Origin of the sequence: Streptomyces sp. F001 (genome assembly GCF_004187715.1) — a bacterium.
GTDB classification, from domain to species: domain Bacteria; phylum Actinomycetota; class Actinomycetes; order Streptomycetales; family Streptomycetaceae; genus Streptomyces; species Streptomyces flavusporus.
Genome location: NZ_QZWF01000015.1, coordinates 1 through 55928, shown reverse-complemented (window position 1 = coordinate 55928; position 55928 = coordinate 1). Strand labels below are relative to the sequence as shown.

At 70.3% G+C, this 55928-nt stretch carries 54 protein-coding genes and 1 pseudogene (1 of these 55 running past the window's edge); 20 read left to right on the top strand and 35 right to left on the bottom strand.

Translation table 11 applies throughout. The features are described from left to right. The 4 genes from StrepF001_RS33860 to StrepF001_RS33845 form a co-directional block, all read left to right on the top strand. On the top strand, positions 1–436 hold the final stretch of the coding sequence (locus StrepF001_RS33860) for a HAMP domain-containing sensor histidine kinase (RefSeq protein WP_129802005.1). Its footprint begins 1130 nt before the window's first position; 436 of the gene's 1566 nt are visible here — the last part of the coding sequence; its start codon lies off the left edge, out of view; its stop codon occupies positions 434–436. After that, the gene (locus tag StrepF001_RS33855) at positions 436–1041 is read left to right on the top strand and encodes a hypothetical protein (protein WP_129802004.1); all 606 of its coding nucleotides are present in this window, start codon (positions 436–438) and stop codon (positions 1039–1041) included. Before StrepF001_RS33860 ends, StrepF001_RS33855 begins: the two co-directional genes overlap by 1 nt. An 81-nt stretch (positions 1042–1122) precedes the next feature. After that, a complete protein-coding gene (locus tag StrepF001_RS33850; RefSeq protein ID WP_129802003.1) occupies positions 1123–1746 on the top strand; it encodes a VanZ family protein in 624 nt (207 codons plus the stop codon). A gap of 174 nt (positions 1747–1920) precedes the next feature. Continuing rightward, entirely contained in the window at positions 1921–2121 is a 201-nt protein-coding gene (locus StrepF001_RS33845) for a PspC domain-containing protein (protein WP_129802002.1), read from the top strand. A 79-nt stretch (positions 2122–2200) separates the two neighbouring features. Here the strand turns inward: StrepF001_RS33845 and StrepF001_RS33840 are convergent, their stop codons facing one another. Both StrepF001_RS33840 and StrepF001_RS33835 read right to left on the bottom strand, forming a co-directional pair. Next, positions 2201–2557 carry an ATP-binding protein gene (locus StrepF001_RS33840; protein WP_129802001.1) on the bottom strand — a complete coding sequence of 119 codons (357 nt, stop codon included), beginning with the start codon at positions 2555–2557 and terminating at the stop codon, positions 2201–2203. Between the two features lie 142 nt (positions 2558–2699). Then, the gene (locus StrepF001_RS33835) at positions 2700–3863 is read right to left on the bottom strand and encodes an adenosine deaminase (protein ID WP_129802000.1); all 1164 of its coding nucleotides are present in this window, start codon (positions 3861–3863) and stop codon (positions 2700–2702) included. A 113-nt stretch (positions 3864–3976) separates the two neighbouring features. Here StrepF001_RS33835 and StrepF001_RS33830 point away from each other — a divergent pair, with 113 nt between their 5' ends. Further along, positions 3977–4738: an alpha/beta hydrolase gene (locus tag StrepF001_RS33830; protein WP_129801999.1), complete on the top strand. Its 762-nt coding sequence runs from the start codon at positions 3977–3979 to the stop codon at positions 4736–4738. 75 nt (positions 4739–4813) lie between these two features. Here the strand turns inward: StrepF001_RS33830 and StrepF001_RS33825 are convergent, their stop codons facing one another. Further along, a complete protein-coding gene (locus tag StrepF001_RS33825) occupies positions 4814–5767 on the bottom strand; it encodes a LysR family transcriptional regulator (RefSeq protein ID WP_129801998.1) in 954 nt (317 codons plus the stop codon). Positions 5768–5830: 63 nt separating this feature from the next. On the opposite strand from StrepF001_RS33825, the gene StrepF001_RS33820 reads away from it, so the two are divergent. Both StrepF001_RS33820 and StrepF001_RS33815 read left to right on the top strand, forming a co-directional pair. Continuing rightward, entirely contained in the window at positions 5831–7102 is a 1272-nt protein-coding gene (locus StrepF001_RS33820; protein WP_129801997.1) for an MFS transporter, read from the top strand. 494 nt (positions 7103–7596) lie between these two features. Next, entirely contained in the window at positions 7597–8613 is a 1017-nt protein-coding gene (locus tag StrepF001_RS33815) for a sigma-70 family RNA polymerase sigma factor (protein WP_129801996.1), read from the top strand. On the opposite strand, the gene StrepF001_RS33810 is transcribed toward StrepF001_RS33815, so the two are convergent. Next, positions 8497–8883 (bottom strand): STAS domain-containing protein, encoded by a 387-nt coding sequence (locus StrepF001_RS33810; protein WP_129801995.1) that lies wholly within the window; start codon positions 8881–8883, stop codon positions 8497–8499. The genes StrepF001_RS33815 and StrepF001_RS33810 overlap by 117 nt on opposite strands. Positions 8884–9039: 156 nt before the next feature. Between StrepF001_RS33810 and StrepF001_RS33805 the strand changes: the two genes are divergently transcribed. Beyond that, on the top strand, positions 9040–9960 hold the full coding sequence (locus tag StrepF001_RS33805) for an AEC family transporter (protein WP_129801994.1): 921 nt from the start codon (positions 9040–9042) through the stop codon (positions 9958–9960). 13 nt (positions 9961–9973) lie between these two features. Here the strand turns inward: StrepF001_RS33805 and StrepF001_RS33800 are convergent, their stop codons facing one another. The 9 genes from StrepF001_RS33800 to StrepF001_RS33760 form a co-directional block, all read right to left on the bottom strand. Continuing rightward, on the bottom strand, positions 9974–10564 hold the full coding sequence (locus StrepF001_RS33800) for a Uma2 family endonuclease (protein ID WP_129801993.1): 591 nt from the start codon (positions 10562–10564) through the stop codon (positions 9974–9976). A gap of 94 nt (positions 10565–10658) precedes the next feature. After that, a complete protein-coding gene (locus StrepF001_RS33795; RefSeq protein ID WP_129801992.1) occupies positions 10659–11942 on the bottom strand; it encodes a thymidine phosphorylase in 1284 nt (427 codons plus the stop codon). Between the two features lie 71 nt (positions 11943–12013). Then, complete coding sequence (locus tag StrepF001_RS33790; RefSeq protein ID WP_129801991.1) at positions 12014–12409, bottom strand: cytidine deaminase; 396 nt, start codon at positions 12407–12409, stop codon at positions 12014–12016. Continuing rightward, complete coding sequence (locus StrepF001_RS33785) at positions 12406–13671, bottom strand: ABC transporter permease (RefSeq protein WP_129801990.1); 1266 nt, start codon at positions 13669–13671, stop codon at positions 12406–12408. The genes StrepF001_RS33790 and StrepF001_RS33785 overlap by 4 nt, the downstream gene beginning before the upstream one ends. Beyond that, positions 13668–14789 carry an ABC transporter permease gene (locus tag StrepF001_RS33780; RefSeq protein ID WP_129801989.1) on the bottom strand — a complete coding sequence of 374 codons (1122 nt, stop codon included), beginning with the start codon at positions 14787–14789 and terminating at the stop codon, positions 13668–13670. The genes StrepF001_RS33785 and StrepF001_RS33780 overlap by 4 nt, the downstream gene beginning before the upstream one ends. Further along, positions 14789–16384, bottom strand: a complete 1596-nt coding sequence (locus StrepF001_RS33775) for an ABC transporter ATP-binding protein (protein ID WP_129801988.1) — start codon at positions 16382–16384, stop codon at positions 14789–14791. The genes StrepF001_RS33780 and StrepF001_RS33775 overlap by 1 nt, the downstream gene beginning before the upstream one ends. A gap of 161 nt (positions 16385–16545) precedes the next feature. Continuing rightward, a complete protein-coding gene (locus StrepF001_RS33770) occupies positions 16546–17598 on the bottom strand; it encodes a BMP family ABC transporter substrate-binding protein (protein WP_129801987.1) in 1053 nt (350 codons plus the stop codon). A 444-nt stretch (positions 17599–18042) separates the two neighbouring features. Beyond that, positions 18043–19089, bottom strand: coding sequence for a BMP family ABC transporter substrate-binding protein (locus StrepF001_RS33765; protein WP_129801986.1), 1047 nt, complete (start codon positions 19087–19089; stop codon positions 18043–18045). A 266-nt stretch (positions 19090–19355) separates the two neighbouring features. Beyond that, positions 19356–20585: a M20 family metallopeptidase gene (locus StrepF001_RS33760; RefSeq protein ID WP_129802081.1), complete on the bottom strand. Its 1230-nt coding sequence runs from the start codon at positions 20583–20585 to the stop codon at positions 19356–19358. A gap of 263 nt (positions 20586–20848) precedes the next feature. Here StrepF001_RS33760 and StrepF001_RS33755 point away from each other — a divergent pair, with 263 nt between their 5' ends. Beyond that, on the top strand, positions 20849–21511 hold the full coding sequence (locus StrepF001_RS33755; protein ID WP_129801985.1) for a class I SAM-dependent methyltransferase: 663 nt from the start codon (positions 20849–20851) through the stop codon (positions 21509–21511). Here the strand turns inward: StrepF001_RS33755 and StrepF001_RS33750 are convergent. The 5 genes from StrepF001_RS33750 to StrepF001_RS33730 are packed head-to-tail and all read right to left on the bottom strand — an operon-like array spanning position 21500 to position 26483. Beyond that, positions 21500–21679, bottom strand: a complete 180-nt coding sequence (locus tag StrepF001_RS33750; protein ID WP_129801984.1) for a hypothetical protein — start codon at positions 21677–21679, stop codon at positions 21500–21502. The two genes, StrepF001_RS33755 and StrepF001_RS33750, sit on opposite strands and share 12 nt — an antisense overlap. A 56-nt stretch (positions 21680–21735) precedes the next feature. Further along, the gene (locus StrepF001_RS33745; protein ID WP_129801983.1) at positions 21736–22800 is read right to left on the bottom strand and encodes a hypothetical protein; all 1065 of its coding nucleotides are present in this window, start codon (positions 22798–22800) and stop codon (positions 21736–21738) included. A 58-nt stretch (positions 22801–22858) separates the two neighbouring features. Then, positions 22859–23797, bottom strand: a complete 939-nt coding sequence (locus StrepF001_RS33740; RefSeq protein ID WP_129801982.1) for an N-acetylneuraminate synthase family protein — start codon at positions 23795–23797, stop codon at positions 22859–22861. Between the two features lie 14 nt (positions 23798–23811). After that, a complete protein-coding gene (locus tag StrepF001_RS33735) occupies positions 23812–25092 on the bottom strand; it encodes an N-acylneuraminate cytidylyltransferase (RefSeq protein WP_129801981.1) in 1281 nt (426 codons plus the stop codon). A 41-nt stretch (positions 25093–25133) separates the two neighbouring features. Beyond that, positions 25134–26483 carry a DUF6716 putative glycosyltransferase gene (locus StrepF001_RS33730; protein ID WP_129801980.1) on the bottom strand — a complete coding sequence of 450 codons (1350 nt, stop codon included), beginning with the start codon at positions 26481–26483 and terminating at the stop codon, positions 25134–25136. Between the two features lie 198 nt (positions 26484–26681). Between StrepF001_RS33730 and StrepF001_RS33725 the strand changes: the two genes are divergently transcribed. The 3 genes from StrepF001_RS33725 to StrepF001_RS33715 all read left to right on the top strand — a co-directional run bounded on the left by StrepF001_RS33725 (position 26682) and on the right by StrepF001_RS33715 (position 30185). Beyond that, positions 26682–27668, top strand: a complete 987-nt coding sequence (locus StrepF001_RS33725; RefSeq protein WP_129801979.1) for a glycosyltransferase family 2 protein — start codon at positions 26682–26684, stop codon at positions 27666–27668. Continuing rightward, complete coding sequence (locus StrepF001_RS33720; protein WP_129801978.1) at positions 27668–28999, top strand: alpha-2,8-polysialyltransferase family protein; 1332 nt, start codon at positions 27668–27670, stop codon at positions 28997–28999. The genes StrepF001_RS33725 and StrepF001_RS33720 overlap by 1 nt, the downstream gene beginning before the upstream one ends. Positions 29000–29189: 190 nt before the next feature. After that, positions 29190–30185 carry a hypothetical protein gene (locus StrepF001_RS33715; RefSeq protein ID WP_129801977.1) on the top strand — a complete coding sequence of 332 codons (996 nt, stop codon included), beginning with the start codon at positions 29190–29192 and terminating at the stop codon, positions 30183–30185. A gap of 75 nt (positions 30186–30260) precedes the next feature. On the opposite strand, the gene StrepF001_RS33710 is transcribed toward StrepF001_RS33715, so the two are convergent. Together StrepF001_RS33710 and StrepF001_RS33705 are read right to left on the bottom strand one after the other, a co-directional pair. Next, the gene (locus tag StrepF001_RS33710) at positions 30261–32597 is read right to left on the bottom strand and encodes a glycosyltransferase (RefSeq protein WP_129801976.1); all 2337 of its coding nucleotides are present in this window, start codon (positions 32595–32597) and stop codon (positions 30261–30263) included. Continuing rightward, entirely contained in the window at positions 32594–34102 is a 1509-nt protein-coding gene (locus StrepF001_RS33705; protein ID WP_129801975.1) for a tetratricopeptide repeat protein, read from the bottom strand. Before StrepF001_RS33705 ends, StrepF001_RS33710 begins: the two co-directional genes overlap by 4 nt. A gap of 287 nt (positions 34103–34389) precedes the next feature. On the opposite strand from StrepF001_RS33705, the gene StrepF001_RS33700 reads away from it, so the two are divergent. The 3 genes from StrepF001_RS33700 to StrepF001_RS33695 all read left to right on the top strand — a co-directional run bounded on the left by StrepF001_RS33700 (position 34390) and on the right by StrepF001_RS33695 (position 36843). Beyond that, complete coding sequence (locus StrepF001_RS33700) at positions 34390–35556, top strand: acyltransferase (RefSeq protein ID WP_129801974.1); 1167 nt, start codon at positions 34390–34392, stop codon at positions 35554–35556. Positions 35557–35611: 55 nt separating this feature from the next. After that, positions 35612–35755: a hypothetical protein gene (locus tag StrepF001_RS45865; RefSeq protein WP_165396437.1), complete on the top strand. Its 144-nt coding sequence runs from the start codon at positions 35612–35614 to the stop codon at positions 35753–35755. A 140-nt stretch (positions 35756–35895) separates the two neighbouring features. After that, on the top strand, positions 35896–36843 hold the full coding sequence (locus StrepF001_RS33695) for a class I SAM-dependent methyltransferase (RefSeq protein WP_129801973.1): 948 nt from the start codon (positions 35896–35898) through the stop codon (positions 36841–36843). A gap of 168 nt (positions 36844–37011) precedes the next feature. Here the strand turns inward: StrepF001_RS33695 and leuE are convergent, their stop codons facing one another. Both leuE and StrepF001_RS33685 read right to left on the bottom strand, forming a co-directional pair. Further along, positions 37012–37659: a leucine efflux protein LeuE gene (leuE, locus tag StrepF001_RS33690; protein ID WP_129801972.1), complete on the bottom strand. Its 648-nt coding sequence runs from the start codon at positions 37657–37659 to the stop codon at positions 37012–37014. A gap of 93 nt (positions 37660–37752) precedes the next feature. Then, positions 37753–39333: a methylmalonyl-CoA mutase family protein gene (locus StrepF001_RS33685; RefSeq protein WP_165396440.1), complete on the bottom strand. Its 1581-nt coding sequence runs from the start codon at positions 39331–39333 to the stop codon at positions 37753–37755. Positions 39334–39472: 139 nt separating this feature from the next. On the opposite strand from StrepF001_RS33685, the gene StrepF001_RS33680 reads away from it, so the two are divergent. After that, complete coding sequence (locus StrepF001_RS33680; RefSeq protein WP_129801970.1) at positions 39473–40333, top strand: L,D-transpeptidase family protein; 861 nt, start codon at positions 39473–39475, stop codon at positions 40331–40333. A 201-nt stretch (positions 40334–40534) separates the two neighbouring features. Here StrepF001_RS33680 and StrepF001_RS33675 read toward each other — a convergent pair whose 3' ends face one another. From StrepF001_RS33675 to StrepF001_RS33640, 8 genes are all read right to left on the bottom strand, one after another. Then, complete coding sequence (locus StrepF001_RS33675; RefSeq protein ID WP_129801969.1) at positions 40535–41599, bottom strand: hypothetical protein; 1065 nt, start codon at positions 41597–41599, stop codon at positions 40535–40537. After that, positions 41599–42270 carry an RNA polymerase sigma factor gene (locus tag StrepF001_RS33670; RefSeq protein WP_129801968.1) on the bottom strand — a complete coding sequence of 224 codons (672 nt, stop codon included), beginning with the start codon at positions 42268–42270 and terminating at the stop codon, positions 41599–41601. The genes StrepF001_RS33675 and StrepF001_RS33670 overlap by 1 nt, the downstream gene beginning before the upstream one ends. Positions 42271–42668: 398 nt before the next feature. After that, positions 42669–43490, bottom strand: coding sequence for a hypothetical protein (locus tag StrepF001_RS33665; protein WP_129801967.1), 822 nt, complete (start codon positions 43488–43490; stop codon positions 42669–42671). Positions 43491–43819: 329 nt separating this feature from the next. Further along, on the bottom strand, positions 43820–44437 hold the full coding sequence (locus tag StrepF001_RS33660) for an RNA polymerase sigma factor (protein WP_129801966.1): 618 nt from the start codon (positions 44435–44437) through the stop codon (positions 43820–43822). 120 nt (positions 44438–44557) lie between these two features. Beyond that, the gene (locus tag StrepF001_RS33655) at positions 44558–45412 is read right to left on the bottom strand and encodes a hypothetical protein (RefSeq protein ID WP_165396439.1); all 855 of its coding nucleotides are present in this window, start codon (positions 45410–45412) and stop codon (positions 44558–44560) included. After that, positions 45409–45840, bottom strand: coding sequence for a hypothetical protein (locus StrepF001_RS33650; RefSeq protein ID WP_129801964.1), 432 nt, complete (start codon positions 45838–45840; stop codon positions 45409–45411). The genes StrepF001_RS33655 and StrepF001_RS33650 overlap by 4 nt, the downstream gene beginning before the upstream one ends. A gap of 170 nt (positions 45841–46010) precedes the next feature. Continuing rightward, positions 46011–46202 carry a hypothetical protein gene (locus tag StrepF001_RS33645; RefSeq protein ID WP_240797796.1) on the bottom strand — a complete coding sequence of 64 codons (192 nt, stop codon included), beginning with the start codon at positions 46200–46202 and terminating at the stop codon, positions 46011–46013. A 76-nt stretch (positions 46203–46278) separates the two neighbouring features. After that, on the bottom strand, positions 46279–46518 hold the full coding sequence (locus StrepF001_RS33640; protein WP_129801963.1) for a hypothetical protein: 240 nt from the start codon (positions 46516–46518) through the stop codon (positions 46279–46281). A 27-nt stretch (positions 46519–46545) separates the two neighbouring features. Between StrepF001_RS33640 and StrepF001_RS33635 the strand changes: the two are divergent. The 3 genes and pseudogenes from StrepF001_RS33635 (at position 46546) to StrepF001_RS33625 (ending at position 48732) form a co-directional block, all read left to right on the top strand. After that, positions 46546–47321: pseudogene (locus tag StrepF001_RS33635) on the top strand (helix-turn-helix transcriptional regulator). Then, positions 47303–47440: a DUF397 domain-containing protein gene (locus StrepF001_RS33630; protein WP_129801962.1), complete on the top strand. Its 138-nt coding sequence runs from the start codon at positions 47303–47305 to the stop codon at positions 47438–47440. Before StrepF001_RS33635 ends, StrepF001_RS33630 begins: the two are co-directional and overlap by 19 nt. A gap of 413 nt (positions 47441–47853) precedes the next feature. After that, positions 47854–48732: a septum formation family protein gene (locus StrepF001_RS33625; RefSeq protein ID WP_129801961.1), complete on the top strand. Its 879-nt coding sequence runs from the start codon at positions 47854–47856 to the stop codon at positions 48730–48732. Here StrepF001_RS33625 and StrepF001_RS33620 read toward each other — a convergent pair. After that, complete coding sequence (locus tag StrepF001_RS33620) at positions 48647–49108, bottom strand: S26 family signal peptidase (RefSeq protein WP_129801960.1); 462 nt, start codon at positions 49106–49108, stop codon at positions 48647–48649. The two genes, StrepF001_RS33625 and StrepF001_RS33620, sit on opposite strands and share 86 nt — an antisense overlap. 1224 nt (positions 49109–50332) lie before the next feature. Between StrepF001_RS33620 and StrepF001_RS33615 the strand changes: the two genes are divergently transcribed. Beyond that, complete coding sequence (locus StrepF001_RS33615) at positions 50333–52144, top strand: FG-GAP-like repeat-containing protein (protein ID WP_276322861.1); 1812 nt, start codon at positions 50333–50335, stop codon at positions 52142–52144. Positions 52145–52191: 47 nt separating this feature from the next. On the opposite strand, the gene StrepF001_RS33610 is transcribed toward StrepF001_RS33615, so the two are convergent. The 4 genes from StrepF001_RS33610 to StrepF001_RS33595 form a co-directional block, all read right to left on the bottom strand. Continuing rightward, positions 52192–52587 carry a hypothetical protein gene (locus StrepF001_RS33610; protein ID WP_165396438.1) on the bottom strand — a complete coding sequence of 132 codons (396 nt, stop codon included), beginning with the start codon at positions 52585–52587 and terminating at the stop codon, positions 52192–52194. A gap of 130 nt (positions 52588–52717) precedes the next feature. Then, entirely contained in the window at positions 52718–53287 is a 570-nt protein-coding gene (locus tag StrepF001_RS33605; RefSeq protein WP_129801958.1) for a hypothetical protein, read from the bottom strand. Positions 53288–53363: 76 nt separating this feature from the next. Further along, positions 53364–53888, bottom strand: coding sequence for a hypothetical protein (locus tag StrepF001_RS33600; protein WP_129801957.1), 525 nt, complete (start codon positions 53886–53888; stop codon positions 53364–53366). 81 nt (positions 53889–53969) lie between these two features. Continuing rightward, complete coding sequence (locus StrepF001_RS33595; RefSeq protein WP_240797795.1) at positions 53970–55631, bottom strand: glycoside hydrolase family 20 protein; 1662 nt, start codon at positions 55629–55631, stop codon at positions 53970–53972. Positions 55632–55928 lie beyond the last annotated feature (297 nt).

Genomic DNA, 55928 nt, shown 5'->3' with positions numbered 1-55928 from the left:
GGCCTGGCTCGACGCGGTGGAGCTGGACGCCGAACGCGGCATCCACGCCCGGCTCGACCCGCGCCGACTGGACGTGATCATGGCCAACCTGATCGGCAACGCGCTCAAGCACGGCGGTTCGCCGGTGCGGGTGTCCGTGCGGGAGGCGGACGAGGAGGTCGTGATCCAGGTGCGGGACCACGGGCCCGGCATCCCCGAGGACGTCCTGCCGCACGTCTTCGACCGGTTCTACAAGGCGAGCGCCTCCCGGCCGCGTTCCGAGGGCAGCGGGCTCGGCCTGTCCATCGCCCTGGAGAACGCGCACATCCACGGCGGCGAGATCACCGCCGCCAACTCCCCCGAGGGCGGCGCGGTGTTCACGCTGCGGCTGCCGCGGGACGCCTCGGCGCTCGCGCAGGCGGCCGAGGAGGAGCGCTCGGAGAAGGGGGACGCCTGATGAAGTCAGCTGGACGTCTGCTGGCGCTTCCCCTGCTCGCGGGGCTGCTCGCCGGGTGCGGGATCCGGGCCACGGAGGTGCCGACGGACTTCGGGCCCGCGCCGTCGCGCGCGCACTGCTCCCTCACCGGGGCGGACATCACCACCCAGTCCTCGCGCGGGATGCCGGTGCAGGTGTTCCTGCTGTGCGGCTCGTCGCTGGTGCCCGTCGACCGGGCCGTGCGTGTCCCCGAGGGCGCGGCGGACTCCAAGCGGCGGGTGCTCGTGGCGCAGGGGCTGCTTGACGAGCTCGCCAAGGCGCCGTCGGCCCGGGAGAAGGAGGCCGGGTACTCCACGGACGTACGCGGCGGTATCACCGTGAGCGGTCCGGGCCCCAGGGACCCCGAGGACACGCTGCGCCTCACCACCGCCCCCGAGGCGCTCACCTCGTACGCCCTCGCCCAGATCGTCTGTACGTTCTCCGACTCGGCGGCGGCCGAGGGCGACGGTTCGGTGATCCTCGGCGGCCCGAGCACCGAGGAGCCCCGCCGCTACGAGTGCACGGACGAGGTGCGCTCCCGGCCGGGCTCGGTGGAGCCGCCGTCGACGGAGGTCACGGGCGACTGAACCCGGGTGTGGCGCAGGCCTCATCCGGGTAGGGGGTGACAACCCGGAACCGATGGTGCCGAAGGCCGCGTCTTGGGGGGCGTGCAGCGTCAAGGCTCCGTGGGCGGCAACGCCGCGATCCGCATGCGTGTGACAGGGGGTGTCCTCCTGGTCGCGCATCTCGCGTTCGTCGCCTGGTTCACGCTGCGTCCGCTGGATGTGCCCTGGGTGATGCCCGCCAATCTGCGTCCGCTCGCCGGTATCCGGGCCGATCTGGCGCTCGGCTGGCCCGAGGCGGCGCGGAGCATCGGTGCGGGGCTCGCCCTGCTGGCACCGCTGGGCGTCCTGCTTCCGCTGGCCGGCGGACGGCTGGCCGTGTCGCCGCTGGGCTCGCTGGTCCGTACGGTGGCCGCCGGGGCGCTGATCTCGCTGGGCATCGAACTGCTGCAGACCGGGGTGCCGGGGCAGGACGTGGACGTCGACTCGATACTGCTGAACACCGTGGGCGTGGCCCTCGCCCACATCCTCGTCGTACCGGCCGGTCGCCACTGGCTGCGCCGCAGGCCGGAATCCCCACGCGGGGCCTCCCGCAGGGGCCGGCCGGCGGACCCGGCCGGAGTCGCGGGGGCCGGCGCCCCCGCCCCCAGCGGCGCTGTCGTCGGTCGCCGACTGGCGTCGCCGTCCTCCTCCGGCTTACGGCTGGATACTCCCCGGCGCTCCAACTAGCCGGGGGCGGCCTCTCCCTGAGAAGGAGCCGGCTCAGGGTTCGGACCCCGACGATTCCCAGGGTCGGCATCGCCCCGTAGAGCGACGCTTTGCCCGGTTCGTCTGCGTAGCGTTGCAGGCAGATGAGGCAGCCACGAGGGGAAGCCTCACACCGACGCTCACCAAGGAGCCGCCATGTCCCGCCTTGCCCGCCCCACCAGCGGCCGGATGATCGGCGGAGTGTGCGCAGCGCTGGCACGGCGCTTCGGCACCTCCGCGACCACGATGCGCGTGATCTTCCTGCTGTCCTGCCTGCTGCCCGGCCCGCAGTTCCTGCTCTACATCGCGCTGTGGATCCTGCTGCCGTCGGAGAGCAAGACGCAGACGGCCTGGTGAAAGCCCCTCCCTCAGGGGAAAAGTCGATGGGGCGCACCCCTGCCAGGGTGCGCCCCATCGGCACGTACGGGGACGGCGCTCAGCCCAGCGGGAGGCCGTTCAGCGGCGTGGCGGACTGCACGGGCAAACTCTTCGTCGGCAGTCCGCCGAGCAGCCCGCCGACCGGCGCGGTCGCGCCCTCGGAGAGCCCCTTCGTGGGGTCCGGCTTGGCGGAGTTCAGGCCCTTGCCGAGAGCGGGCTGCCCCTTCGTCAGCGTCTTGCCGGCACCAGGCAGCGACTGAGAGACGTTCTCCGCCGGCAGCGTCCGGGTGACGGTGTTCAGGGCCTGGGTCGCATCGGGGGCGGCCGGAGCGGCGTCGGCGGCACCCGCACCGGCCGCGGCGAAGGCGGCACCGAGGGCGGCGACACCGAGGGACTTGGCAGCAGACTGCTTCATGGTGAATTGCGTCCTTGACTGACTTGAAATGGGATGACGGTGTTTGGGAAGCGGTCCATGAACGTAAACACGCGACGGCAGGCGCCGCAAACATCGAAATGCGGACGGCTTGTGAATGCCCGCCCACATCTACCGCCCCCGGTCAGCCCTTCCGGGGTGCAGAACCGCTGGTGGAGGCGGTCTGCTGGAACAGCCATTCGGACTTCAGTTCTGCATATCCGGGCTTGATCACGTCATTGATCATTGCCAGTCGTTCATCGAAAGGAATGAATGCTGACTTCATAGCATTGACCGAGAACCACTGCAGATCGTCGAGCGTGTAACCGAATGCATCGACAAGGTGCTCGAATTCCCGGCTCATGCTGGTGTGGGACATCAACCGGTTGTCGGTGTTCACGGTCGCGCGGAAGTGCAGACGGCGCAGCAGGCCGATGGGGTGCTCGGCGTAGGAATTGGCCGCGCCGGTCTGGAGGTTGGAGCTGGGGCACAGCTCCAGCGGGATGCGCTTGTCGCGGACGTACGAGGCGAGCCGGCCGAGCTTGACGGAGCCGTCCTCGGCGACCTCGATGTCGTCGATGATCCGCACCCCGTGCCCGAGCCGGTCGGCACCGCACCACTGGAGGGCCTGCCAGATGGACGGCAGGCCGAAGGCCTCGCCGGCGTGAATGGTGAAGTGGTTGTTCTCGCGCTTGAGGTACTCGAAGGCGTCGAGGTGCCGGGTGGGCGGGTAGCCGGCCTCGGCGCCCGCGATGTCGAAGCCGACAACCCCCGAGTCCCGGTAGCGGTTGGCGAGTTCGGCGATCTCCAGGGCGCGGGCGGCATGCCGCATGGCGGTGAGCAGGGCGCCGACGCGGATGCGGTGGCCGCCTGCGCGGGCGATCCGTTCGCCCTCCCGGAAGCCCTCGTTGACGGCCTCGACGACCTCCTCGAGGGTGAGCCCGCCCTCCAGGTGCTGCTCGGGGGCGTACCGCACCTCGGCATAGACGACGCCGTCCTCGGCGAGGTCCTCGGCGCACTCGGCGGCGACCCGGACGAGGGCCTCGCGGGTCTGCATGACGCCGACGGTGTGGGAGAAGGTCTCCAGGTACCGCTCCAGGGATCCGGAGTCGGCGGCCTCGCGGAACCAGAGGCCGAGCTTGTCGGGGTCGGACTCGGGGAGTTCCTGATAGCCCGACTTCTGGGCGAGTTCGACGACGGTGCCGGGGCGCAGCCCGCCGTCGAGGTGGTCGTGCAGGAGAACCTTGGGCGCCCGGCGGATCTGGTCCGGGCTCGGGGTGTGCCTCATCCGGTCAGTCTGGCTCGTCATTTCCGCACTCTAACTCCTACGCGCGTAGATCGCCGGTTGTGCGAAACCGTCGATACGTAACGGTGACCGTGCGGACGGGTGGTGTACACCGGCGCTTCTGACACTGTTCTGTCATGGCACAGGAAGTGACGCCGGTCCGCGCGCCCCGGCTGGGGCGGGCGCTCGGTCCGGAACCGACGGCGGTGAACGGAGTGGTGCTGCTGCTCCCGGGCGGCGACGAGGTCTCCGCCCGCCGGCCGTCCCCCCTGCTCGCGGCCGCGTCCGTACGGGGGCTGGGGCGCCGCCTGGTGCGCGCCGGCCACGACGAGGGTCTGGTCGCGCACGTCGTGCACTACCGCTACCGCGGCTGGAACGGCAACGAGGCCCATCTCGCCCGCGACGCCTCCTGGGCGGCCGACGAAGCGGTACGGCGCTACGGAGACGTCCCGGTCTGCCTGGCCGGCATCGACATGGGCGGGCGGGCCGCGCTGCACGCGGGTGGCCACGAGGCCGTCAGCTCCGTGCTGGCGCTCGCCCCTTGGCTGCCGGAGGACGATGTCGCGGCGCCACCCGAACCGGTGAAACAGCTCGTCGGCCGGCAGGTGCTGATCGTGCACGGCACCAACGACGAGCGCACCGACCCCGAACTGTCCTTCCGGTACGCGGCCCGCGCGAAGAAGGTGAACCGGGACGTCTGCCGCTTCGAAGTCCACTCCGACCGGCACGGGTTGCACCAGCACCGCGACGAAGTACTGGCCCTTGCCGAGGACTTCACCATGGGAGCGCTGTTCGGGCACCCCCTCTCCCGTCCGGTCCAGGACGCGCTCGCCGCACCGCCGCCGCTGGGGCTGCGGATGCCGCTGGCCGCGGGGTTCGGCCGGTCGCTGCGGCGGTAGGGCCTGTCCGCCTGCTTCGCCTGCTTCGCCTGCTTCGCCTGCTTCGCCTGCTTCGCCTGAGGGTGACAGGACGGCTCAGTCGGGCAGCAGATGCCCGCGTCGTGACAGCAGGAACTTCTTGAACGCCGCCACCGGGGGTGTGTCCGGGCGGCCGTCCAGCCAGGCGACGCCGATCTCGCGCGCCGCGCGCGGGGCGGTGACCGTCAGCTCGACGACACCTGGACGCGGCACCGCCGGCGGCGGCAGCAGCGCGACCCCGAGACCTGCGGCGACGAGCCCTCTCAGCGTCTCCGCCTCCTCGCCCTCGAAGGCGATCCGCGGCTTGAAACCGGCCTCCTGGCACAGGTCGTCGGTGATCCGGCGCATGCCGTAGCCGGGTTCCAGAGTCACGAACATCTCCTCGGCGGCCTCGGCCAGCCGGATCCGCCGACGGCCGGCCAGACGGTGGTCGGCCGGGACGACGAGGCGCAGTTTCTGTTCGTCGAGGCGGCGGGCGACCAGGCCGGGGGCGTCCGGGACGGGCGAGGTCAGACACAGGTCCAGCTCCCCCGCGCGCAGCCGCTCCAGCATCGCCTCGCCGTAGTTCTGGACGAGGCTGAACCGGACCCCCGGGTGGTCGGCCCGGAAGGCGTGCAGCAGGCCGGGCACGGTCTCGGCGCCCATGGTGTGCAGAAAACCGAACGCAACCTTCCCGGTGGCCGGGTCGGCGTCGGCGCGCACCTCCTCGGCCGCCCGCTCGATCTCGGCGAGGGCGCGTTCGACGGACGCGAGGAAGGTCCGGCCGGCGGTCGTCAGCGACACGGTCCGGCCGCGCCGGGCGAACAGGTCGACGCCCAGGTCCTGTTCGAGGCGCACCATGGCGCGCGAGAGGGTCGACTGAGGGACGTTCATCTCCTGCGCGGCGCGGGTGACGTGCTCGGTGCGGGCGACTCCCGCGAAGTGAGCCAGGCGCGGCGCGAGCAGCGCGACGATGTCTTCTGTGTCACTGCTTGGTGACAGTCGAGCCTGTGACCTCTGCTGATGCTTCATGGGAACGATTATGGCAATTCCATGCATTGGACGGATGAATGGTGGGGTCCTTAGGTTCGAGGTATGAACCCCGCCGATACCGGGGCGTCCACGATCGTGGGCGCCGCTGCCTCTGTTCCTGCCGTTTCTGCCGCCGATTCCCGTATGGCCCCCGGCGGGCCCGGCTACCGGCGGATGAGCCTCGCTCTCTTCCTCGCGGGTGTCGCGACCTTCGCGCTTCTCTACTCCACGCAGGCTCTGCTCCCCCTGATGTCGGGGGACTTCGGTGTGACGGCGAGCGAGGCCAGCTGGACGGTGGCAGCCTCGACCGGCGCTCTGGCGCTGTTCGTCCTCCCGATGAGCGCCCTGTCGGAGCGCTTCGGGCGGCGTACGGTCATGACCGCGTCGCTGGCGGTCGCGGTGACGGTCGCCCTGCTGGTCCCCTTCGCTCCCTCGATGGGCGCGCTGGTGGCACTGCGGGCGGTGCAGGGCGCGGCGCTGGCCGGGCTGCCGGCGTCGGCGACCGCGTATCTCGCGGAGGAGGTCCGGCCCAGGGCGCTGGTCACCGCGATCGGCCTGTTCGTCGCGGGCAACAGCGTCGGCGGGATGAGCGGCCGGGTCATCACCGGCTGGGTGGCGCAGGAGTGGGGCTGGCGGGTCGCGCTCGGCGCCCTCGGAGTGGTGGCCGTGGCCTGCGCGATCGCCTTCCGCCTCCTGCTCCCGGCGCCGAAGCACTTCACGCCGGGCTCGCTGCGCCCGCGTGTCCTGGCCGGCACGGTCCGCGCCCACCTCGCCGACCCGCTGCTGCGCCGTCTGTACGCGATCGGTGCCCTGTTCATGACGGTGTTCGGCGGCGTCTACACGGTGATCGGCTACCGCCTGACCGAGGACCCGTTCTCGCTCCCCCAGGGCATCGTCGGCTCGATCTTCCTGGTCTACCTGGTCGGTACGGTGTCGGCGTCGGCCGCGGGCCGGCTGGTCGGCCGGCTCGGCCGCCGGGGTGCGCTCTACCTGGCGGGCGGCACCACGGCGACGGGTCTGCTGCTGTCCCTGGCGGGGTCGCTGCCGCTGGTCCTGCTGGGTCTGGTCCTGATCACCGGCGGCTTCTTCGCGGGGCACGCGGTCGCGTCGTCCGCGGTCAGCAAGACGGCCACGCAGGGGCGCGCCCAGGCGGCGGCGCTGTACCAGTCGGCGTACTACGTGGGGTCCAGCGCGGGCAGCACGGTGGGGGCGATCGCCTTCCACGCGGGCGGCTGGGCCGGGACGGTCGGAGTCGGGCTGCTGGCGGTGCTGGGGGTTGTGGGGATCACCGTGCTGGGCTCGCGGGCGGCTCGGGTGGCTGCGCGGGTGGCGTAGGCGGGGGTGCCTGCGGCGGCCTGCTCAGGTGGCGTAGGCGGGGGTGCCTGCAGCGGCCTGCTCAGGTGGGTGCTTGGTTGCTGTCGCGCCTTCCGGCTGTGGGTAGGTCGGGGCCGCGCCGGGGGTGTCCGTCCTCGGTCTGCCGGGCTGGTTCCTGGCGGGGTGCCGGGCGTTTGCGGCAGCCGCTGCGGGCGGACACCCCCCGACACGTCCCCTTCCCGCCGTGCGCGACTGCGGGACCGGTCGATCTGCCGCGGGCAGTGCATTAAGGGCCTGAGGGCCCCAGGGCGGCACGGGTGGGCGCGGCGGCACCCTTCCAGCGCCGGGCTGCGCGACCCACCCCCTGGCCCGGCGCAACGCCGCACATCTCCCCACTCACCCCATCTGACCTGCCCCTTTTCCCACTCCGGGGGCCATTGTCAGTGGGCTGCGGTAGCTTCCGAAGTGCTGGGCGCAAAGGCGCACCGCAGGACGGCCACAGGGGTGGGTGGACGATGAGCAACGGCACGGCGACGACAACGGACCTCGACGCCACACTGGAAAAGCACCGAGTCGAGCTGACCGGCTACTGCTACCGCATGCTCGGCTCCTCCTTCGAGGCCGAGGACGCGGTGCAGGACACCCTGGTCCGTGCCTGGCGCAGCTTCGACAAGTTCGAGGGGCGCTCCAGCATCCGCTCCTGGCTCTACCGGATCGCGACGAACGTCTGCCTGGACATGCTGAACGCGGGCAACAAGCGGGCCAGGCCGATGGATCTCTCCGAGTCGACGCCGCTTGCCCAGGCGGCCCTGTCCCCCCGCCCGGACAACACCTGGCTGGAGCCGGTGCCGGACAGCCGCGTGCTGCCCACGACCGACGACCCGGCCGAGGCGGCGGTCGCCAAGGAGTCGGTGCGCCTTGCCTTCATGGCGGCCCTGCAGCAGCTGCCGCCCAAGCAGCGGGCGGTGCTGATCCTGCGCGAGGTGCTGGCCTGGAAGGCGAGCGAGGTCGCCGAGCTCCTCGGCACGTCGGTCGCGTCGGTCAACAGCGCCCTGCAGCGGGCCCGCGCGACCCTCGCGGAGCGGGAGGACAAGGGCGCCGAGGCGGCGCTCTCCGATCCCTTGGACGAGGAGCAGCAGAAGCTTCTGGAGCGGTATGTCGCGGCCTTCGAGGGCTACGACATGACGGCGCTCACGGCCCTGCTGCACGAGGACGCCGTCATGACGATGCCGCCCTTCGACCTGTGGCTGACCGGTGTCAAGGACATCACGGGCTTCATGACGACGCTCGGCGCCCCCTGCGCGGGCTCGCGTCTGGTGCCGGTCCAGGTCAACGGGTTGCCAGGCTTCGCCCAGTACAAGCCGGACCCCGAGGCGGGCGGCTTCACTCCCTGGGCCGTGCAGGTACTGGAGATCTCAGACGGCCGGATCACCGGGTTCCACTGTTTCCTCGACACCAAGCGCTGGTTCCCGCTGTTCGGGCTGCCCCTCCATCTCGAAGCGGAGGCCGACCAGGTCGAGGAGGGCGTGTAGGGCAGGATCGGGATCCCGCAGCCGGATCCTCCCCCCGGCCCGCTTGGCCGCCAACTCCAGCCGCGCCAGCAGATCCACGGCGGCCAGCCCCGGCGGCCCGAGCCCTCCGACGTCACACACCACGACCGCCGCCCCAGTGGCCTGCAACAACGCCCGCACGTCATCGCAGAGCCCGGTCACCTCATCCCGGGTGACAGGGCCGGCGAGCACGATTTCGGCGGGTGGCATGGCATTCACATGCGGTAGACCGGGCGGGCAGGTGGAATTCATCGGGGCCGAGGTCGTGGGCTGCCGCAGACCGCCGGGTGTCCGCAGTTCAGGATCACATTGACCCGCCGCCCTCCTGCCCCGGAGGGTTGGCTGTATGCCCCATGGATCGCCACCGCGCATGCTGCCCGACGCTTTCCGGCCCGCCACGGAGGCGCGATGCAGGGGGTGTTGAGCGGGTTCGCGGTCATCGCCGTCGTCATCGGTGTGGGCTACGCGATCGGCCGTGGCGGCCACCTCGGTGATCAGGGCCGCGAGGTGCTCACCAAGCTCGCCTTCCACGTGGCGTCACCGGCCCTGCTCTTCACCACGCTCGCGCGGACCGATCTGTCGGTGATCTTCTCCAGCCGCCTACTGATCACGGCGTTGAGCACGGCAGCGGTGGCGGCGGTCTTCGTGGCGGTGGGGGTCGTACGCCGCTGGGGTGTGGGGCGTACGACGATCGGCGCGCTGTGCTCGAGCTACGTCAACTCCGGCAATCTGGGCATCCCTATCGCCGTGTACGTGCTGGGCGATGCGTCGCTGGTGGCGCCGGTACTGCTGTTCCAGCTCGTCGGGGTCACACCCGTCGCGTTGACGATCCTGGATCTGACCGGCGGAGGTGGGCAGGGGCCGCTGTGGAAACGCCTGCTGACTCCGCTGCGCAATCCGATTGCGGTGGGTTCGCTGGCCGGGGTGGCGGTGTCGGCGGCGGGCGTGGAGCTTCCGGGCCCGATCATGGATCCGCTGACTTTGATCGGGAACATGTCGGTCCCCGCCGTACTCCTCGCCTTCGGCATCTCCCTGCGCGGCAGCACGCTTCCGCTGCGCGGCGCGGAACGGGGCGCGGTGCTTCTCGCCGTGGGCCTCAAGTCGGTCGTCCAGCCGCTCGCCGCCTGGGCATTGGCGGCGGGCGTCTTCGGCCTGCGCGGTGCGGCCCTGCTCGACGTGGTGGTGACGTCGGCACTGCCGGCCGCCCAGAACCTCTTCACGTACGCGAGCCGCTACCGGGTGGGCGAGACGCTGGCGCGGGAGGCGATCCTGTTGTCGACGCTGCTGGCCGTGCCGGTGCTCGTGGTGGTCGCGACGTTGCTGGGCTGAGCAAGCAGAGTGCTCAGCCCAGAGGGAAGACGCTCGTATCAATGTCCAGCTCGAAGGGCGTGGGCAACGTCAGCTTCTCGCCGTACTCCACCGAGGCGAGGACGCGGTACGTTCCGTCCTGAGGCACCCCGTAAAGCGTCGCTGTGGGACGGTCGCTGTGCCAGGGGTCCAGCAGGAGGTAGAGCGGCACCCCGGCTCGGGCGTAGCCATGCACCTTCTTGATGCGGTCGTGGTTGGCATTTCTCTTCGATGTGATCTCCACGACCAGCTCGGCCTCATCCGCAGGAACCCGGTTCCCCTTGCCCAACACCGACGACACAGGCAGCACCGCGAGATCGGGGACGAACAGGTCCGAGATGCCCGGCACTTCCAGTCCCAGCGTCTGATAGATCTCCCAGGACTCAGGGATCTTCGTGTACAAGCGCCGCTGCAACAGGGCTGCCGTGGTGTTGTGGTCCTTGGACGGCGGAGGCGGCACGGTGACGACCCCTTCAATGATCTCCACCTTGCTGCCCTCGGGAGCGTCCGTCTCCTCCCAGACACGGACGATCTCGTCCCAGCCCGTGTCCCCAGGGGCACCGGACTCGGCGGCGAGTGCGCTCATGGCGGTCTCCAATCGGTCATCACCGGTCCCAGCATGCCGAACGGGACCGGCGCAGGTCCACCGATCCCGTTCACCCGAAAGGGAAACCACCTGGTCAGGCAATACGTTCCAGCACAACGGGCGAAGCCGTGAAGTCCGTGCCCGGCGCCCCGATGTCGTACGAACCTTCCACCGCCTCCAGCGCATACGCGAACCGCTCCGGCGTGTCCGTGTGGAGCGTCAGCAGCGGCTGGCCCTCCCTCACCTTGTCGCCCGGCTTGGCGTGCAGCTCGACGCCCGCGGCGGCCTGCACCGGGTCCTCCTTGCGGGCGCGGCCGGCGCCCAGGCGCCACGCGGCGATGCCGATGTCGTAGGCGTCGAGGCGGGTCAGGACACCCGACGTCGCCGCCTTCACCACGTGCTGTTCCTTCGACGTGGGCAGCGGGGCGTCCGGGTCGCCGCCCTGGGCCGCGATCATGCGGCGCCAGACGTCCATCGCGGAGCCGTCGGCCAGTGCCTTCGCCGGGTCGGCATCGCGGACGCCCGCCGCGTCGAGCATCTCGCGGGCCAGGGCCAGCGTCAGCTCCACCACGTCGGAAGGCCCGCCGCCCGCCAGGACCTCGACCGACTCGCGGACCTCCAGCGCGTTGCCCGCCGTCAGGCCGAGCGGCGTCGACATGTCCGTCAGGAGCGCGACCGTCCTGACCCCATGGTCCGTGCCCAGGCCCACCATCGTGGACGCCAGCTCGCGCGCGTCCTCGATCGTCTTCATGAAGGCGCCCGTGCCGACCTTCACGTCCAGGACCAGCGAGCCCGTGCCCTCAGCGATCTTCTTGGACATGATCGACGAGGCGATCAGCGGGATCGCCTCCACCGTGCCGGTCACGTCGCGCAGTGCGTACAGCTTCTTGTCCGCCGGGGCCAGGCCGTCGCCCGCCGCGCAGATCACGGCGCCGACGCCGTCCAGGACCGACAGCATCTCCTCGTTGGAGAGCAGGGCCCGCCAGCCGGGGATCGACTCCAGCTTGTCCAGTGTGCCGCCCGTGTGGCCGAGGCCCCGGCCCGACAGCTGCGGGACGGCCGCACCGCAGGCCGCCACCAGCGGGGCCAGCGGGAGGGTGATCTTGTCGCCCACCCCGCCCGTCGAGTGCTTGTCCGCCGTCGGACGGGACAGCGACGAGAAGTCCATGCGCTCGCCGGAAGCGATCATCGCGGCGGTCCAGCGGGCGATCTCACGGCGGTTCATGCCGTTGAGCAGGATGGCCATCGCGAGGGCCGACATCTGCTCGTCGGCGACCTCGCCGCGCGTGTACGCGTCGATGACCCAGTCGATCTGCTCGTCGCTGAGCTCACCGCGGTCCCGCTTGGTGCGGATGACGGAGATGGCGTCCATGGCCATGGCTGGCTTTCCTTCCGGGGATTGCGAAGAGTACGGCCCCTGCGAGTCGAGTCCCAGGGGCCGTACGGGAGTTACGAGCGGAGGTGCCCCGGCCCGAAGGCCTGCGGCAGCATCTCCGACAGCGGCAGGATGCCCGCCGGTGTCTCCAGCAGCAGGTCGGGGCCGCCGAACTCGTACAACAGCTGTCGGCAGCGGCCGCACGGGACGAGGATCTCGCCCCTGCCGTCCACGCAGGTGAAGTGCGTGAGGCGGCCGCCTCCGGTGCGCTGCAGTTCCGAGACCAGCCCGCACTCGGCACACAGGCCGAGGCCGTACGAGGCGTTCTCGACGTTGCAGCCGGTGACCGTGCGGCCGTCGTCGACGAGGGCCGCGACGCCGACCGGGTACCCCGAGTAGGGGGCGTAGGCGTGGCTCATGGCCTCGCGCGCCATCTCCCGCAGGGCGTCCCAGTCGACCGCGGGCGTCACTTGCCTTGTCCCTTCCGGTACGGCAGACCGTCCGCCTTCGGCATCCGCAGCCGCTGCGCCGACAGGGCGAGGACGACCAGCGTGATGACGTACGGCGTGGCGGAGACGACCTGGTTGGGGACCTCGTTGGTGCCGGCGTACCAGGCGAACACCAGAGCGCCGACGACCAGCGTGATCACGGCCTGGACGTACTTCTTCCGGACCGCCAGCCAGATCGCGCCGATGATCAGCAGCAGCGCGCCGAGCAGCAGCAGTGCGTGGACGTTCTCGGAGCCGCCACGCAGGTTGAGGCTGTCGGTGTAGCCGAACAGGCCCGCGCCGATGGCGAGTCCGCCCGGCATCCAGTTGCCGAAGATCATCGCGGCGAGACCGATGTAACCACGGCCGCTGACCTGGCCCTCCAGGTAGAAGGGGTTGGCCACGATGGAGAGGAACACGCCACCCAGGCCGGCCAGGCCGCCGGAGATGATCACGGCCAGGTACTTGTACTTGTAGACATTCACGCCGAGGGACTCGGCCGCGACCGGGTTCTCACCGCAGGAGCGCAGCCGCAGGCCGAAGGCCGTACGCCACAGGATCCACCAGGTCGCCGGGACGAGCGCGACGGCGATCAGGGTCAGCCAGGAGACGTTGGTGACCAGGCCGCCGAGCAGGCCCGCGATGTCGGAGATCAGGAACCAGCCCTGGTTGTTCAGATCCCGCAGGCCGTCGGAGAGTCCCGGCACGGTGAAGTGGCCGAGGGATTCCACCGCCGGGGACTGCTTGGCGGAGCCGCCCGCGTGGCCCTCGAAGGCGAGGGGCGCGAGGTAGCGGGTGGCGCCGAGGGCGAGGATGTTGATCGCCACACCGGAGACGATGTGGTTGACGTTGAAGGTGATGGTCACGAAGGCGTGCAGCAGGCCGCCGATCGCGCCGCCGAGAATGCCGACCAGGACACCGGTCCACGGGCCCCACTGGAATCCGGCCCAGGCACCGAACCAGGTGCCGAGGATCATCATGCCCTCGAGGCCGATGTTGACGACGCCCGCGCGCTCGGCCCAGAGGCCGCCGAGACCGGCGAGGCCGATCGGCACGGCGAGCTGGAGCGCGGTGGACATCTGGCTGACGTTGGTGATGCCGTCGGCGCCGGTGATGATGCGGACGATCGAGATCAGCGCCAGGGCTCCGGCGATGACCAGGAGCAGCACCGGCCAGGACATCCGGCGGCCGGTCGGCGCCGCGGGCTGCAGCGTGGGCTGGTTGACGTCGGTCGCGGTGGTCATCGGCCAGCCACCTCCTTCGTGGTGTTGTGGGCGCCGAGGACGTGACCGGCGGCCAGTTCGGCGCCGACCCGGCGCTGCTGGCGGCGCAGACCCCATTCGCGGACGGCCTCGTAGGAGACGACGACCGACAGCACGATCAGGCCCTGCATGATGACCGCGATCTCCTTGTCGTAGCCGTGGAAGTCCAGCTCGGGCGAGGCCTTGTCGAGCCACGCCCACAGCAGGGCGGCGAAGGCGATACCGACGGGGCTGTTACGGCCGAGCAGGGCGATGCCGATGCCGAGGAAGCCGATGCCGGTGGGGAAGTTGAGGCTGTAGGTGTGGGTGTCGCCGAGCAGGATCGGCAGGCCCGCGAGTCCGGCGATGGCGCCGGAGATCAGCATCGCGGTGAGGACCATGCGCTTGGGGTCCACGCCGGAGGCCGCGGCGGCCGTCTCGGAGGCGCCGGAGGCGCGCAGGTCGAAGCCGAAGCGGGTGCGGTTGAGGACGACCCAGTAGCCGATGCCGAGGAGTACGGCGAGGACGACCAGACCGTAGATCTCGCCGGCGGCACCCATGTCGATGCCGGGCACCCAGCCCGACTCGTGCATCTCGCCGGTGGTGTTGTTGTTGCCGACCTTGACGCCGAAGACGGTCGGCAGCCACAGGTAGCCGATGACGGAGGTCGCGATCGCGTTGAGCATGATGGTCGCGACGACCTCGCTGACGCCCCGGGTGACCTTGAGGACACCGGCGATGCCGGCCCAGAAGGCACCGGTGCAGATGGCGGTCAGGAGCAGCAGCGGGATCTGGATCGCGGCCGGCAGGTTCATGTGGGCGCCGACGATCGCGGCCAGCATGGCGCCGAGCTGGTACTGGCCGTCGACGCCGATGTTGAACAGGTTCATCCGGAAGCCGATGGCGACCGCGAGCGCCGCGATGTAGTACATCGAGGCCTGGTTGAGGATCAGGACCTGGATGTCGGAGAAACCGGCCTGCTCGAACATCAAGGCGAACGGCTCGACCGGGTTCTTGCCCGAGGCGATCAGCACGATCGCGATCAGCACGAAGGCCACGGCGAGCGCGATGACCGGTCCGGCCACGGCGAGGAGCACACGCTCCTTGTCGAACTTCTTCATCAGCGGGCCTCGTCTTTGCCGGACTCGGGGGTCTCTTCGTGTTCGAGGTGTCCGGTCGCGGCACCGGTCATGGCCGAACCGAGCTCCTCGGGAGTGATCGTGGCCGGGTCGGCGTCGGCGACCAGCTTGCCGTTGTAGATCACCCGGAGTGTGTCGGACAGGCCGATCAGCTCGTCCAGGTCGGCGGAGATCAACAGCACGGCCAGGCCCTCGTGGCGGGCCTCACGGATGTGGTCCCAGATCGCGGCCTGCGCGCCGACGTCCACACCGCGGGTGGGGTGCGCGGCGATCAGGAAGCGCGGCTTGTGGCTCATCTCGCGGCCGACGATCAGCTTCTGCTGGTTGCCGCCGGACAGGGAGGCGGCGGTGACGTCGATGCCGGGGGTGCGGACGTCGTACGCCTCGACGATGCGGCGCGTGTCCGCCTGCGCGGCCTTCGGGTCGAGCCAGACGCCCTTGGCGTTGGGCTTCTCGGTGACGTGGCCGAGTATGCGGTTCTCCCAGAGGGGGGCTTCCAGGAGCAGGCCGTGGCGGTGGCGGTCCTCGGGGATGTAGCCGACGCCCTGCTCGCGGCGCTTGCGGGTGGCCCAGCCGGTGATCTCCTCGTCGCCGAGCCGGATGGTGCCGGAGTCGGCGTGCTTGAGACCGATCAGCGCGTCGACCAGCTCGGTCTGGCCGTTGCCCTCGACACCGGCGATGCCCAGGACCTCGCCGGCGTGGATGGTGAAGGTGATGTCGTCCAGGAGGGCCTTGCCGCCGGCCGCCTCCAGGCGCAGCTTCTCGACCGTGATGACGGGACGGTCGGTGACCGTCGACTCCGCGGTCTCCGGCGTGGGCAGTTCACTGCCCACCATCATCTCGGCGAGCTGGCGCGGGGTGGTCTCGGCGGGGACGGCCGTACCTACGGTCGTACCGCGCCGGATGACGGTGATCTCGTCCGCGACGGACAGCACCTCGCCCAGCTTGTGGGAGATGAAGATGACCGACAGGCCCTCCGCCTTGAGCTCGCGCAGGTTGTCGAAGAGCGCGTCCACCTCCTGCGGCACCAGGACGGCCGTCGGCTCGTCCAGGATCAGCGTGGTGGCACCCCGATACAGAACCTTGAGGATCTCCACCCGCTGACGGGCGGCGACGCCGAGCTCCTCGACCAGAACATCGGGGCGCACCCCGAGGCCGTACCGCTCGGAGATCTCCTTGATCTTGCGACGGGCCTTGGCGCCGATGCCGTACAGCTTCTCGCTGCCCAGCACCACGTTCTCGAGCACGGTGAGGTTGTCGGCCAGCATGAAGTGCTGGTGCACCATGCCGATGCCGCGGGCGATGGCGTCGGCGGGGCTGTGCAGGCTGACCTGCTCGCCGTCGATCGTGATCGTGCCCTCGTCCGGCTTCTGCATGCCGTAGAGGATCTTCATCAGCGTCGACTTGCCGGCGCCGTTCTCGCCGACGAGGGCGTGGACGGTGCCCTTGCGGACGCTGAGGTGGATGTCGTGGTTGGCCACGACGCCCGGGAAACGCTTGGTGATCCCGGCGAGTTCGACGGCGGTCGCCTGACCGTTGACCGCCGCTCCGGCCGGAGGGCTGCTGGACGCGTTGATGGCGCACTCTCCTGGGGACGGGGGTCGTCTACGCGCGTAGCGCCCCTACGGCATACAAAGGGGTGACGCGCCGAGACAACGGGGTACAGGGAGACAGCCTCCCCGTACCCCGTTGAGCGCACATAACCCCGCGGTTACTGACTGCTCGAAGTCGTACCCTGTCAGCTGCTCTTGACCTTGATCTCGCCGCTGACGATCTTCTCCTTGGCCGTCTCGATGGCTTCCTGGAGCTCGGCGTCGTCGGCGAACTTCGGGTTGGAGTCCGCGAGTCCGACCTCGCCGGTCTTCAGATCGCCCCTGACGATACCGGTCTCGGGCTTGCCCTCCTCGACCGACTGCGCCAGGTTGAACACCGCCTTGGCGACGTCCTTCGTCGCCGAGGTGAGGATGGAGTCCTTGTACTTGGCGAGGGCTTCCTGCTTGTACTGGTCGGAGTCGACACCGATCGCCCACACCTTGTTGGCGGCGGCGGCCTCGATCACACCCTGCCCGGACAGACCGGCCGCCGCGTACACGACGTCGGCCTTCTTCTCGATCTGCCCCTCGGCGGCGGTCTTGCCCTTGTCGGGGCTGGAGAAGCCACCCTCCTCCGCGGTCTGCGTCAGATACTGCGAGACGACCTTGACCTTGCCACCACTCGCGTCCTCGACGCCCTGCTTGTAGCCGGCCTCGAACTTGTGGATCAGCGGAATGTCCACACCACCGACGAAGCCCACGACGTTCGACTTGGTGCTCTTGGCAGCGGCGACCCCCGCGAGATACGAGGCCTGCTCCTCGGAGAAGACCAGGTCGGCCACGTTGTCCGCCTGGACCTGGGAGTCGTCGACAATGCCGAAGGTGGTGTCGGGGTACTTCTCCGCGACCTCCTTGACGGCCGGCGCGTACGCGTAGCCGACACCGATCACCGGGTTGTAGCCCTGCTTCGCCAGCGACGACAGACGCTGCGCCTTGTCGGCGTCCGTCTCCCCCTCGGTGGGCTCGATGTCGGCCGTCTCGTAGCCGAACTCCTTCTCCGCCTGCTCCAGGCCCGCGTAAGCGGCGTCGTTGAAGGACTGGTCGCCCTTGCCGCCGACGTCGTAGGCGATGGCGAGGCCCTTGTCGCCCTTCGAGTCGGAGGACGAGCTCTCGGTCGAGGTGCCGCCGCAGGCGGACAGAGCGAGGGCGAGGGATGCGGTCGCTGCGCCCGCGACCGCGATGCGGGAAACCCGGCGCATGTGTGGTGCTCCTGTCGTACAAGCGCCGGACGGTTCAGCTTCGGCGCTGGCTTCGCCGCAGATTAACGCGCGTAGACCTACCTGAAAACCCCTTCTGTCCACCTTGTTATCCGCCCGTGGCCAATACCACTCAGACCCAGGTCACGGCCTTGCCGCCTGCAAACAGGAGATGGCAGCCGGTGACGACAGCCCGCAGTCGCGTACGGCGGGAAGGGGACGTGCCGGGGGGTGTCCGCCCGCAGCGGCTGCCGTGAACGCCGGCGCACCCACCAAGAAACACAACGGCAGACCGAGGACGGACACCCCCCGGCGCGGCCCCGACCCACCCACGCCAGTAGGCGCGACAGCAACCACGCACCCACCCGGACAGGCCGCCGCAGGCATACCAGGAAGCGGGCGGACGCTCCTGCGCCCACCCGCTTCTCACCGATCCGACCGCGTCTGCTACTCGGTCCTGACCTTGATGGAGCCGTCGATGATGCCTTCCTTGGCCTTGTTCACGGCATCCTGAAGCCCGGCGATCTTCGCGAACTCCGGGTTGCTCTCGGACAGTCCGACGCCGTCCACCTTCAGATCAAAGGTCTGGGTGCCGGTCAGCGGCTTGTCGTTCTCGACGGACTCGGCCAGCGCGTACACCGCACCACCGACGTCCTTGAGCGCGGAGGTGAGGATGAAGTCCTTGTACGCCGACAGCGCTTCCTGCTGGTACTGATCCGAGTCGACGCCGATCGCCCACACCTTGGCCTTGGCCGCGGCCTCGATGACACCCTGCCCGGACAGACCCGCCGCCTGGTAGACGACGTCGGCCTTCTTCTCGATCTGGCCCTCGGCGGCAGCCTTGCCCTTGTCGGGGCTGGAGAAGCCACCCTCCTCCGCGGTCTGCGTCAGATACTGCGAGACGACCTTCACCTTGCCACCGCTGGTCTCCTCGACGCCCTGCTTGTAGCCGGCCTCGAACTTGTGGATCAGCGGAATGTCCACACCGCCGACGAAGCCCACGGTGTTGGTCTTGGTGGCCTTGGCAGCGGCGACACCGGCGAGGTAGGACGCCTGCTCCTCGGCGAACACGAGGGAGGCCACATTGTCGCCCTCGACGACCGAGTCGACGATGCCGAACGTGGTGTCCGGGTACTTCTCGGCCACGGCCTGCATGGCGGGCCCGTAGGCGAAGCCGACGCCGATGACAGGGTTGTAGCCCTGCTTGGCGAGGGAGGCCAGGCGCTGCTCCTTGTCGGCGTCGGTCTCACCCTCGGTGGGCTCGATGTCGGCGGTCTTGTAGCCGAACTCCTTCGCGGCCTTCTGCAGACCGGCGTACGCGGCGTCGTTGAAGGACTGGTCGCCCTTGCCGCCGATGTCGTACGCGATGGCGAGGCCCAGGTTCTCCTTGGACTCGTCGCCGCTGTCACCACTGGTGCCACCGCAGGCCGTGGCAGCGAGTGCGAGCGACGCGACCCCCACCGCGACGCGGGTCAGTTTGGATATCCGACGCATCTGAAGTTCCCCATTCTCCAAAGCCCCGCAGTGGGTGCTCGGTTCGGCGCACATTAACGCGCGTAGACACTCCTGGGAACGGGCTTCTGCGTGGCCGTTATCCATTCGTGCCGGTGGCCGGTTACTTCCTTGTGAACCACCGGCTCGAATGGTGTGCACCTGGGGCGATCCCGGCGCGGTGAAGGGCATCTCTGATCATTACGCGCACCAGGCTGCCCCCACTCCTGACAGGCCGCAACCGGAGGGGAACGACGTTGAACGACCGCCTACCGCCCGCCGTGGACCAGCGCCGCCGCAGTGAACAGCTCCACGCCGACGGTGATGGCGGACTCGTCGACATCGAAGTCGCCCTGGTGCAGATCGCGCACCGTGCGCTCGCCGGGGGTGCGCACGCCGAGCCGGGCCATGGCGCCGGGCACCTGCTCCAGGTACCAGGAGAAGTCCTCGCCGCCGAGGCTCTGGTCGGTCCCCTCGACGGAGTCGGCCCCGCGCCGCGCGGTCATGGCCTCGCGCAGCAGCTCGGTCGTCTCGGCCTCGTTGACCACGGGCGGAACGCCGCGCACGTAGTTGATCTCCGACTTGGCGCGGTGCAGATTGGCCACCTCGTCGATCGCCGCGTGCACGATGTCGGGCGCCTGCCGCCAGGCGTCGAGGTCCAGGCAGCGCACGGTTCCGGAGAGCTCGGCGTGCTGCGGGATGACGTTCGGGGCGTGCCCCGACTCGATCCGCCCCCAGGTCACGGCGAGCCCGCTGCGGGTGTCGACACGCCGGGCGACCAGCGCGGGCACGTCGGTCACCACCCGGGCGACGGCGGTGACGAGGTCGGTCGTCAGATGGGGCCGGGCGGTGTGCCCGCCGGGCCCGTCCAGGGCGATTTCCAGCCGGTCGCAGGCGGAGGTGATGGGGCCCTGCCGCAGTCCGATCAGCCCGGCGTCGACCCGGGGGTCGCAGTGCACCGCGATCATCCGCTCCACCCCCTCGAGCACCCCGCAGTCGATGGCGTCGGCGGCACCTCCGGGCAGCACCTCCTCGGCCGGCTGGAAGACCAGCCGCACGGGCCGCGGCAGCAGTCCCTGCTTGTGCAGCTCGGCCAGGACGAGGCCGGCGCCGAGGACCACGGTCGTGTGGACGTCGTGCCCGCAGGCGTGCGCCCGGTCGGGCACGGTGGACCGGTAGGGGCACTCGGTCTTGGCGTCCGGGATGGGCAGGGCATCGATGTCGGCCCGGAAGCCGAGCATGGAGGGACCGCCGCGCCACTGACCGCCGTCGGCCCCGACGTCACATACGAGCCCGGTCCCGACGGGCAGCACCCGCGGCTTCAGGCCGGCCTTCTCCAGGCGTGCCTTGATCGCGGCGGTCGTACGGAACTCCTGGTTGCCGAGTTCCGGGTGCATGTGCAGGTCGCGCCGGAAGGCGACCAGTTCGGCACGCAGTGCCTCGGGCAGCGTGCCGGGAAGCGCGGCCCCGGGGAGGTCGGCGTCGGACTCCAGTGACATCTGTTGCTTCACCCTCTGAAGGGTAGGACGCCCGGACGGCCGACTGACCCGAGATCAACAAAAGTTCAACCCGTTAGGGGAAGAAAATCTGGCCGTCGGACGCATAGGCATCAACTTGGGTGGGTAAACTCGCCGGTTTTTACCGGTTGAGCCGATCACGGGCACCGCGTTCCTCCACGCATACCACGCCCAGCCCCACCCGCGCGCTCCCGTTCATCTGTCGGACGCCCACGGCACGCGCTCCCCCGGTAGCCTGCGCGACCGTGACCGATCTGGACGCGGCCTTCCTGGAGGCCACCCGCAGCTCTTACGACGCGATGGCCGACGACTACGCGGCCCACTTCCCCGACGGCCCCGGCCTGCCCCTGGACCGGGCCGTGGTCGGCGCCTTCGCCGATCTGACCCGCACACACGCCCCCGCCCCTGTGGCCGACCTGGGTTCGGGCCCGGGCGGGGTCACGGCGATGCTGGACGGCCTCGGTGTCCCGGTGTTCGGTGTGGACGTCTCCCCGCGGATGGTGGAGCTGGCCCGCCGGGCGCACCCCGGTCTGCGCTTCCACGTGGGTTCGATGACGAGCCTGGACCTGCCGGACGGGACACTGGCCGGCGTGCTGGCGCTGTACTCGATCATCCACGTCCCGGACGAGCACCTGCCTGCGGCGTTCGCCGAGTTCCACCGCGTTCTGCTCCCCGGCGGACACGTCCTGGTGGGCTTTCAGTACGGCGACACGGAGGACCGTCTCCACCTCACGGAACGCTTCGGCCACGAGATCGCCCTCGACTACCACTGGCGTACGCCCGAAAAGGTGGCCGATCTCCTGACGGAGGCCGGCCTCGACGTCCACGCCCGTGTGGTGCGCGAGCCCCAGGAGGAGGAGAAGCGCCCGCGGGCGTTCCTGCTGGCCCGCAAATCCCTAGTCGTCTGAGCCGGAGCGACTGCGTGAACTTCCGGAGCGGCTCAGCAGCTCGCCGGCCGTCCGGGTGACGGCGGCCACGACGCGTACCCAGCGCGGGCCGCCCCGTTCCGCCCACACGACGCAGACGCACCCCCCGACGACGAGCGCCAGAACGCCGGACAACACGAGTATCTCCATGCCTCTCCCCCTGCTTGCGAGTGCTGCGGTCCGCGCATCCTCTCATTCGCGGATCGCTACACCGCCCGCACCGCCGACAGCCGATGCACATCCCGTGCCGTCCCCGTCACCCCGTCCAGGAAGCCCTGGGCGCGCGGTGAGGCGGTCCGGGTGAGCCATTCGGGGTTGATGTCGCAGACGGCGACGCGGACGTCCGTGCCGACGAGGGCCAGCGGGAGGGTGTGGACGACCGTGGACGGGAAGCTGAGGATCGTGCGGCCGACCGGGCCGCGGCGGGCGATGAGTTCCAGGGGCAGGTCGGGGCGGACGATCTCCAGGCCCGTCTCCACCGCGAGCCGGTGGAGTTTGTCGGTGCTCTCACGGCGGTGGGCGAAGTAGCGGCGGGCCCCGTGCGCCTTGGCGAGGGACCGTACGGCGTCGATGTACCGCTCGCCGTCCACGACGCCCGTCTCGACCAGCGAGGTGCCGACCATGTCGGCGCTCTTGGTGATGCGGGGCGGGCCGAAGCGGGTGCGGGTCCAGGAGAAGTCGTTCGCGGTGACGGTGACGCCGCCCGGTGCCTCGTCGATCGGCATCGAGGAGAAGATCTCGACCCGGCGGCGCTCGCCGGGCGTCAGGCGGCGCCGGGCGGAGGACGACACCGGGGCGAAGAGCAGATCGCGCGGGCCGGGACGGCTGCCCCGCCGGTGCCAGCGCTCCAGGCGTTCACCGCGGGCGAGTTGGGCGACGAACTCCATCGTCGCCGTCCCGTCGTCCACGACCACCAGGTCACGGGCCCGCGTGATGGTCAGCAGAAGTTGTACGTACCGCGAGAACGGATCGCCCATGACGATCCGTTCCGCGCGGCGCAGCGGCCCCATGAGCCCGCCGATCGTCTGGAAGGGTGCCGACGCGCCGCCGCGCGCCTCCTCCCAGCGGACCTCGTAGCCCTCCTCACGCGCCAGTTCCGCCATCCGCCGCAGCTGACCGCGGGTCATCGGGTCGACGGGCGAGAGGACCACGAGCGTGAGCCCCGCGCCGGGTGCGTGGACATGCGCCCACTCCAGCACGTTCAGGAGCTGTACCGGACTCTCGACGAAGGCGAGAGTGTGAGGGCCGGCATTCCCGGCGCGGGGGCTCATCGGCGTACGACCGTCCCGTCGTAGGGCGTTGTGGGGTTGTGAGGGGCTGACGGTGCCGTCAGACCTGGAGCGGCTCGCCCGCCGCCGCGGCGATCTCCGCCTCGGCGACGACGCCCTGGACGCGGCGCAGCTTCTTCATCGGGCCGAGCTCCGACTCGTAGACCTTCTTGACGCCGTCACCGAGGGACTCCTCGATGGTGCGGATGTCGCGGACGAGGCGGGTCAGGCCCTGCGGCTCGACCGAGGCGGCCTGGTCCGAACCCCACATGGCGCGGTCCAGGGTGATGTGACGCTCGACGAAGGTCGCCCCGAGCGCGACCGCGGCGAGGGTGGTCTGCAGGCCCGTCTCGTGGCCGGAGTAGCCGATCGGGACGTTCGGGTACTCCTTCTCCAGCGTGTTGATCACGCGGAGGTTCAGCTCCTCGGCCTTCGCCGGGTAGGTGGAGGTGGCGTGGCACATGAGGATGTTGTCCGAACCGAGGACCTCGACCGCGTGGCGGATCTGCTTCGGCGACGACATGCCGGTGGAGAGGATGACGGCGCGGCCGGTGGCGCGCAGCGCCTTCAGCAGCTCGTCGTCCGTCAGGGACGCGGAGGCGACCTTGTGGGCGGGGACGTCGAACTTCTCCAGGAACGCGACGGCCTCGGTGTCCCACGGGGAGGCGAACCAGTCGATCCCCTTCTCCTTGCAGTACTCGTCGATCTGGCGGTACTCGGCCTCACCGAACTCCACGCGGTGGCGGTAGTCGATGTAGGTCATCCGGCCCCAGGGGGTGTCGCGCTCGATGTCCCACTGGTCGCGCGGGGTGCAGATCTCCGGGGTGCGCTTCTGGAACTTGACCGCGTCGCAGCCCGCCTCGGCGGCCACGTCGATGAGCTTGAAGGCGTTCTCCAGCTCGCCGTTGTGGTTGATGCCGATCTCGCCGCAGATGTAGACGGGCTTGCCGGGGCCGACCTCGCGGGAACCGAACGTACGCAGGCGGGAGTTGGTGCTCATGGCAGGAACTTTCCTTACTTGGTGGAGGGGTCGAGAGAGTCGAGAGAGGGTCCGAGGATCCAGCCGGCGATCTCTCGGATCGCGCCGACGCCACCGGGGACGGTGGTGACCGCGCGTGCGGCGCCGCGTACCACGTCGTGGGCGCTCGCGACCGCTACCGGCCAGCCGACGAGGGCGAAGCACGGCAGGTCGTTGACGTCGTTGCCGACGTAGAGCACGCGCTCCGGCGCGATGCCCTGCTCCTCGCACCACTGCTTCAGCGCGAGGTCTTTCCGGTCGATGCCGTGCAGCACCGGAATCTTGAGCTTCCGGGCCCGGGCGGCGACGACCGGGTTCTGCTCCGTGGACAGGATCAGCATGGTCAGGCCGCTGCGTCGCAGGGCTGCGATGCCGAGGCCGTCTCCGCGGTGCACGGAGACGAACTCCCGTCCCTCGGCATCGATCAGCACCCGGTCGTCCGTCTGGGTGCCGTCGAAGTCGAGTACGACCGCGTCGATGTCGGCGGCGGTCGGAAGTGCGCCGGGGCGGTCCGCGTCGAACAGCGGCGCGAGGGCCCGGGCGCGGGCGAGGTCGTGCGGGTCGTCGATCTCCAGCACGCGCGCGGGGTCGGTGCGCACCAGCTCGGTGCGGCCGAAGAAGCGGTGCTGGTGCTCGCGGAAGCCGGCCGCGTTCATCGCGTAGGCGGCGCCGGTCTCCAGCAGGTCCTGGGGGCGGTCCTGGCGGCGCGGGCGGAAGGACTTGTCGTGGTTGACGCCGTAGCCGCCGCCCGTGCTGAGGGAGTCGGCGGCGGTGACGACGCTGTCGGCCGCGGCCTCGGCGTCGGCGTCGCGCCAGATGAAGCCGTGGAAGGGTGCGACGGTGACGGCCGTGTCGGCGCCGTTCTCGACGACCGCGCCGGCCACGCCGTCGATGTCCTCGCGGATGAGGAACGGGCTGGTGCACTGGACGAGCAGGACGGCGTCGACCGGGGAGCCGTGCAGCGCCTCGTGGGCGTCCATGGCGTGCAGCACGGCGGCCTCGGAGGTGGCGGTGTCACCGGCGATGGCGGCGGGGCGCAGCACGACCTCGGCGCCGGCCGAGCGGGCGGCGGCGGCGATGGCCTGGTCGTCGGTGGAGACGACGACGTCGGTCACCAGGCGGCTGGCGATGCACTCGCGCACCGCGCGGGCCACCAGCGGAACGCCGCCGACCGGGGCGAGGTTCTTCGCGGGCACGCCCTTGGAGCCGCCGCGCGCGGGGATCACCGCGAGCACCCGGCGCACCGCAGCGCCTCGGCCCGCTTCCGGGTTGGACATTGGCTCTACTCCTTGACGTGCGTGAGGTGAGGTCCCGTGGCTCACAGCTCCCCCATCCGCCGGATGACGGGCGCGACCCGCTGGACGCCGTGCCGGTAGGCGCCGCGAGCGGCGCGGCGGACTATCTGGCGGACCGGGCCGGGCTCCTTGTCGTGGGCGGGGGCGCCGGGCAGCGGGGTGCCGTCGGGGCCGAGGTGGTGGCGGGCGAGGATGCCGGGCAGGTAGCCGGGGGCGGTCGCGGGTGTGTAGTACGGCGTCAGGGGCGGCAGTCCGCCGGGCCGGCCGAGCAGCTTGGTGATCCGCTCGCGGGCCGCGTCGAAGGCCGTGTCGTACGAACCGTCCGCTGCGACGCCCTGCCGGGCCACCCAGTCGGCGTCCGGAGTGGGCCGGTGCCCGGCGTCGAGCTGGTCCCAGGAGGCGAGGCAGCCGGAGCCGACGAAGTGGTGGTTGCCGAGTACCTCACGCACGCCGAGGTCGGTGAGGACGACGGTGGGGATCCGGCGGTGGAGGGACTCCAGCGCGGCCGTCGAGCTGACCGTGACGAGCAGGTCCGTGCGGTCCAGGACCTCGCCCATGTTGCCGTAGACGAGCTTGAAGTTGGGGGGCAGCTCGCCGAGCCGCTGCGCCAGCTTCTGGTACGGCAGTTCCTCGATGTGGGTGGTGTGCTCGCCCGGCTTGGAGCGCAGCTTGAGCAGCACCTCGCGTCCGGGGTGCAGCCGCGCGTGCTGGACCAGGCGGTCCAGCAGGTACGTCCGGTCCTTGCGGCTCTCCGGAACGGACGGCTGGGCGGCGAAGACGACCGTGTAGGGGTCGTGCTCGCCGGTGTACTTCGCGCCGCCCAGGAACGGCAGTGCCACCTCGGTGACCGCGGAGGAGTCGGCGCCGACCCCGTCGTAGACCGCGCGGAAACGCTCCGCGTCCTGGCGGGAGTTGGCGAGGACGAGGTCCGCGCCGTGCCGCAGCAGAAGGCCGTCGGCGAGCTTCTCGTAGACGACGCCGACATAGCCGGTGACGACGACGGGCCGCGTCTCGCGGTCCTGCCAGACACGCCCGAGGCCGTGCAGCATCGCCTGGACGCCGCCGCCGACCAGGGAGAGGACCAGGACGTCGTACGACTCCTGCGCCATGATCCGCAGGAACTCGACGGCCGTGACCTCCCGGAGGGAGTCGGCGCGGACGCCCACTTCGGCCAGTTGGCGGGGGGTGGGGGTCGCCCGGCCGCGCAGCAGAAATCCGTCCAGGGCAGGGGCAACTTGCGCCTCGCCTTGCGGTCCGGCTTCCATGGACGGGCCCGGAGCGATACGGCTCGCGGTCAGGGCACCCCATTTCCATCGGGTGTCGGAGTCCGCGAGTACTGCGATCCGCGTGGGCTTCGTTGTACTTGGTGGCACGTCCCAGACGCTAGGAAGCAATTTCTAGTTGCTGGCCAACCTCGCCTCAACGAAAAGTTAACAGCAACCCACCGAGAGCCGAACTGCCCCGCCGAACTCCAGGAAGTACACGGGATGCACCGTTCCGACACATTGAGTTCACCCTCAGTACCCTCACCGGAAAGTTCCACAGCGGGGCCGCCTCCTAGGCTTTCGCAGGTGCCAAAGCTTTCCGTGATCGTGCCGTTCTACAACGTGCAGCAATACGCCCCCGACAACCTGAGAAGCCTTCGCGCCAACGCCAGGCCGGACTTCGAGTTCATCCTGGTCGATGACAAATCGAAGGACGAAACGCCGGCCATTCTCGAACGCGCGGCCGACGAACTCTCCGCGGTCGCTCAGGTGCGCTATATCCGCAGAGAGGAAAACGGAGGGCTGGCCACCGCTCGCAATACCGGCCTCGATGCCGCGACCGGCGAGTACATCACCTTCCTGGACGGTGACGACTGGCTGGCCCCGGGCTACTACACCGAGCTGGTGGCGGCCATCGAGGAGCTGGGCTGCGACTTCGTGCGCACCGACCATGTGCAGGCCACCGCCCGCGCCCGCAGCGTGACCCGTGCGCCCGTCGGGCGGCGGTACGAGGTGATGAACCCCCGCGACCACATCCTGCCCGCCCACCGCACGACCTCCGTGGACTACGCCTACGCCTGGGCGGGCGCCTTCCACCGCCGCCTGCTGGACAAGGGCGTCCTGCACTTCACCGACGGGCTGCGCACGGCCGAGGACCGGCCGTGGATCTGGAAGCTGCACCGCGAGGCGGAGTCCTTCGCCGTGCTGAACCTGCTCGGCGTGTTCTACCGGCGCGGCGTCACCGGTTCCCTCACGCAGATCGGTGACGTCCGCCAGCTCGACTTCATCCGCGCCTTCGACCAGGTCGTCGAGGAGACGGCGGCGGACCGTGACGCCGACGTGCTGCTGCCCAAGGCGGTGCGCACCTACTGCGCGATCATCGCCCACCACCTGTCGGAGATCGACAAGTTCGAACCGGCCGTGGCCAAGCAGCTGCGGATCATGAGCGCGGCGGCGATAAAGCGCATGCCGCAGGACGCGCTCGGCGACGTACTCGACACCATGGACCTGCGCCGCGCCTCCAAGCTGCGGCGGCTGCGGCGCCGGGTCACCACAGCGAAGGCGGCTGCCTGATGTCCCGTACCACCCAGATCTTCTGCGTCTCGACGCTGTACGGCGCCGCGACCCTGGCCGCCGCCATCGACTCGGACTGCTTCGCCGAGGCGGACCGCCGGGTGCTGCTGGTGTTCAACAACTCGGCGACGCCGGAGACCACCCCGGCCGTCGACGAGATGCCGGGCTTCGACACGCTGCGCGACCACTTCGACGACGTCCTGTCGTACAACGAGGCGATCCGGCCCTTCCACCCCGGTGCCTGGGCGCCGCGCCCCGACGACCTGCCGCTGTTCGAGCGCTATCTGCGGCTGCTGTGGGGGCTGGGCGACGACCGGGTGGAGCTGGTCATGGAGTCCATCCAGGTCAACCCGGCGCTCGGGCTGGCCCAGATCTTCACCGGCGCCCCCCTCGTCGTCTACGCCGACGGGCTGATGAGCTACGGCCCCACCCGCAACAAGATCGACCCGCTGGTCGGCACCCGGGTGCGGCGACTGCTGCACCTGGACCTGGTGCCGGGGCTCACGCCGCTGCTGCTCACCGAGTTCGACGTGCCGGCGCAGATGGTGCCGACGGACGCCTTCCTGAAGGTGATGAGCGGCCTCACGGACACCGCCGGGGAGCTGCCCCTGCTGCCGGACAGCGCGGCGCTGCTGCTCGGCCAGTACCTGTCCGCGCTGAACATCCTCTCCCCGGCCGAGGAGGAGGACCTGCATGTGCGGATGATGCGGGGGGCGGTGGCCCGCGGGCACCGCTCCATCGTGTTCAAGCCGCACCCCACCGCGCCGGCCCGCTACAGCCGCGCCCTGGAGAGCGAGGCCGAGAAGCTCGGCGTCGACCTCACCGTGCTGGACACGCCGGTGCTCGCGGAGGTGCTGTTCGCCAAGGCGCGGCCCGCGCTGGTCGTCGGCTGCTTCTCGACCGCGCTGTTCACCGCGTCCGCGTTCTACGACCTGCCGGTCGCCCGCATCGGCACCACGCCGCTGCTGGACCGGCTCACCCCCTACCAGAACAGCAACCGCCTCCCGGTCACCCTGGCCGACGCGCTGCTGCCGGACCTGGAGAACGGCAAGGGCGAGGAGACGGTCGCGGACGAGCTGCTGACCGGTCTGGTCGAGGCGGTCGGCTTCACCATGCAGCCGCAGATCAAGGCGGACCTGAGGCCCGCAGCGGAACGCTTCCTCTCCCAGCACCTCGGGCCGCGCACCCAGCGCTACTTCAAGAAGCGCCGGCTCACCTCGCAGGGGCTGCCGGGCGGTATCCCGGAGCGGCTGTCGTTCCTGCCCCGCAACTCCGCGGCACGCCGGGTGGTACGGCAGGCCCGGGCGCTGAAGAAGGCTGTACGCCGCTGAGGTCCGGGCGCGGCGGGTGGCCCACCCGCCGCGCCCAGACGGTCACCAGGTTTCCCTTGTTCCCCGCGCTTCGGCGAAGAGCAGATGAACAGCCGGGAACAATCGAACAGGTCGGTCGTGAAGGTGCCTACGATCACGCAATCGCGCACCAGGTTTTCAGAACAACCTCAACCGATCCGTGAGGCCCCCTATGACGAACCTCGGCCGACTCTACTCTCTCTTCGACGATGTCCAGCTCCCGGACAACCTGCCCTACACACAGGTGAGTACGTGGGAGCTGAAGTTCCTCTACCTGCTGGGCCGACATCACCTCACGGGCGAGGACCGACTGGTCGAGCTGGGTTCCGGCGGCGGCGGCTCGACGTACGCGCTGGCCATGGGGCTGCACGAGAGCCCGGTGTTCGACGAGAAGACGGGACGGCTGCACGCCTACGACTTCTTCCGGGTCGGCAAGGGGACCTTCGCCACGGAGAAGTTCTTCGACGCGGGCAAGGCACCCGAGGGCGACAACTCCTTCCTGAACGAGTTCCGCCAGCGGCTGGAGCCGTTCCTGCCCTTCCTGGAGATCCACGCCGGTGACCTCTGGCAGACCTCCGACCCGGACGACCGCACGCCCGTCGAGTTCCTGCACATCGACATAGCCAAGACGGCCCGCGTGTTCAAGTGTGTGTCCGAGCGGTTCCTGACCCGGCTGCGGCCCGGATCGGTCGTCCTGCACCAGGACTTCGCGGGACCGCGCCTGCCCTGGCTGCACTACAGCACGGGCGCCCTGCTGCCGTACATCGAGATCGCCGGCCCGCCGATCCGCTCCACCCTCGCCTTCGAGGTCGTCAAGCCTATTCCCGAGGACGTGCTGACCGCCATCAGCGAGGACAGCTTCAGCTACGACAAGAAGCTGGAACTGATCTCCGCGGTGCAGGAGCGCATCGACCGCGACCACACCGGCGGCATCCCGTTCAAGTCCGTGCTGGAGCTGGCCAAGGCGTACGTCGCCCACTACGACGGCAAGCACAAGCAGGCCTGGGCCATCGCCAGGCCGCTCACCTCGGACGAGTACCTCAGCCGCACCCGCGCCGACCACTTCGAGCAGCTGAAGAAGGCCTACGAGCAGGACCGCGGCCAGGCCGCCGGGCGCTCCCCGATGACCCGCATCAAGCGGCTGGTCCGCAGGGCGGTGCGCAGCTGAGCGAGGGGCCCGCTCGCATTGAAAAGGGCCGCCCGGCCGGGATGCATGTCCCGGCCGGGCGGCCCTTGTCGTGTGTCAGCCGCCCAGGATGGTGCGCAGCTCCGCTGCGTTCGCCTGGGTGATCTTCCACAGTTCCTGCTGCCGGCCGTGCACGTCGGCGACGGTCCGGTCATGGTCGGCGAGCAGGTCGCGGGAGCGCTCCACCAGCACGTCGGCGAGGTTGCGGTCGTGCACGGACACACCCCACTCGGGGCGCTCGATGTCCCGCAGGAAGTACGCCATCTTCGGGTGCGAGATCAGGCTGATGATGGGCGTGCCGCAGCCGAACGGGATCATGCCCGCGTGGCCGCGCATACCGATGACCAGCCTGGTCCTGGCGTACAGGTCGCGGATCTCGTCGTTCTCGAAGTCGTACATCGGGATGACCGGCATCGAGACGCCGTGCTCGCGGCGCAGGTCGAAGGCGAGCTTCTCGTCGTCGAGCGAGTGCGCCACGCACTGCACGTCGCCGAGGTTGCCGAGCTCCCTGACCGCCTTGGCCATCTGGGCCAGGAAGTAGCCGTAGTCGTGGCCGAAGCGCAGGCCCGCGCGGTCGTAGGCGGCGTTGATGAGGATGGTGTCGTCGCGCCTCGCCGGGTCCTGCCAGTTCGCGACGAGCTGGCGGGTGACCGTGGTCGGGCAGGGCTGGAAGCGCACCTTGTCGTGCAGATGGGCCGGGAGCATGGCCCGTACCTTCTCGATCGAGCCGTGGTTGCGCAGCCCGAAGAAGGCCGACTTCTCGACGAGCAGCCGCAGCGACTCCCGGAACCGCTGGGCGCGGTAGGACTGCCCGTCGAAGGCGTTGAAGCCGACGGCGTACACCGCGATCGGCACGTCGATGCGCTTCAGCAGCTCGTCCGGGACGTTCCACTGCCAGGCGCTGTTGCCGTTGGGCATGGTGTCCGGGATGAACAGGCCGCCGCCGCCGATGACCAGTCCGCGGCGGGCGTTGACGCGCTCCAGGGCCGCCTCGTCGAACAGGCGGTGGGCGTGCACCGAGTGCCAGCGGCGGCCGGTGGTGTCGGGGTCGAAGCCGAGGCGCACGCTCTCCGGGAGCAGCTTGTCGCCCGCGTTGCCCTGCCGGTCCATGTAGAAGGCGACGTGCGCGAGCTGCTCGGCGGGGCTGCCGGACTGCTGGGCGGGGACGCCGAGGGTGCGCTGCTGCCAGATGCGGCTGGCCCGGTGCGTGGGGTCGACGGTGAGGCCCTGGACGGCGTACTTCTGCGCGGTGGCGTCGTCGCCGTGCACCCAGGAGATCTGGGCGAGACGGGCGAAAGCGGTCGCGGCGCGGTTGGGTGCGGCGCTGGCCAGCAGCAGCTGGGCCCTGGCCTCCTCGTAGCGGGAGACGCTCATCAGGGCGTGGCCGTAGACCTCGTGCGGCCAGGCCTCGTCGATGGGGAGGTGGACGCGCTCCATGATGTCGACGGCGGCCTGGTAGTCACCCTTGGCGATGTGCGCGTGGGCGACGCGGCGGGCGGTGTCGACATGGCCGGTGCGCTCGACGTGCGGGGTGCCGAAGTGCACCAGCAGGTCGTGGTGCATGGTGCCGCCGCCGGTGAGGTAGGCGGCCTGCAGCTCGGCGTCGCTCATGTCGAACTCGGCCCAGCGTTCCTGGGCCTGCTCGTAGCCGGCCTCGCCGCCCTGCCAGGGCTTGTGGCGGCCGGTGAAGTGCAGGATGGCGGTGTCGTCGGGGACGGGGAGGTCGCCGGACAGCCGCCGCTTCACAAAGTTGTACTTCGCGTCGAGGCGGACGAACTCGCCGTCGAGGACGGCGTTGAGGATGCCCTGGTCGTGTTTGTCGAGCTCGTAGGAGCCGCTGCGGCCGACCTGGTCGATCTTCGCGTAGAACTCGTCGCTCAGGTACTCCTTCTGAATGACGAGCAGGCCGCTGTTGAGCTTGTGCTGGCCGTAGAAGAACTGCGGTACGGCGGCGAGTCCCTCGCGCAGCGACAGGAGTTCGGCGAGCGAACCGAGGACGACCATGTCGGTGTCCAGGGTGATCACGGTGTCGTAGTCGCGGATCTTGAAGACGTCGAGGATGAAGTACGCCTTGCGGACCAGGTAGTTGTCCTGGTCGCCCTTGGCGTAGGAGTCGTAGTGGTCGGCGTCGACACGACGGAAGCTCACGCGCGGGTGCAGGGCGCGGATGCGGGCTACGGAGGACGGCTTGAGGTCGTCGTGCAGGACGATGAAGTCCTCGCACACGCCCGGGTTGGACAGGGCGAGGGAGCGCAGCAGGGCGAGGAAACCGGGCAGGTAGTTCTCGTCCACGAAGCTGGCGAAGGCGATACGGCGCTTGCCGGTCAGCGCGCGGGCATCGGTGGCCGGGGCCGCGGTGCGAGGCTCGGCGGCGGATATGTGGGTCGCGGTCATCGCAGGGAAATCCTCATGCCGGAGACGCTCTGGGCCCGTTCCATGACCCACGCCTTCTCGCTGGTGTATTCGTGAACGGAGGTGATGGGCATCTTCATCGCTGCGTCGATGCGGTAGGCACCGCTCTCGTAGAAGTCGAAGCCGATCAGGTCGAGGGTCGGGCTGACGTCGAGGAAGTCGAGCAGCCAGAGCATGTTGAAGCCGGAGGTCGGGATGGCGGGCCACACGTCGGCGCCCAGCTTGCCGATGTTGCGCACGGGCCAGCGCAGCGACTCGTCGCCCAGGTACGTCTGTGCGCCCGGCACCAGGCGATTGCGCAGGGACCACTTCCAGTCGCCGGAGACGCCGCCGAAGATCAGGCGGGTGTCGACCGGCTGGTCCCAGTTGAAGCCGTGCTTGTGGATGGAGACGTGGATGTCGGTCCGCTTGCCGGTGTGCACCGCGTCGATCTTGTACGAGTTGAAGCGTACGACCAGGTCGTAGGCGTCGATCTCGGCGCCCATCGAGCTCTCGCCGACCTTGCCGGAGTTGGCGATGAGGCAGATGGACTTGCCGGCGATCCTGTTGCGGAACTCGCCGAGACTGATCCACTGCAGGCCGCCGAACAGCGGGTCGGACAGCGGGCCGCGCATACGGTTGCGGCGCTGCTCGGCGAACAGGGCGATCGCCTCGGTGAGTTCGGGGGTGGGCCGCTGGTGGATGCCGGTGCACAGGTCCAGGTAGTGGCTGAGCGCCTCCTGGAACTCCTGCTCGGGGGCCTGAGCGCGGTCCATGGCCAGCAGCGCTCCCACGAGGCGGGCCTGGGCGGCGTCCCAGTCGCCGGCGGAGTGCGCCTCGAGCCCCTCGGCCCACACGTCGGTCGCCGGGCCTGCGGCGAAGGAGGCGGCGTCCGGGACGGTCCGCTCGAGCAGGGCGAGCAGCTCGCCGCGCCGCTCCTGCGCGATGCGCAGGCCGGCGACCTTGGCGCGGACGCCGAAGCCGTCCTCCTGAGTGAGGCTCAGGTAGCGGTCGAAGGCCTCGACGGCGGCGGCCGGGCGGCCCATCTCCTCGAGCAGTCGGCCGCGCAGCCGCCAGCCGGCGCGGGAGTTCTTGCGCTGGGTCAGCACGGTGTCGTTGATGAGCAGGGCGAGGTTCAGCTCGTCGTCGTAGCCGCAGTCCAGGGCCTTGTTGCCGACGGCGAGGAGTGCGTCGAGGAGTTCGTTGCTCAGCCCGCCGCCGCTGACGGCCTTGGCGCCGCGCCGGATCAGGCTGCCGGCACCACCCGTCGCGGCCGGCTGGGGCTGCTCCTGTGCGGCCCACAGGGCGAGCAGTTCGCGCAGCTTCTCGGCCAGCGCTGTGCGGTGCCGGTCGAGGCTGCCCACGAGCTTGCCGCTGTGGACGGCACAGGCACGCAGGCAGTCCTCCAGCTCGGCCGGGTTCACCTGTGCGGTCGGCGGCCCGGCGTCAGTGGCCGCCGATGCCGGGTCCCCTGTCCGGGGACGGGCCCATCTGCTGCGAACCGTCATGGTGCTCCTGCTCTGGATATGACGAAGCAGGCAAGGATCTGCCTGGGTAAACGTGGTGGATTGGAGAACAGTAAGAAACCAATACGACGACAAGGTGAACCGCTCGGGACCGGTGGGCAAATCGTGTTTCCGTCGAACGGAATTCCGTCGAACGACGTTTAAGGTGGCGGGCGGCGTCAAAGGGCGTTGACAGACACCTCCGGGGGTTATGACTGATACGGGCGTCTTGGGCAAGATGGGCGCCCGAACAGGCCTGCGGACAAACGAGGTAGCCGAGGTATACGAGCGTGACCGAGACGGTCGTCAGCACAGCGAAGCCCCGACCCGCTGCTCCCGCGCCGGAGAGACCGCGTCAGGCCGCGAGCGGCCGGCCGCGGACCAGAAGCTCCGGAGGCCGGCTGCGCGCCCTGGACGGGCTGCGGCTGCTGGCCGCGCTGATGGTCGCCCTCTATCACTACGGCGGCCGGGGCGGTGAGGTCACCCATGCGTGGGGATCGTCACCGAAGGTCCAGTTCCCGACGCTGCACTCGTGGTTCGCCTACGGCTGTCTCGGCGTCCAGATCTTCTTCGTGATCAGCGGCTTCGTGATCTGCATGAGCGGCTGGGGCCGTCCGCTGCGGTCGTTCTTCGCCTCCCGGGTCGCCCGGCTGATGCCCTCCTACTGGGTGGCCGTCATCCTGGTGACGGCCGTGTTCGCGCTGCCGGGCGTGGCCTACGAGGCGGTGACGCCGAGTGACGCGCTGGTGAACCTGACGCTGCTCCAGCAGCCGCTGGGCGCGGACCGGGTGCTAGGCGTGTGCTGGACGCTGTGGGTGGAGATCCGCTTCTACGCGCTGTTCGCCGTGTGCATCGTGCTGCCGGGCGCGAACCGCCGGCGGGTGGTGCTCCTGTGTGCCGTGTGGACCCTGCTCGCCGCCATCACCAAGGCCGCCGACCAGCCGTTCCTCGACCTGGTCGTGATGCCGGAGTACGCGCCGTTCTTCATCGGCGGCATGGGCATCTATCTGGTGTACCGCAACCGGCGGGACGTCACCGCGTGGGGCATCGTGGCGGTGAGCTGGCTGATCGGGCAGCACGAGGCGGTGGACAGCCTCTGGCACAGCCCCTACCCGGACCAGTTCTCCTACCGTTCCGCCTCGGTCATCATCCTGATCGTCACCTTCGGCTTCGTCGCGGTCCTGGCCGTCGCGCTGGGCTGGCTGAGCTGGGCCGACTGGCCCTGGCTGACGGTCGCGGGGGCCCTGACGTACCCCTTCTACCTGGTCCACGAGCACCTGGGCTGGCCGGTCATCGAGGTCCTCCACCAGGACCTCGCCCTGACGTCCTGGGCGACCCTGGCCGGCACGCTGGCGATCATGCTGACCCTGGCATGGCTTTTCAACCGGTATGTGGAGAAGTGGGCGACGCCGTTGCTGCGGCGGTCACTGACACAGGTCCAGGCACCGAAGGCCTGACACTGTCCGGCGCTCCCTGTCCCCACGGTCTGCGTTCCGGCGCACGAGGTGCGGGGTGCGCCAGACGTACGACACCGGCGTCTTCCTGGTCCGCCCCGACGGCTATGCGGGCTGGGCGGGTGAGACGGGCGTCGGACTGGTGGAGTACGCGGCACGGACCGGGGTAGCCGGGTGGCCACGGGCGTCGGTTACTCGATGAACGGGCACTGTCGGCGTACGGTACGTAGGGAATTGACCCGTTATTCACCTGTCGACTGGTTTGGGCAGGTTGGTCCCCCGGGCAGGCGCTGGGGCAGTCCCTGACCGCACCATTCGCACGAGGAAGGGCGTTCTCCTTCCATGACCACTGCACATGAGGCACCCCCGCGGCCCCGACGGCTCGACGATGTTCCAGGCTGGTTCCCCGTACTCGACCAGGTCCTCTTCAACTGGCTCCTGGACCGGCAGGAGGTCGCGGGAGTCCGCGGCGACCTGCTGGAAGTCGGGGTCTACATGGGCAAGAGCGCGATCTTCCTGGGGCGCCGTCCACAGGACGGCGAGCGGTACACGGTGTGCGACCTCTTCGAGGGCGACGCGCCGGACGACGCCAACCGCGCCGAGTCGACGAAGTCGTACAGCGCACTCACCCGCCAGGCCTTCGAGACCAACTACCTCTCCTTCCATGACGAACTGCCCCGCGTCCTGCAGGGCCCCAGCTCGATCGTGCCCTCCGAGGTCGAGCCCGGCTCATGCCGGTTCGTCCATGTCGACGGCTCACATCTCTACGAGCATGTGTACGACGACATCGGCGCCGCCCGCGATGTCCTGCTGCCCGACGGGATCGTCGTCCTGGACGACTTCCGCTCCGAGCACACGCCCGGCGTGTCCGTCGCCGTGTGGGAGGCCGTGCTCACGCGCGGGCTGCGGCCCATCTGTCTGAGCACGCAGAAGCTGTACGGCACCTGGGGCGATCCCGGGCCCGTGCAGGAGGAGTTGCTGGCGATGGTGCGCGGCCGGGACGACTGCGCGCTCAGCGTGCAGCACGCGGCCGGACACCGTCTCGTCCGGCTGAAGTCCAGGGGCATGAAGGCTCCCGGCTTCCCGCTCTCCCGCCACGCGGACGAGCCCGAGCCCGAACTCACTGTGGCCGAGCGGCCGGGGAAAGCGTCCGCGCCGGAGGCGACCCGGCCGGCCCGGCACCGGCACCGGCGCAGCCGCACCCGCCGCCTCGCGGTCGATCTGCTGCCGCCCGTCCTGACCCGCGCCATCGTCAACGCCCGCGCCGCCAGACAGTCACCGCGACGCTGACGCGACGGAGGAGACCCTGCCAGGCGGGCGTCGGCCAGGCCGTCGTCCGCTCAGCGGGCCGGGCGAAGTCGACTGCGGTTCGGCAGCGCCCTGAAGGGGCGCGGGGCTGTATCAATATGCGGCACCGCAGACGACCGACGGCACCTAGCTGCACCTTCAGCGAAGCGCCTACGCGCTCGCCAGCGACAGCTTCGCCGCGAAGCCGAGGAAGAGCACGCCCGCCGCCGAGGTCGCCCCCGCCGACAGGCGCCTGCGGCGGCGGAAGGCGGCGGCCAGCTTCGTGCCGCTGAATATGAGCGCGCTGAGGTAGAGGACGCTGGCGAGCTGGGCGAAGGTGCCGAGGACCACGAAGGACAGGGCGGGGTAGGCGTATCCCGGGTCGACGAACTGCACGAAGAAGGCGACGAAGAACAGGATCGCCTTGGGGTTGAACAGGCTGACGACCAGGGCACGGCGGTAGGGCCGCTCGTCGCCGACGGCGGCCGCGCCGTCGCCGGCGGACTGCTCCCGCCGGGTCCGCCACATTCCCCACGCGGCCCGCAGCATCCCTATCGCCAGCCAGGTCAGATACCCGGCACCGGCGTACTTCACGATGCCGAACAACACGGCGTTGGCCTGCAGAAGAGACGCCACTCCGGCAGCCGAGAGTGTCATCAACACGGTGTCCCCGCACCACACGCCGGCTGCGGCGGTGTATCCGGCCCGGACTCCTCGGCGGGCGGCCACGGAGAGGACGTACAGGGAGTTGGGGCCGGGCAGCAGGACGATCAGGACGAGTCCTGCGAGGTAGGTGGGCAGATCGATGACACCGAACATGAAAAGGAGTGTCGCACGGGGGTGTGACACTCCTCTTCCCCCGGCCCGGCCGGAGCCGCCTCGCGGGCACGTGGCCTACGCCTGTCGGGCCTCTCAGAACGCATCGCTCGGCACGTAAGTCCCCCAAACCCCCCGCAGCGCGTTGCACACCTCCCCCACCGTCGCCCGAGACCGCAGCGCCTCCTTCATGGGGTACAGGACGTTGTCCTTCCCCTCGGCCGCCTTCCTCAGCGCGTCCAGGGCCGAGTCCATCGCCGCCCGGTCCCGCTCGGCCCGTAGCTTCGCGAGCCGTTCCGCCTGCTGGGCCTCGATGGCCGGGTCCACGCGGAGTGGCTCGTACGGCTCCTCCTCGTCGAGCTGAAAGCGGTTGACGCCGACCACCACCCGCTCGCCGGAGTCCGTCTCCTGCGCGATCCGATACGCGTTGCGTTCGATCTCGCCCTTCTGGAAGCCGCGCTCGATCGCGGCGACCGCGCCACCGAATTCCTCGACCTTGCCCATCAGCTCCACCGCCGCCGCCTCGACCTCGTCTGTCATCCGCTCGATGGCGTACGAGCCCGCGAAGGGGTCGACCGTCGCCGTCACGTCCGTCTCGTACGCCAGCACCTGCTGCGTCCGCAGAGCGAGCCGCGCGCTCTTGTCGGTCGGCAGGGCGATCGCCTCGTCGAAGGAGTTGGTGTGCAGGGACTGTGTGCCGCCGAGCACCGCCGCCAGGGCCTGGACGGCGACACGGACCAGGTTCACCTCCGGCTGTTGGGCCGTCAGTTGAACGCCCGCTGTCTGTGTGTGGAAGCGCAGCATCAGCGACTTGGGGTTCTTCGCGCCGAACTCGTCCCGCATCACCCGCGCCCAGATCCGGCGCGCGGCACGGAACTTGGCGACCTCCTCCAGGATCGTCGTACGCGCGACGAAGAAGAAGGACAGGCGGGGGGCGAAGTCGTCCACGTCCATGCCCGCCGCGACCGCCGTGCGGACGTACTCGATGCCGTCCGCCAGCGTGAACGCGATCTCCTGCGCGGGCGAGGCACCCGCCTCGGCCATGTGGTAGCCGGAGATCGAGATCGTGTTCCACTTGGGGATCTCGGCCTTGCAGTACTTGAAGATGTCCGCGATCAGACGCAGGGAGGGCTTCGGCGGGAAGATGTACGTCCCGCGCGCGATGTACTCCTTCAGTACGTCGTTCTGGATCGTGCCGGTCAGCTGGTCCGCGCTGACCCCCTGCTCCTCCGCGACCAACTGGTACAGCAGCAGAAGCAGCGCCGCCGGGGCGTTGATCGTCATCGACGTCGACACCTTGTCCAGCGGGATCCCGCCGAACAGCACCCGCATGTCGTCGATCGAGTCGACGGCCACCCCCACCTTGCCGACCTCGCCGTGCGCGAGGGGCGCGTCGGAGTCGTGGCCCATCTGGGTCGGCAGGTCGAAGGCGACGGACAGGCCGGTCGTGCCGTGGGCGATCAGATCCCGGTAGCGGGCGTTGGACTCCGTCGCCGTACCGAAGCCCGCGTACTGACGCATCGTCCAGGGGCGGCCCGTGTACATCGTCGGGTACACGCCACGGGTGAAGGGATACGACCCCGGTTCGCCCAGCTTCTCGGCCGGGTCCCAGTTCTCCAGGGCGTCCGGTCCGTACACCGGCTCGATGGGCAGTCCGGACTCCGACTCGCGCGCCATGGTGTGCCTCCCGCCGAGCACCGACTCACTTCTTGTTCATAACGATGCCGCGCCGTTCGCAACCCGTCATGCGCGGGGAACATCTCAGGTGACGTCGGCGTCCTGGGGTGGGGCGGCCGTGAGACGACGGGGGGCTGTCATGCGTATTGCGGGCATCGGGAGAGCGATAGCCGCGCTGGCGGCGCTGGTGACGGTGTGCGGCTGCACCGCGCAGGCGGTGGACGCGGACGGAAAGCCCCGCGGGCCGGTGCACATCGACATCACCGGCACCAGGCCGGCGACGCCCACACCGTCCTCCCGGCCCACCGAAGACAAAGGCGAGGACCAGGACGACAGATCCAGCACTCCGTCCCCGCCCGCCGCGCCGCCGAAGGTCCTCTGGTCACCCGGTGACACGGGCCGGGACGTGCGTGAGCTGCAGGCGCGGCTGCGGCAGGTCGCCTGGCTGTTCGACGGGCCGACGGGGACGTACGACGACCTGACCGAGCAGGCCGTCCGGGGTTTCCAAGGAAAGCGCGGGCTGCCGCAGACGGGTGAGACCGACACGGTCACCTGGCAGCGGCTGCTGAAGATGACGCGCGAGCCGGGCCAGTGGGACCTGTATCTGATGGGCGGCCAGCCCGCCGACGCCCCGGATCCGCGCTGTCTGACCGGCCGGGTGCTGTGCATCAGCAAGTCGAGCCGCACCCTGCGCTGGATGATCGACGGGCGGACGGTCTCGACGATGCCGGTGCGCTTCGGATCGACGTACACACCCACCCGGGAGGGCGAGTTCCGGGTCTACTGGAAGTCCCGGCACCACCACTCCACGCTGTACGACTCGCCCATGCCGTACGCCATGTTCTTCAGCGGCGGACAGGCCGTGCACTACTCGTCCGACTTCGCCGCCCGGGGATATGCCGGAGCCTCGCACGGATGCGTCAACGTGCGGGACGAGGCGGCGATCGCGGATCTCTTCGCCCAGGTACGCAACGGCGACAAGGTCGTCGTGCACTGGTGAGGCGAGGGAGGGTTTCGGGGCGCGGGCGGGACCGGGGGAACGTGTCCCGCCCGCGCCGAGGTGCACGAGCCGTGGGTACGGGGGGAACCCCGGCTCAGTGCGACGGCCGATGACCAGTCGGCTCATTCAGTACTGCGCCGCCGCGGCCGAAAATGTCACACCCTGCGTGGCGAGAAGTTCAATGCGGAACGAAACCGCAGGTCAGAAGGCCGAGTGGGACGGGCTGGCGGTCGGCAGCGGCGAGGTCGCCGGTCTCTCCGGGCGACTGGGCGCGAAAGCCGGCGGCGAGGACGACACGCCGTCCCGGTCGCCGGGGATGCCGGGGGCTATGTCGTCCTCGCCCTTGTCCTTGTCGTCGTCGTTGCCTTTGCCGTCGTCGCCTTCGCCGCCGTTGCCCTCGTCGTCCTTGTCGCCGCTCCCGGCGTCGTCATCGCCGTCGCTGCGGCCCTTGTCGACCTTGGTCTCGGCACCGCCGGTGTTCTTCAGGACGTCGTCGCAGTACTTCCCGACGCGCGACGAACCACCGGCCGCCCCTTCCAGGGTCCGCTGGCGGCCAAGGTCCAGCTCCTTGCCCTTGCGCACATCACGGCACGCCGAGGTGACCGTCTCCCACCAGCCGTCGGGCCGGCCGGCCGGGCTCTCGGCGGTGTCCCGCTCCTCGGCCGTGTTGTTGTCGGCCGGGGTGGACTCCTCGACGGCGGGGCCGCTCGTGGTGACCTCGGGCGTGGGCGAGCCGGTCTCGCCGTCCTGCGCCGACGGAGGCGAGGCGAGCGGGCGCTCCGCATCCGGTGGTTCGGCGGCCGAGACCGACGCGGCCGGGCCGGGTTCGTCGTCGAAGGGCGTGGGCAGGACTCCGGTTCCGGCCGCGACAGCCACCCCGCCGACCATGCCGACGGCCAGCGCGGCGGCCAGCCCCAGACGCACGGGGCGGGCCCAGCGCGGGCTGCGAACTGTGGGCGTACGCCGACGGGAGCGGCCGCCGAGCCGCACGAGCCCGGCGTCGGAGGGGTGGGCACGGCCGGGCGCACCGAGGTCGGCGCGCTCACTGTCCCGGTCCGCCCGCGCCTTGCGGAAAGCGGCCAGCGCAGCGGCTTCACCGGGGAGTTCGTCGCTGGTCAGCGCGGGTTTCACGGACAGCGCACCCAGTGTTTCGGCAAGCCTTGCGGCCTGGTCCCCGGCGGCGGCGTCGACAGCGTCCAGTGGCTCTCCGCTCAGCAAACGCTCCGTCGTATCGCGGTCCAGCCACCTGTACTGCTCGTCGGCCATCACATGTCCTTCTGCGTCCGCGCGCGCGTAGGCGTCACACTCGCGGACGTCACCGCGCCGTCGCGCGGTTCTCGCTGCGGCGGCAGGGCGTCGAGGACGCCGGCCGATTCCGGATCGGCTCCCGCCTCGCCGAGGAGCTCGGCGAGGCGCCTCAGACCGCGGTGCGCCGCGGTGCGTACGGCACCCGCGCGCTTGCCCAGCGTCTCGGCGGCGGTCTTCGCGTCCAGGCCCACCACCACGCGCAGGACGACGGCCTCGGCCTGGTCCTGCGGCAGCCGGGCGATGAGGGAGAGGGTCTGGTCGGTGGCCAGGGCCTCGATGGCCTCGCCCGCGGTGTCGGACTCGGCGGCCCGGCCGGTCAGTTCCGTCTCGTCGCCGCCTATCGCGGGGCGGCGTCCTCGCATGCGTATGTGATCCAGCGCGCGATTGCGGGCGATCCGGGCGGCCCACCCCCGGAACCGGTCGGCGTCCCCGCTGAACCGCTCCAGGTCCCGCGCTATCTGCAACCAGGCCTCGGACGCCACGTCCTCGGCGTCCGGGTCGCCGACCAGCGTCCGTACGTATCCGAGCAACCGTGGATGCACCGCGCGGTACACAGTCCGGAACGCGGTCTCGTCCCCGTCCTGTGCCGCAAGCACCGCGGCTGTCAGCTCCGCGTCGTCCCCCAGCACCGCACGCCCTTCTTTGCGCCTAAGCCGGCGCCGCTCTCGCGGACCTGGTTGCTCACCGTCGTGGTTCCTCAATTGATGGTTGCTGTCCAAGGCCTTTGGGCGGTCGCGGTCGTCTGCCACCTGTCGCTGGTGCGGCGCGAAAGGCACGTTACGTCCTGAAACCGCTCCCAGTCCATGTCCGTAGAGGATGCAACTAACTCGTGACACGCCAGGGTGTGACAGAAAACGCACTCATGGCGCTGTAGAGAGTACGGGCCGCCGCGCGGCCCGTGCCGCGCGACGGCCGGGGCCTCTCCTGTGGGGGGTGGCGGCCCCGGCCGTTGCCTTGGCGCAGAACTCGCGCCGCCCTGCGGGTGAAGATACCGGGGGGCGCGAGGTCAGGGCTCTTTCCCTGTGGGTCAGTTCTTCTTCCCGTTCACAGTGGCCTTGTCGGCCTGGTCGCCGCCCGCGCCACTGTTCACGTTGCCCGCGCGGCTCTCCCCGTTGTCGGCACGGTTGTCGTCGGCACCGTTCGTCGCGCCCGCCGCTCCGCCGCCCGGCGTGGCCGCCTGGCTCGGCCTGCTCGTGGCCGCCCGCGCCGGCTGCTCGGCGCAGTACGCGGCCACCTTGTCCTCGCCGCCCGCCGCCGTGACGAGCCGCTGCCAGGCCGTCGAGTCCAGCGCGTTACCGCGGTCCCTGACCTGGTCGTAGGCGCGGCACTGGGCCTCGGTGTCCTGGGCGGTGGACGGGTGGTCGGGCTTCCCGGAGGCGGCGTCGGACGCCGCGGAGGAGCGCTCGGCGACCGGCAGGTCGGAGGTGCTGGTCGACCGGGTCGGCCTGCCCTGGTCGGCGGCAGGGCCGTCCGACGAGTCGGACGAGCCGATCGTGGCGACCGCTACGCCGCCCAGCGCGAGACTCGCAATGAACAGGGAGAGCGTGGTCTTCACCGAGAGCGCCAGCCGCCGTTGCTCGCGGGGCCGCCAGTCGTCCCGACGCCGGGTGCGCGCTCGGTGTGCCCCCGCGTCCCGCGCGGCCTGGAACGCGGCCACGGCACGCTGCTCACCCTCGGCGTCCACGCGGTGCCCGCGCAGCACGGCGGCGGAGAGCAGCGCCTCCAGCTCGGCGTCGTCGAGTGCCACGGCCGGGCCGGACGCGTGACCGGACGTGTGGCCGGAGGCCGTGCCGTCAGGGTGCACATGCCGACGGCCGGGGGACCCACCGCCGTTCTGCTGTTCACCCATGTCCGCTTCCCGTCCCTGTCCGACCTGTTCAATTCATGTGGCCTGTGGACTCTTGTGACTCACACACGCCTGTGGGGCCCGTATGGCCTTTCCTGGCCCACGTGGTCTCTGTGACCATGTGCGCCCTGTGTCCTATGTGGCAGCTGTGACTCGCGGCTTCCGTAGAGCCTGCACGGCACCCACGAGAGCCTGTACGGCGCGCACGCCCGTACGACTCACGCGCCGTCCGCCGACCGGCCACCGGCGCCCTTCCGGGAGCCGCCGCACCCGACCGGCCTGCCTCGCCGATGCGCCGATGTGCCACCTTGGCCGCTGCCGTCACTCACTGTTCATTTCGATTCCCCCAGCGTCTGGGGGCCGCCATCCGTCACACCTTCGACGCCCAGCTGCTTGGCCAGGCGCTTCAGCCCCCGGTACGCGGCCGTCCGCACCGCGCCCGGGCGCTTGCCGAGGACGCGGGCCGCGGCCGGGGCGTCGAGGCCGACCACCACCCGCAGCAGCACCGCCTCAGCCTGGTCCCGCGGCAGCCCGCGGACCAGCTCCACGGCGTGCTCCGTGGAGATCGACTCCAGCGCCTGGTCGTGCGTGCTGTGCGGACCGGCCAGCTCCAGTACGTCCTGTTCCAGGACCGACGACCGGGGCCGTACCTTCTGCCGGCGCAGATGGTCCAGCGCCCGGTGCCGGGCGATGGTGGCGCTCCAGCCCCGGAACCCGGCTCCGTCGCCCTTGAACCGGCCCAGGTCCCGGGCGATCTCCAGCCAGGCCTCGGACGCCACGTCCTCCGCGTCGTCCCCGACCAGCCCGCGCAGGTACCCGAGCAGTCCTGGCTGCACCAGCCGGTACGCGACCGTGAAGGCGGCCTCGTCACCTTCCTGGGCCCGCGCGACGGCCGCGCCCAATTCCCCGTCGTGCGCGTGCACGCGGCGGGGTTCCCCTCCTCGGCCCAAGAACTGTCCTCGTCCGTACTGGTTCGTGGCGAATCCGTGCCCCGGGGTACGGCCGCCCTTTGCCCACCTTCCCCCACGGTCAACAGCGCCCGGCCTCACAGAAGTGTCACAGGGCGCTCATCAGCCCATTCCGTCCGGAAGCACGACGGTGCCCTCGTACATCCCCGCGGTCCGCTCCGTCACCTCCTGGTCGTAGCGGATCTGCCGCCCCTCGGGGGGGATCAGGAAGGTGCACTTGAAGGTGTGCGCGGTGACGCGGTACGTCGAGGCGTCGAGCACGAAGGACTCCTCGGCACCCGCCATGATGATCCGGCTCTCGGGGGCGGTGACACCGGCCGCGCGCAACTGCTCCAGGGTCGGGGTGAATTCGCGCAGCGCCTTCTGTACGACACCCTCGTCCCGTACATCGGTCAGCCGGGCGGTCGTGGTACGGACGCGCAACTCGACCCGGCCCTCGGGGCCGTCCGGCTCGGCGAGGGTGATCCCGTCGCCGTATCCCCGGAACCCGTCGAGCGCGGCGAGAGGGTCCTCCACCTTGTCCGCGAACTCCGGGTCGGAGAGCGGCCCGTGCTCCCAGGCGCCACCGCCCTCGTTGACGTACGCCGTCCCGTCGACGACGTAGATCTCCTCTGGCTTGGCCCCGTTCCTGCCGCGGATCGTGCCGGTGGAGTGCAGCGCCCACGGGTCGCCGGTGGTCCGGTGCACGGTGGCCGTGTAGGTCGCGGCGTTCTCCTGCCCTTGCAGGACCAGGCCCTCGCGCCCCTTCACCGTGAAGGTCCAGCCCTGCTCCGCGGCCATCGCCTCCTCGGCCAGGGCGAGGAACTCGGCGGGGGTCTCGGGGGCGGGTGCGGGCTCGGTCTTGGCGGGTGCGGCGGCCCGGCGGCTCGGCTCGGAGGGCGGCGCGTCATCCACCGAGCACCCCGTGAGTGCGGCGGAGACGAGAAGCGCGGTCGTCGCGGCGATGCGTCTTCTCATGCCACGGCTCTCCGTGCCCGCCCGTGCAGGGTCAGGTAGAAAATCTGCAGCGACTCCCCGGGGCCGCCGATGTCGAACCGGTTGTGGACCTTGCCGAGCGGGTTCCAGACCCGCCCGTCCGGCATCCGCACCCCCACCGGCTGGCCGAAGTAGGCGCACTGGTCGGCGTCGAAGTCCATCCACACCGCCCCCGCGCGGCGCACGAGCACCTCACCGACGTACGCCCCGAGCCCCGACAGCGCCTCCCGCACGCGCTCCCGGTCGGCACCGCCCTTGCGCAGTCCGTCGATCAGGAAGTCGACGATGCGCAGGCTGGCCACCGAGTAGTCCAGCGGCAGGCGATTACGGGCGGTGACGCGGGTGACGAAGGCCGCGGCGTAGGGGCGCATCTCACGTGCGCGCGGTGTGCGTTCGTCCACTGTGCTCATGGGGACCCCACCCCTTTGGCTTGGCCGGCGGAAGGACTCCTGCTGGTCCTTCCGCTGACCAAGCGGATGTCGCCTCACGAGCATCACGGGTAACGAGCGTGTTCATTCGCACACAGCAAGGTCACAGGACGCGTACAACCTTTTGACTTCTCGTGAGTCCGCGACGCATCTCAGGGAACGGGGGGCCCGCCCACGAAGCCGTCCCGGCCTGCCGGGGGCCGCATCACCGCGTAGTCGCCGAAGTTCCGCCGGTAGCGCAGGTGCCGGGTCTCCTGCGTGTGCCGACGCTGCCACTCCTCGACGGGCGCGGGATGGCCGTACGTACCAGACCGCGCACCGCACTCGGTCTCGTCGCCGGACACGCAACGGCCTCGTACTCGGGCTCCGCGGTGCGGTCCTGCTCGATGGTGAACGGGACGTAGCGGAACACGCGCCGGGTCACTGCGCCGCTCCCCTCTCGATTCCCTTCTCGATGACGGCCGCCAACTCCCGTGCGAGGGGCGGGGAACAGCGTCCCAGCTCGATGAGGGGCCGGGGGTTCGCGTCGGCGTAGGTGTTCGGGTCCAGCCTCAGCGACGGGAGTCCGAGTCCGGCGCGTTCGAGGGCGGACGCGAGGGCATCCCTGACCTCCTCGGCGTCTCTGATCGTGTCGGCCGCCGCCCGGTGCTCCGTCGTCATGGATCCGCCCCTTCCGCCGTTCTCCCAGTGATCACGGGACGCAGCCAGGAACCACGCCGACGGTACGCGGAGGAACTCCGGTTACTGCGCACGGCCAGGGGCGAGAGTCTGCGTGAGCTGGCCAAGGCGGTGGGCTGGGACGCGTCGCTGTTCGGGAAGCTGGAGAGCGGGGCGACGCTGGGGAGCCCCGAAGTGGCCGAGGCGCTGGATCTGCATTACGGGACGCCAGGGTTGTTGTTGGCATTGTGGGAGCTGGCGGTGGGGGATCCTACGCAGTTCAAGGAGCAGTATCGGCGGTACATGGCGCTGGAGGCCGAGGCGGTGAACTTGTGGCACTACGGGGTGAGCACGATTCACGGTCTTCTCCAGACGGAGGGGTACGCGTAGGAGGTTCTCGCGCTGGGCAGCGCCAAGGGCAAGGAGTTGGAGCAGCAGGTTGAGGCGCGCACAGGCCGGCGGAAGTTGCTGGAAGGGGAGGACGCACCACCATTCCGCGCCCTTTTCGCCGAGGCGGTGCTGCGCACCCCGCTGCGCGACGCCAGGGCGTGGCGGCAACAGTTGGAGTACCTGCTGGAGGTGTCGGAGCGCCCGAACATCACCCTCCAGGTACTGCCGCAAAGCTCAGGCCTGCACGGGCTGGTGAGCACCGACGTGATGTTCCTTCGGCTGTTGGACGGCGCTACTCAGTTGAGCGGCTGCAACGTGCGTACGATGCGATGCGCGACCTAGCTCTGAACCCGGCCGAGTCGCGGAAGTTCAGCCTGCGGATGTCGGAGGAAGTGCCGTGCGAGCCATCGACCTGACCGAGGTGACGTGGCGCAAGAGCAGCTACAGCAACCCGGACGGCGGCGCACTCGTCTTCGAGGCCCGAGCGTGGTCGTCGTTCGTCACCGCCGTCAAGGACGGCGGACTCCCCGCCTGAGCCCACCGCCAGCCCCCGAACAACCGGCCCTCGTCACCACGGCGAGGGCCGTTGACATGGTCGGACACCCCCTGCCGCATCGAACTCTTCAGCCGTGCCGTGGACCGCACCTGCAGCGATCGCATACAACCACTGCGGCTCGTCGAGAGTCAGAGAGGCTGTGACGAGCCAAGAGGAGAGTGCAGGACAGCGGCCTGCCGGCGCTGGACCGGCTGTCCGAGTACTGGCCCGGCACGGAGCGCGACATCGCCGCTGACTGAAACGGGCCGAGCGTCGGCACGAAGCCCCGGAGGGCTGGGACTTCCCGTGCACCCGCCCCGACCGGCAAGGACCTTCGCGCAGTCCCGTCACAGGAGTGGCATACGATGCGCACGCCGCCCCTCATAAAGTTCTCATAAGAGGATGTACACGTCATGGCAATCCGTACCCCATACCGTCCCCTTCGTGGCATATCTGCCGTCGTCGCCCTGCTCGCGATCGGCGCGGTGGGGTGCTCGGATGTCTCGGATGCCGTCGACAGCGCCAAGGACGGCGCGAAGAAGGTGGCCCGCCAGCGATCGGTGTTCTCGCTGGGTATCGGGGACTGCTACAACCCGAACGGCAAGGTAGAGGGCGATACGTTCGCCGTCGAGATCGTGCCCTGCGGCGAGGCGCACGCGGGTCAGGTCGTCGGCGAATTCAAGATCGACGAAGAGAAGACATACCCCGGCGACGACGCGGTCTCGGCGATCGCCGACGAGCGGTGCCCGGTCGAGGCGGGGAAGTTCGCCCAGGACACCTGGGCGCTCCCCAAGGGGGTCGACCTCTTCTACTACACCCCGACCCAGGAGAGCTGGGCGACGGGTGACCGCGCCGTGACCTGCACCTACACCAAGGAATCGGGCAAGTTCACCGGCTCGATGAAGGCCGACGCAAAGACCTTGAAGCCCGAGCAGACCGCCTACCTGAAGGGTGCGAACGCCGTCTACGACGCTCTGTGGGCGAACCAGTCCGAAGAGGATTACGTCGAGGACGACCTGGACGGCTACAAGGCGCAGGCCAAAGCCGTCGCAGCCGCCCTCGATGCGCACCTCGAGGGCCTGCAGGACATCGAGGGCACGGAGGTCGGCAAGCTCCGCGAGCAGCTGAAGAAGACCGCCGAGCACTGGAAGAAGGCCGCGAACGCCACCGACGCCGACGCGTTCTACATCGCCTACGACCCGGCCTTCACCGGCCTCGACCCGAACAAGACGGTCGCCGCCCGCAAGGAACTGGGCCTGGCCACCACCGATGCCGAGGTCTGGGCGAGCTGACGCCCCTTCGGACCGCGCGGGGCCGCGTCCGCCAAGGACCCGGCCCCGCCTCCTCATTGGCCGGCCGGTGTTCCCGTCCGGCCTGGCCTCCTTCAGCGGCTGGCGGGGCGCCAGGTTCTCGGTGTAAGTCCGATGCGGCGGCGCCTGACGGTCGCGGCGACCCGGTCTCGTCGATGACGACATGATCGCCGCCGACGCCTATCACCCGCATCATGAAGACGCTGTCGGCGCCCCAGTCACGTGCAGAGAACAGGACCACGTCACTGCGCCGGACACCCGAACCGTCGACGGGCCTCACCGTGACGTCGCTTCCCTCGGGATACGTCGGCTCCATCGCCCGGCTTTGCTGCTGCGGCGAGGCCGTCCGAACTGTCATCACTCTCCAGTAGTCCGCGCCACCAAAGCAGCAGATCCCCCACCGGTGTCTCGTCGGCGCACAGGACCGACACCTCCTGCGAGAACTCGCCGAGGCCGAAAGCCTGGCACAACTGCTTGTAGTCGGCGGGCAGTTCGGCCCCCGGATCGCTATCACTGAGCAGTCTGACGTGATCTACGTCACTAAACCCGCCGGGCTGTGACGTTTACCCGGCGCGAATCGCTGGGTGAAGCAGGCCATCCGTGTGACGGATGTGCCTCACGTGACTTCTTCTTCTCTGGCCTTGTACGGCCTTCTTTGGGGTGGATTCGTCTTGAGTCGTCGTACTCGACGTACGCGTCGTATGTCGCATGCATACAAACCGCTCAGTCTCAAGAGACGCGCGTGGCTGACGGTGGGAGCCGTCGTGCTCAGCGGTGCCGGTGTCGTGACGTACGCGATCGCGGATCCGTCCGCGCCGGCCGACGCAAAGCGGGAGAGCCGCAAGCCGTCCGTGCACACGCTGAAGCTGAAGGACGAGGGCAGGGGCCGCAAGGGCCTGGACCGACGGGACACGGACCGGTTCAGCGCGGTGGTGCTGACCTGGGACGACCCGGAGGCGGCGGCCAAGGGCAGGCCCCAGGTGCGCACTCGGGACATCGAGACCGGCAAGTGGTCGGCGTGGCAGACGGTGGAGAAGGAGCCGAGCCAGGCCGACGGCGCCGAGGCGGAGCGCGCCGCCGCACGCGGTGGCACCGAGTCGCTGTGGACCGGCGCGTCCGACGGCATCGAGGTCCGCCTGGTGAACGCCGACGGCACGGAGGCGACGGGCCAGCCGGCCGACATGGACGTCAAGCTGCTCGACCCGGGCACCGACCCGGAAGGCATCGGCACCAACGCCGCCGGCGCCGACGGGATGGAGCCCGCCGCGTTCGTCGCGGAGACCAGCGCCCCGGTCACCGAATCGCCGACGGCCACGGACACGCCCACGCCGACCGATACGCCGACCGACACCGCGACGCCGACGCCGACGGACACGCCCACGGCCACGGACACGGCCACAGACACCTCCTCCCCGACGGCGTCCCCACGCCCACCCCGACCTCCACGGTCCCCGCTCCCCGGCCCTCGACCGTCGTCAAGCCGCCGATCATCACGCAGGCCCAGTGGGGCGCGTCGACGGACTACAACGGCACGCCGAGCTACGGCACCGACATCAAGGCCGCCGTCGTCCACCACACCGGCGTGGACAACGACAACACCCTCTCCTGCGCCGAGAGCGCGGCCCGGATGCGGACGATCCAGCAGGCGCACCTGGCCCAGGAATGGTTCGACGTCGGCTACAACTTCATCGTCGACAAGTGCGGCCAGATCTTCGAGGGCCGCAGCGGCGGCATGGACCTGCCGGTGATCGGCGCGCACGACGCCGGGTTCAACACCGACACCCTCGGCATCTCGTACATCGGCAACTTCGAGACCGCCAAGCCGAGCCGGGCCGCGCTCGACGCCATGGCCCGGATCATCGCCTGGAAGTTCGGAATGTACGGCGTCGACCCGACGACCAACGTCACGCTGACCTCCCGCGCGGACAAGGGTTACAGCGGCAACAACGTGCCGCTGGGCCAGCAGATCACCCTGCCGCGCGTCTTCGGGCACAAGGACACCAACGCCACGGCCTGCCCCGGCGCCAACCTGTACCCCAAGCTGGGCCTGATCCGCGCCCTCGCCAAGACCCCGGGCATCTCGCACGCCCTGGCCACCTCGGACTACAACCGCGACGGCGTCAGCGACCTCGTCGCCGGTACGCCGAAGGCCAACCGGGTCACCGTGATCCCCGGCGGCGTCAACGGCCCGGTGACGGCGTCGAAGATCGGCCTCACCCAGAACAGCGCCGGCGTCCCCGACTCCTCCGAGGCCGGTGACTCCTTCGGCGCCTCGACCGCGTGGGGCGACTACAACGGCGACGGCCACGCCGACCTCGCGATCGGCTCCCCCGGCGAGGACGACACCAGCGGCAACACCGACCGAGGCCAGGTCACGGTGATGTACGGCCCCACGCTCACGAAGGGCTTCTCGTACACCACGTCCGGCACGGTCACAGCCGCCGGCGCCAAGCTCGGCTCCACCGTCACGGTCGGCGACTTCAACGCCGACGGCAAGGCGGACGTCTTCTCGGCGGGCACCGGCAAGGGCGGCAACTGGCACGTGCGGTTTTCCGGCGGCGCCACCGCGTCCGGCGCGCTGACCAGTGCCACGGGTTCGCTCGCCTACCTCGACTCCGCGAGCGGCGACTTCAACCGGGACGGCTACGCGGACGTCGCCCTCAACTACCGGGACACCGCGGGCATCGGGCGTGTGGTCCGGTTCGCGGGCTCGGCGACCGGCCTGACCAAGGCGGGGGTGCTCTCCGTCAAGGGCGGCCGTTCCATCGCCGCGGGCGACATCAACGCCAACGGCTATGACGACATCGTCATCGGCCAGGCGGTCGCCGCCGAGTCCGGCGCCATCTCCGGCGGCCAGGTCACCATGCTGTTCGGCACGTCGACCGGGTTCACCACGACCGGCATGAAGGTCATCCACCAGGACACCGCCGGCGTCCCGGGCGGCAACGAGTCCGGCGACGCCCTCGGCATCTCCGTCTCCATCGGCGACTACGACGCGGACGGCTACCCGGACGTCCTGGCCGGCGCCAAGAACGAGGACCTCACCCGCAGCGGGGTGAACCAGGTCAACGCGGGCAACGCGCTCCTGATCAGGGGCAGCTCGACCGGCCTCACCGGCTCCGGCTCGCTCGCGATCTCACAGGACACCACCGGCGTCCCCGGCTCGACCGAGTCCAACGACGGGTTCGGCTCAGCCGTCTCGCTCACCGACCTGTCCGGATACGGGCGCGCCGACCTGACGTTCGGCGCCTCGGGCGAGGACGGCGGCGACGGCATCCTGATGTACCTGCCGAGCAACAGCACGGGCCTCGGTTACGCCCAGACGGTCATCCTCAGCAAGACCGCCCTGGGCACCCCCACGGACGGCATGCTGGGCCAGACCCTGACGCCGTAGCCACGGATCCGACGGCCGGGGCCCGCACTGCACAGGGGCCCCGGCCGTCACCGTCCGGTCGTACCGAGCGTCGCGTCCCGGCAGAGCAGCCGCAGCGAACCGTCACCCGCGAAGCAGCGGCGGGCCTCGTCGACCGGGTCCCAGAGGCGGCCGTCGGGGGTGCGGACCCAGTGGTCGCCCCCGGTCGCCCACCACTCGGCGCCGGTCTGACGGACGATCACCTCACCCGCGTACGCGCCCAGGCCGCGCAGCACGTTCTCCACGGCGGCGTACGGCGTTTCCTCCCGGCGCAGTTCGTCGATCAGCCGGTCGACGCGCCACAGGCTCTGCGCCGAGTAGTCGAGGTGCAGCCGCGCCCCCTCGCGCAGCGTCGCCACCGCGTCCGCAGCCCAGCGCACCGGCTTCGTCGCAGCTGAGGGCCTGGTTTCCTGCTCTGTCGTCACAGTCGTCACACTCCGAAGAGCGCGGCGGCGCGAGGATTCGTCACACGGATCCGGCGGGTTCCCGCAACCGGCGCAGGACCGCCCCAACGCCACCCCAGGACGGTCACAGGATTCTTTCCGGCAACCCGGTTTACGCCTGACGCGCCCGGCGCGACACGACCGCCCGCAGCACCCGCCGCCCCTCCGTGGAGACCTCCAGCGCCCGGCGCAATCCGCCCGAGCCGTGCTCGGCGAGCAGTTCCAGGACGGTGATCTGGCGGCGCAGTTCGGCGGCGACGAGCGGCGACATGCCCTCCGTACGGCCCGCGCGGCGGGAGTCGACCGAGTCCGCGCCGTCCTCGGCGGGGTCGAGGAGGCGGTGGACCTGCAGGGAGGCGACCGAGCAGCCGTCGGCCCACACCCGCGCCTCTGCGGCCGACCGGACACCCGGGGCGGCGGCCAGCATCCGCCGGACCAGCAACGCGGCCTCGTCCTCGATGTCCTCGGCGTCCATGACGTCCGCGACGCCCAGCTGTGCGCGCGTCTTGTCCAGCAGAGCGCCCCACTCGCCCGCGTCCGCACCGTCCGCGAGGTTCGCCCACAGCGGGCGCAGCACCTCGTCGTCACCGCCCAACAAGGGCACACACCGATCCAAACAAGCCAGCCCACTGGCGACCAGTCCGCGTTCGTCGGCCTGCGCGATCAGTTCCACCAGGCTCATCCACGCCTCCTGCTCCGGGGCGCCATCCCTTACGGAGCCCGCACTTCCCCTTACTGCGCGCAGCGCCGCCGCAGTGTCACAGGGGTACCACGCCGAGCCGGTCGAGGAAGCGGAAGAACAGGTTTTCGGCCACGGGGTCCCGCGGGAGCGGGGCCGGGTCGGGGTCGGTGGTCAGGACGTCGAGCAGCGGCTCGGCGGGCACGGTGTGACCGGCCTCCGCCGCCCAGGCGACGGCCCGTTCGGCGGCGTCGCGCGGTTCGAGGAAGTAGTCCTCCAGCGTCAGCCCCTCACGGTCCGCGCCGAGGTACCCGGCCATCGCTGCCCGCGCCAGACAGGCCGTCCACGCCCCGCTCTGCGGTGCCGCCGCCTCCACGACCACGCAGGCGCTGTCCATGACGTATCCGAAGAGCGCGGGCGCCCCGGTCCCGGCGGCCAGCGCGTTCATGCTGCCGACGTCACCGTCGCCGCCGGCGTACTCCCACACCTGCCAGCCGCCTGGCGCCGACTCCCGCAGCTCACCGCCCGGCACCCCCGACAGCGCGGCCAGCTCCGCGAGCGGCCGCTCGTCGCGTCCCACGACGAAGTATCCCCAGTAGCCCATGTCCGTTCCCCCGGCGTTTCGACTCGGCCCTGTGCGCCGAATACACCACAACCCCGGGGAACTTCGCAGCCCTTCGCGCCTTCAGCCGAGCCGGTCGGCCAGTTTGCTGAACTCTGCCCAGGAAAGCTCGGGTTGATCCGGATCCCACAGTTTCTGGACCGTCGCCCGCAGCGGCATCCGGATGCCGGCGGCCACCTGGGCCTGCGTCTGGGAGTTCGCGAGGTCGCACCACACCGCGAAGGAGCCGCCGAGGATCTGGTCCTCGTACTGCGCCGGAACCGCCTGGGTACCGCGCAGCACGCGCGGCGTCCACTGCTCGTAGATCCGCTGCCCCGTCGGATAGACGAAGGTCTGCGGCTGCCCGAGGACGTAGTACAGGAACTCGTCGTTGTAGTTGATGACCTCGCGGCCCGCCCTCAGATACTCGACCGGGATGCGCGCGCCGATCTCCTTGCCCGTCCAGTACGCGACCTTGATGTCCCTGGCGGGCTGCACGGTCGTACCGGCATAGAACCCGTCGTTCCAGGCGCGCGGGGTGCGGCCGTGGGCGCGGACGGTGGCGGCGCGGTCGTTGAGCCAGCCGGTGGCGAGGTCGGCGACGGTCGCGCCGGAGCCGTACGCCTCCCGAGCGGCGGCCGCGAGCTGCGGGTACGAGGCCTGGGGGTCGGAGACCGTCAGCGCCCGGTACTCGTCACCACCGAGGTGCCACTGCCCGCCGGGAAAGAGGCCAGCGTACTCGTCGATCAGCTCGTCGACGATCTCGGCGGCGGCCGGCTTGGAGATGTCCACCGCACCGCGCGCCGCCACCCCCTGCGCGTTGCGCAACTGCAGATCGGGGTGGGCTGCGATGACCGCGCCCAGGTGCCCCGGCGAGTCGATCTCGGGCACGACCGTGATGTGCCGGCTCTCCGCGAGGTCGACGATCCTGCTGACCTCCGCCTTGGTCAGGTGCTCCTTCGACACGATCTCCGGATGCTTCTCGGACTCGATACGGAAGCCCTGGTCGTCGGAGAAGTGCAGGCCCAGCTGGTTGAACTTCAGGTCGCCCAGCTCCCGCACCCGGTCCTCGATCCAGTCGGCGGTGAAGTGCTTGCGGGCGATGTCCAGCATCAGCCCGCGCTGCGGCTTGGCCGGCTGGTCGCGCACGATGCCCTCCGGCGCCGTGCCGCCTCCGTGCACGGTCTGCTTCAGCGTGCGGGTGCCGTAGAAGACGCCCGCGTCGGCAGGCCCGCTGATCGTCACCCGCCCGCCGCGCACGGTCATGGTGTACGACTCCGGGTCCGCACCCGCCTCGCCGCCGAGCGCCAGCCGTACGTCCCCGGCGCGCACGTCATCCTTCTCACCGCCGTACGACAGCCCCAGCTCACCGGCGATCAGCCGCCCCTCGTCGGCCAGGTCCGCGTCGCTCACCACCACGCGGTACCCCCGCGCCGGGCGCCATCCGGGGCCGCGCCCCGGAGTGTGGTCGCGGACGGCGGGGATCGTGCGCGGGGCCGTGGACAGGGGGTACGAGCGGGTGGGCGACGGGGTCGGGGTCGGCGCGGCCGCGGCATCGGGATCGGAGGCCGTCGGAGCGGCGGTGTCCGCGGGCCGGGTCGCCGAACCGGCCGGACCGCCGCCGCCCTCCATGGCCCACACGCCCAGGCTCAGCCCGACCGCGATCACGCCGGCGACGGCCGCCGTGATCAGCACCCGCCTCCGCTTCACCTTCGTCGCCGGTGCCCGGCGCCTGCGCTGACTCACTCCGCCAACCTAAGGCGTCGAGCGTCCACCGCGCGCTTCCAAACTCTGCCGTTGGGGTGAAATTCGCGCATCCATCGGGCAGTCCCTGACCACTCTCGATAACGTGACGACACGCCTCTCACAAGATCCCCTGCCGACACACACGTGACGCCCACGAGGACACACGCTGCCTGCGCACCGTCTCCCAGACCTCCCCGGCCAAGCCGCTTTACCGGAACAGACCCGCGGCGCCCCTGCCCCGCTGGACCTGTTCAACACGGCCCCCGCCGAGGCGGTGCCTGTCTCTTATACACATCT

Coding starts and splice junctions, on each gene's coding strand:
- StrepF001_RS33795 (WP_129801992.1), bottom strand. CDS start 11,942: ATGGCCATGGACGCCATCTCCGTCATCCGCACCAAGCGGGACCGCGGT.
- StrepF001_RS33605 (WP_129801958.1), bottom strand. CDS start 53,287: ATGAGCCTGGTGGAACTGATCGCGCAGGCCGACGAACGCGGACTGGTC.
- StrepF001_RS33675 (WP_129801969.1), bottom strand. CDS start 41,599: ATGGCCGACGAGCAGTACAGGTGGCTGGACCGCGATACGACGGAGCGT.
- StrepF001_RS33640 (WP_129801963.1), bottom strand. CDS start 46,518: ATGACGACGGAGCACCGGGCGGCGGCCGACACGATCAGAGACGCCGAG.
- StrepF001_RS33825 (WP_129801998.1), bottom strand. CDS start 5,767: ATGAAGCATCAGCAGAGGTCACAGGCTCGACTGTCACCAAGCAGTGAC.
- leuE (WP_129801972.1), bottom strand. CDS start 37,659: ATGTTCGGTGTCATCGATCTGCCCACCTACCTCGCAGGACTCGTCCTG.
- StrepF001_RS33780 (WP_129801989.1), bottom strand. CDS start 14,789: ATGAAGAAGTTCGACAAGGAGCGTGTGCTCCTCGCCGTGGCCGGACCG.
- StrepF001_RS33810 (WP_129801995.1), bottom strand. CDS start 8,883: ATGAATTCCACCTGCCCGCCCGGTCTACCGCATGTGAATGCCATGCCA.
- StrepF001_RS33620 (WP_129801960.1), bottom strand. CDS start 49,108: ATGACAGTTCGGACGGCCTCGCCGCAGCAGCAAAGCCGGGCGATGGAG.
- StrepF001_RS33800 (WP_129801993.1), bottom strand. CDS start 10,564: ATGAGCGCACTCGCCGCCGAGTCCGGTGCCCCTGGGGACACGGGCTGG.
- StrepF001_RS33745 (WP_129801983.1), bottom strand. CDS start 22,800: ATGAGCCCCCGCGCCGGGAATGCCGGCCCTCACACTCTCGCCTTCGTC.
- StrepF001_RS33760 (WP_129802081.1), bottom strand. CDS start 20,585: ATGTCACTGGAGTCCGACGCCGACCTCCCCGGGGCCGCGCTTCCCGGC.
- StrepF001_RS33715 (WP_129801977.1), top strand. CDS start 29,190: ATGACGAACCTCGGCCGACTCTACTCTCTCTTCGACGATGTCCAGCTC.
- StrepF001_RS33835 (WP_129802000.1), bottom strand. CDS start 3,863: ATGACGAGCCAGACTGACCGGATGAGGCACACCCCGAGCCCGGACCAG.
- StrepF001_RS33600 (WP_129801957.1), bottom strand. CDS start 53,888: ATGGGCTACTGGGGATACTTCGTCGTGGGACGCGACGAGCGGCCGCTC.
- StrepF001_RS33845 (WP_129802002.1), top strand. CDS start 1,921: ATGTCCCGCCTTGCCCGCCCCACCAGCGGCCGGATGATCGGCGGAGTG.
- StrepF001_RS33695 (WP_129801973.1), top strand. CDS start 35,896: ATGACCACTGCACATGAGGCACCCCCGCGGCCCCGACGGCTCGACGAT.
- StrepF001_RS33830 (WP_129801999.1), top strand. CDS start 3,977: ATGGCACAGGAAGTGACGCCGGTCCGCGCGCCCCGGCTGGGGCGGGCG.
- StrepF001_RS33625 (WP_129801961.1), top strand. CDS start 47,854: ATGGCAATCCGTACCCCATACCGTCCCCTTCGTGGCATATCTGCCGTC.
- StrepF001_RS33770 (WP_129801987.1), bottom strand. CDS start 17,598: ATGCGCCGGGTTTCCCGCATCGCGGTCGCGGGCGCAGCGACCGCATCC.
- StrepF001_RS33765 (WP_129801986.1), bottom strand. CDS start 19,089: ATGCGTCGGATATCCAAACTGACCCGCGTCGCGGTGGGGGTCGCGTCG.
- StrepF001_RS33785 (WP_129801990.1), bottom strand. CDS start 13,671: ATGACCACCGCGACCGACGTCAACCAGCCCACGCTGCAGCCCGCGGCG.
- StrepF001_RS33805 (WP_129801994.1), top strand. CDS start 9,040: ATGCAGGGGGTGTTGAGCGGGTTCGCGGTCATCGCCGTCGTCATCGGT.
- StrepF001_RS33720 (WP_129801978.1), top strand. CDS start 27,668: ATGTCCCGTACCACCCAGATCTTCTGCGTCTCGACGCTGTACGGCGCC.
- StrepF001_RS33655 (WP_165396439.1), bottom strand. CDS start 45,412: ATGAGAAGACGCATCGCCGCGACGACCGCGCTTCTCGTCTCCGCCGCA.
- StrepF001_RS33705 (WP_129801975.1), bottom strand. CDS start 34,102: ATGACGGTTCGCAGCAGATGGGCCCGTCCCCGGACAGGGGACCCGGCA.
- StrepF001_RS33740 (WP_129801982.1), bottom strand. CDS start 23,797: ATGAGCACCAACTCCCGCCTGCGTACGTTCGGTTCCCGCGAGGTCGGC.
- StrepF001_RS33650 (WP_129801964.1), bottom strand. CDS start 45,840: ATGAGCACAGTGGACGAACGCACACCGCGCGCACGTGAGATGCGCCCC.
- StrepF001_RS33680 (WP_129801970.1), top strand. CDS start 39,473: ATGCGTATTGCGGGCATCGGGAGAGCGATAGCCGCGCTGGCGGCGCTG.
- StrepF001_RS33820 (WP_129801997.1), top strand. CDS start 5,831: ATGAACCCCGCCGATACCGGGGCGTCCACGATCGTGGGCGCCGCTGCC.
- StrepF001_RS33815 (WP_129801996.1), top strand. CDS start 7,597: ATGAGCAACGGCACGGCGACGACAACGGACCTCGACGCCACACTGGAA.
- StrepF001_RS33735 (WP_129801981.1), bottom strand. CDS start 25,092: ATGTCCAACCCGGAAGCGGGCCGAGGCGCTGCGGTGCGCCGGGTGCTC.
- StrepF001_RS33710 (WP_129801976.1), bottom strand. CDS start 32,597: ATGACCGCGACCCACATATCCGCCGCCGAGCCTCGCACCGCGGCCCCG.
- StrepF001_RS33685 (WP_165396440.1), bottom strand. CDS start 39,333: ATGGCGCGCGAGTCGGAGTCCGGACTGCCCATCGAGCCGGTGTACGGA.
- StrepF001_RS33665 (WP_129801967.1), bottom strand. CDS start 43,490: ATGGGTGAACAGCAGAACGGCGGTGGGTCCCCCGGCCGTCGGCATGTG.
- StrepF001_RS33840 (WP_129802001.1), bottom strand. CDS start 2,557: ATGAAGCAGTCTGCTGCCAAGTCCCTCGGTGTCGCCGCCCTCGGTGCC.
- StrepF001_RS33855 (WP_129802004.1), top strand. CDS start 436: ATGAAGTCAGCTGGACGTCTGCTGGCGCTTCCCCTGCTCGCGGGGCTG.
- StrepF001_RS33750 (WP_129801984.1), bottom strand. CDS start 21,679: ATGGAGATACTCGTGTTGTCCGGCGTTCTGGCGCTCGTCGTCGGGGGG.